A 50,838-nucleotide genomic window follows, 5' to 3' on the forward strand; every position below is an offset into this window, starting at 1 on the left:
AGCTGCAGCACCTGCCGCAGGCGCGGCAGCAGCGGCCGGAGCGGCACCCGCCGCCGGAGCAGCAGTGCCTGCAGCCGCGGCAGCCGCTGCAGCCTTCTGTTCTTCGGCGTAGCCGGACGGCGGCACGATGGTGACGAGCGTCGCATCCTCACGCGACAGCGCCTTCACGCCGGCCGGCAGCTTGATGTCGGAGAGATGCAGCGAGTAGCTGATTTCCAGCGCGCCAACGTCGGCTTCGAGGTACTGCGGGATGTTATCGACCGAGCACTCGAGATCGACGGTATGGGTGACGATGTTGACCGTGCCGCCGCGCTTGACGCCGGGCGAGGTTTCGCCGTTGACGACGTGCAAGGGAACGCTGACGCGGATGGTGGCGCCTTCGCCCAGCCGCAGGAAGTCGACATGGAGCGGGAAGTCCTTCACCGGATCGAGGTGGAAGTCGCGCGGAATCACGCGGTGCTTCTTGCCCTCGAGATCGATGTCGAACAGCGTGGTCAGGAACCGGCCCGCCAGGATGCGCTGGCGCAGTTCCTTGTCGTCGACCGAAATGGTCACGGGGGGCTGGTTGTTGCCGTAGATCACTCCGGGCACTCTCCCGGCGCGACGCTCTGCCCGGGCGGCCCCCTTGCCGCTCTGCGGACGCGCGGTCGCCTTCAATTCCTTGACGGTCGCCATCGTGCTAAGTCCTTGTTTTCTAAAAAGTTAAAGGCCGCATCGCGGCCCGTTGGCGTCCTACAGCAAGCCTCCAGGGGTGCGGGGGCTGCGGACGTGGCGGGCTTTTAGCCCCAAAGGGGCGAAATGACAAGGAAATGAAGGGATTTTTCTGCAGCTTTAGGGGCCGATGAAGGCCCCAAAAGCCGTCATGCCCGGCGTTGGACCGGGCATCCACGTTCTTGCCGCCGCGACGAAGAGCGTGGATGGCCGGGAATGTAGCCGGCCATGACGATGGGTGATGAAATCCCCTACCCGTCCGCCTTCGTGGTGCCGGCATCCGGGGCGGCCGGCGAAATGCCGAGCTTGGCTTCCAGCGCCGCGATCCGGCTCTTGAGCGCCTCGTTTTCCTCGCGCGCCAAGCGGGCCATGTCCTTGACCGCGTCGAACTCCTCGCGCTTGACGAGATCGAGGTCGCGCAGGATGCGTTCGGCCTGGTTGCGCATGACCGTATCGACCTCGCGCTTGACGCCCTGCGCGGCGCCGGCGGCGTCGTTCATCAAACGGCCGATCTCGTCGAAAAACCGATTGCTGGTCTGGGTCATCTCAAAACGCTCCGGTCGCTGCAAATTGATCGTCACAAGACAATGGCAATCCCGGGAGAAACGTTCAAGAGCGCGGTTCAGGGCCCGACGTGACCGCTGCTCGCCTTGTCATGCTGCGGTTTCCTTGCAATCGTATCGAACACTTAAGCCAGCCCCCAGAATCACAAGCAAAAAGAAACGCCCATGATCGACCACCAAATCGATATTGCGACCAAGGACGGCAAGACCACGACCTTCATCACCCATCCCGAGCGCGGCGGGCCCTTCCCGGTCATCATCTTCTACATGGATGCGCCGGCGATCCGCGAGGAATTGCGCGACATGGCGCGTCGCCTCGGCACGTCGGGCTATTACGTGATGCTGCCAAACCTGTATTACCGTTCGGGCGTCATGGAGCTGGGGCCGATCCCGCCGGATCCGGAGGCGCCCGAGCGCAAGCGGATGTTCGGCTTCATGAACTCCATCAACATTCCCATGGTGATGGACGACACCAAGGCCCTGCTCGCTTATGCAGAGACTCAGCCTGCGGCAAACACGAAGATCGTCGGCACCGTCGGCTACTGCATGAGCGGCCGCTATGCCGTCAACGCGGCGACGCAGTTTCCGGATCGCGTGAAGGCGGCGGCTTCCATCTACGGCACGCATCTGGCGACCGACCAGGCCGACAGCCCGCATCTGGCTGCATCGAAGACCAAGGCTGAGTTGTATTTCGCCTGTGCCGAGACCGATATCTATGCGCCGCAGGAAATCATCGACAAGCTGAAGCAGGCGATGCAGGGAACCAAGAACGAGGTCGAGATCTTTCCCGATACCCATCACGGCTTCGCTTTCCCGAAGCGGCCGGTCTATCACCGCGACGCCGCCGAGCGGCACTGGGAGCGGCTGTTGGCGCTCTATCACCGCAACCTCGCGCAGTAGACCACCGCCCGATGTCCTTCCTCACCATCGCCTTTCCGGAAATCGATCCGGTCGCCATTTCGATCGGACCGTTCGCGATCCGATGGTATGCGCTGGCCTATATCTGCGGCATCGTGCTCGGATGGATCTATGCGCGCGTGCTGATCAGAAGCGAGAAATTGTGGGGCGGGCCGGCGCCGATCGCGCCGGTGCAACTCGACGACTTCATTCTCTGGGTCACGCTCGGCATCATCATCGGCGGCCGCACCGGCTATGTGCTGTTCTATAACCCGGCCTTCTTCATCCAGAATCCTGCCGCCATTCTCAAACTATGGGAAGGCGGCATGTCCTTCCATGGCGGGTTTCTCGGCTGCGTCGCGGCGGTGATGCTGTTTGCGATCAAGAACAACATCTCCATCCTGTCGCTTGGCGACATCACGACCGCCGTCGCTCCGATCGGAATATTCCTCGGGCGGCTCGCCAACTTCATCAAGGGCGAGTTGTGGGGACGGCCGGCGGATGCCAGCGTGCCCTGGGCCATGGTGTTTCCCGATGGCGGGCCGCTGCCGCGTCACCCGAGCCAGCTCTACGAGGCCGGGCTCGAGGGCATCCTGCTGTTTGCGGTTCTGGCTGTCATGGTCCGGATGGGCGCGCTGAAGCGGCCCGGCCTGATCCTCGGCAGCTTCATTGCAATCTACGCGCTTGCGCGCATTGCGAGCGAGTTTTTCCGCGAACCCGATCCCCAGCTCGGATTTTTGTGGGGCGAGCTGACCATGGGTATGCTGTTATCGGTGCCGATGGTCATTGCCGGGGGCATCCTGATCATGGTGGCATGGCGCCGCGGAACGCCGCAGCATATAGAGAAGTCGATTTAAGGCAGGCCGTGACCGAATTTTCACCGTTGCAGGCGGAGATCCACAAGCTGATCCGATCGTCAGGACCGATGCCGGTCTGGCGGTACATGGAGCTGTGCCTGATGCATCCCGAGCACGGCTATTACGTGTCGCGCGATCCGTTGGGCCGCGAGGGCGATTTCACCACCGCGCCCGAAGTCAGCCAGATGTTCGGCGAACTGCTCGGCCTGTGGGCGGCCTCGGTCTGGAAGGCGATCGGCTCGCCGCCTGCGCTGCGGCTGGTCGAGCTTGGTCCCGGCCGCGGCACCATGATGGCGGACGTGCTGCGCGCGGTCCGGGTGCTGCCGCCGCTCTATCAATCGCTCCACGTCGACCTCGTCGAGGTCAATCCCGTGCTGCGCGAGAAGCAGCGGGCGACGCTATCCGGCGTGCGCAACATCACCTGGCATGACAACATCGACGACGTGCCCGAGGGTCCCGCGGTCATCCTCGCCAACGAATATTTCGACGTGTTGCCGATCCATCAGGTGGTGAAGCGCGAGACCGGCTGGCACGAGCGCGTCGTCGAGCTCGACGCCGATGGCAAGCTGATATTCGCAGCCGCGGACGATCCGATACCACGCTTTGAGGTGCTGCTGCCGCCGCTGGTGCGCGTGGCTCCGATCGGCGCCGTGTTCGAATGGCGGCCGGACCACGAGATGATGAAGATCGCGACACGGGTGCGCGACCAGGACGGCGCGGCGCTGATCATCGATTACGGCCATGTGCGCAGCGACGCCGGGGATACTTTCCAGGCGATCGCCCGCCACAGCTTTGCCGATCCCCTGAAAAATCCGGGACAGGCCGACGTCACCGCCCATGTCGATTTCCAGGCGCTGGCGCGCGCGGCGGAAGACGTCGGTGCGCGCGTTCACGGCCCGGCGACGCAGGGTGACTTCCTCAAGCGGCTCGGCATCGAAACCCGGGCGGTCACACTGATGGGAAAAACCACCGCGGAAGTTTCCGCCGATATTTCCGCCGCGCTGAAGCGCCTGACCGACAGCGGCCGCGGCGGCATGGGATCGATGTTCAAGGTGCTTGCGGTCACCGAGCCCAATCTCACCTCGGTCGCAGGTCTCAGCGACGAACCGCCGGCGCCCGGAGAAGAAACGGAATGACGTTCGGATCATCGCTGCTCTCTGCCATTCCCGGGCTGCGCCACGCCTTCTTCACCCGCGAGGGCGGGGTATCGAGCGGAATTTATGAGGGCCTCAATGGCGGCCTCGGCTCGAACGACGATCCGGCTCATGTCGCGGAAAATCGCCGTCGGATGGCCGAGCAGATGGGCGTTGCGCCCGAGCGCCTCCTCAGCGTGCACCAGATCCACTCGCCCGATGTCGTGGTGGCGACCGGACCATGGCAAGGCGACAAGCCGCGCGCCGACGCGCTCGTCACCCGCACCGAAGGCATCGCGATCGGCGTTACCGCTGCGGATTGCGGGCCGATCCTGTTTGCCGACGCCAGCGCTCGCGTGATCGGCGCGGCCCATGCCGGCTGGAAGGGCGCGCTGACCGGCGTGCTGGAATCCACCATCGAGGCGATGGAAAAGCTCGGCGCCGACCGCTCCGGCATCGTCGCTGCCATCGGTCCGCTGATCCGCCAGCAGTCCTATGAAGTCGGCAGCGAATTCGTCGAGCGCTTCATGGATGCCGACGCGGAGAACGGCGTGTTCTTCATTCCCTCGGCTCGATCGGGCCACGCCATGTTCGACCTCGCCGGATTCATCCGCATGCGGCTGGAGAATGCCGGCATCCTGATGATCGACGATATCGGCGTCGACACCTATTCTGACGAGCGCTTCTACAGCTACCGCCGCTCGGTGCACCGGAAAGAGCCGGACTACGGCCGCCACGTCCACGCGATCGCGCTGGAAAGCTGATTTCGTATTTCGGTCGCTTGCAGCCTTGACTCTCCACCCGGTGGAGGCTGCACAACGCCCGCATGACACACCGAACCTACAGCATCGGCGAAGCGTCGCGCCTCAGCGGAGTTTCCGTGCGGCGATTGCGCTTCTACTCCGACCAGGGACTGCTGCCGCCGGCAGGACGGACGGAGAGCGGCTATCGCGTATTCACCGATAGCGAACTCGTCCGCCTCGATCTTATCAGCTGCCTGCGTGACGCCGGTCTCGGCCTCGATGCCATTCGGGAGGTGTTGTCGAAGGAACTTTCACTGACCGAGGCACTGACGCTTCGCCTTCGGGCGATCGAGGCCGAGATCGCAGCCCAACGCCGGATCGCGGCGGCGCTGCGTACAGCGCTTCGTTCGCCCGAACTCACCGAAGCCGACTTGAGGAGAATCTGGACCATGACCAAATTGTCACGCGATGAACGACGCAGCGTCGTCGAGGCGTTTTACGAACGGGTCTCTGACGGCGTGAACATCGATCCCAAATGGATGCGCCAGATGATCGAAGACAGCGTGCCCGAACTGCCCGAAGATCCGACGCCCGCGCAATGCGACGCCTGGATCGAACTCTCCGGCATGCTCAACGATCCCGGCTTTGCTGCCAACATGCGAAACAACGCCAAGGACATCTGGGACGACGCCACCTTCGACCCCAAGGCCTGGCAGACCGAAGGCGACGCCATGCTGGTAAAGGCCAGGGACGCCATCGCGCGCGGTCTGGAGCCTGCTTCGGAAACCGGCAACGCGCTGGCAAGTGAGTGGCTGGAAACCTCGGCCCGGCTCACCGGACGGAGGCCTGACGCGGATTTCCGCATCTGGCTGCGCGCCAAATATGAGCAGCATGACGCCCGCGCGGCCCGCTATTGGGAGCTGGTCGCGATCCTGCGCGGCCAATCGCCCAGCAGCAGCCCGAATCGGGAATGGTTGTGGATTGCCGCGGCCATGACGCACCATCTCGCCGAATAGAACGCCGGCGGGCGAGTCATTCGTCTACCGCACCTTCAACACCACCTTGCCTCGCGCGCGCCCTGCTTCGAGATAGGTCAGCGCCGCCGGCAACTGCTCGAAGTCAAATTTGCGATCGACCACCGGCCTGATCGCGCCGCCGTCTACCAGGGCAGCGATGTCGCGCAACTGGTCGCCGTTGGATTCCGTGAAGGACCATTCGTATCGCGCCCCGGCGGCCGCGCTGGCGGCGTAAACCTTCCGGCCCATCAGCCAGACGACGATACCCACGAGCAGCCCGGCGCCTTCGCGCCGGGCGAAATCCCGGTCCGGTGGCCCGCTGAGCGAGATCACCACGCCGCCGCGCTTCACCACCTTGAAGGCATCGACGGTGAATGCGCCACCGAGCGTGTCGTAGACGATATCGTAATTGCCATCCTGCTGAAGATAGTTCTCGCGGTCGTAGGCGATGACGCGGTCAGCTCCGAGTGAAGCGACGAAATCCGCGTTTTTCGAACTTGTCGTCGACGTCACGTGAAGGCCGAGATGCTTCGCGTATTGAACTGCGAAGGTGCCGACGCCGCCGGAGCCGGCGTGGATCAGGATCCGCTGCCCGGACTTCGCACCGGCACGCCCGAACATCTGCACCGTGGTCAGCCCGACGAGCGGCAGCGAAGCCGCTTCTGGGTGTGAAATTGTGGCCGGCTTCAGCGCGACGAGATTCTCGCCAAGGGCGATTTGCTCAGCAAATGTGCCAATCGTGTCGCGCGACGCGCGCACATAGACCGCATCGCCCGGTTTGAATTTCGACGCCCTGCTCCCCACCGAGGTCACGACACCGCTGGCATCGAAGCCGAACGGGCGCGGCAGTTGATATTTCGAGACCCGCTTCAGATCGCCATGCACCATCTTGAAGTCGATCGGATTGAGGCTGGCGGCATGAATTTCGATCAGAACGTCGCCAGGGCCCGGGACTGGATCGGCGAGTTCGGCAAGGCGGACGTGATCGGCGACCGCACCATAGCCGTCGAGAACAAAGGCTCGCATGGATCGATCCTGTGGGTCGAAGAATTCTGGCAACAACAAGGTGAAGCGAGTCGAGCGCGAATTAATCTTTTTGGTGAGCCGGTGTGTCCGCTGCCCTAGACCTTAACACATTTTAACGATATCGCAGGGAACCATGAGGAACTCCCTGACCGCTTCGTGCCTGCAAGCCCCGCGCGCCATGATCGCGGCAGTGCTGCTTATTGTCGCCTCCACGCTCGGCGGCTGTGCCGGCGGCGGCGCGGCCAGCGGGTCCTACGCGATGGCAACGAGCGCGGGTGGCGGGCCCACCGTGGCGTTCGAATCGATCGACGGTCCGCCTCCGCAGGTGTTCGACCGGATGGTCAGCGTGCTCGACAGCGAATCGAAGCTGCGCAACCTGTCGATCGTCTCCCGCGAGGGCGGCGCATCCTACCGCGTGCGCAGCTATCTCTCGGCGCAGGTGGTTCGCGGCAAGACCGTGATCGCCTGGGTCTGGGACGTCTACGACAACAACCAGCAGCGTGCGCTGCGGCTTTCCGGCGAAGAAGCCACCGGCAAGGCCAACCGCGACGCCTGGGCGGCGGCCGACGACCTGGTCTTGCGCAAGATTGCACAGGCTGGCTTCAGCGGTCTCGCCGGCATGGTTAACGGAACCCCCGATACGGCGCCTGCGCCTGCCCCAGAGCGCCGCGGTCCCGCGGTAGCGAGTGTGGAAGAGACCGTACCCGCCCAGGGTGCCGTGGGCGCCATGGCGCTGGGATACAGCGCCCAATAATTGGCCCCGGAATAGTCCGGTAACGGCCTATTTTTCGCCGGGAAAACCGGGGCGACGGGTTGCCAGCCGAGCCACCTGCCTGATATCTCCTCGCTCACCAAAACGCGCCGGTTCCCGAGGATTTCTATGCTGAACGTCGTATCCAGCAAGGCGCGAGGAGAAGTGTCAATGGCGGCCAAGAACGGCTCGATCAAGCTGGTCGCCGGCAATTCCAACCCCGCGCTGGCCCAGGAAATCGCCAACTGGCTGCATTTGCCGCTGACCAAAGCCAGCGTCCGCCGGTTTGCCGACAACGAGATTTTCGTTGAGGTTTTGGAGAACGTGCGCGGCTCGGATGTCTACATCATCCAGTCGACGTCGTTTCCAGCCAACGACCACCTGATGGAATTGCTGATCATCACCGATGCGCTGCGCCGCTCGTCCGCGCGCCGCATCACCGCGGTGATTCCCTATTTCGGCTACGCCCGGCAAGACCGCAAGGTCGGCTCGCGCGCGCCCATATCAGCCAAGCTGGTTGCCAACCTGATCACCCATGCCGGCGTCGACCGCGTCATGACGCTCGACCTGCATGCCGGTCAGATCCAGGGCTTCTTCGACATTCCGACCGACAATCTCTATGCCTCGCCGGTGATGGTGCGCGACATCAAGGAGCGCTTCGACCTCGCCAACGTCATGGTGGTTTCGCCCGACGTCGGCGGCGTGGTGCGCGCGCGCGGGCTGGCGAAGCGCATCAACACTTCGCTCGCCATCATCGACAAGCGCCGCGAGCGCGCCGGCGAATCCGAGGTCATGAACGTGATCGGCGATGTCGCCGGATTCACCTGCATCCTGATCGACGACATCGTCGATTCCGGCGGCACGCTGGTGAACGCCGCCGACGCGCTGCTCGCCAACGGCGCCAAGGACGTCTACGCCTATATCTCGCACGGCGTGCTGTCCGGCGGCGCCGCGGCGCGCATCGCCGGCTCGAAGCTGAAAGAACTCGTCATCACCGATTCGATCCTGCCGACCGAGGCCGTCACCAAGGCGCCCAACATCCGCACGCTCCCGATCGCGCCGCTGATCGCGGAAGCGATCAGCCGCACCGCGGCCGAAGAATCGGTGTCCAGCCTGTTCGATTAGGGCAAGGCCCGTAGGGTGGGCAAAGGCGCGATAGCGCCGTGCCCACCATCTCTCCACGAGCAAGGTCTTGAATGGTGGGCACGCTGCGCTTTGCCCACCCTACAGCATCTCATTCAAACCCTGGTCGCGGTACCAGGTTCATCAGCATATTGGCGTAGCCGCCATCGACCATGATCTCCTCGCCGTTGATGTAGGACGCCCGGTCGCTGGCGAGGAACAGAATGGCATCGGCCATGTCCTGCGGCATCCCGACCCGGCGCAACGGCACTACGGCCGAGCGCCGCTCGGTCACCCCTGGCGTATCGTAGAATGCCTGGCTCATCGGCGTGATCACCATGCCGGGACTTACGACGTTGCTGCGGATGCCGTGCGGCCCCCACTCATTGGCGAGCTGGCGCGACAGCATGATCACGCCGGCCTTGCTGACGCTGTAGGCTCCGCTCTGCCCCTGCGCATTGCTACCGGCGATCGAGGCCACGTGCACCAGGCTGCCGCGGCCATGCGCGCGCATCTGCCGGCCGAACACCTGCGCGCAGAGAAAGTAGCCGGTCAGGTTGACGGAGAGAACAGCGTTCCATTCGGCAAGCGTCAGGGCGTCGAGTGCGCCGGGCCGCAGCACGGCGGCAGTGTTGACCAGCACACCGCACGGCCCCAGCGATTTTTCGATCGTAGCGGACGCGGCGGTCACGCTCGCGACATCAGACGTATCGCAGCGGGCGATGGCATGATCAGCACCAAGCTTGCCGAGTTCGGCGCGCGTCACCTCGAGACCGCGTTCATCGAGATCGATGGCGGCAACGCGGGCGCCGGCCTGGGCAAGACTTAGCGCGACGGCGCGGCCGATGCCGCCGCCCCCGCCCGTCACCACGCAGACGCGGCCTGACAGGCCGAGCCAATCGGAAGATTTTTGTTCGGCCATGACGTCCGCACGCTCCCATCCAGTGACACGACTGGCGGCAGCATAGCTGAAAGCGGGTCCGTATCGAGAGATGATTCCGGCGCTAGACGCCGGCCGCGACGTTCTTTCCGACCACCTCGCCGAACGATTTGAAAAATTCCGCCGCAAGCTTTCTTGCGGTGGAATCGATCAGGCGCGCGCCGAGCTGGGCGAGCTTGCCGCCGATCTGCGCGTCGACCTCGTAGTGCAGCACCGTGATGTCAGGCGCCCCGGATTCGAGGCGCACGAGCGCGCCGCCCTTGGCGAATCCGGCCACTCCACCGGAGCCCTCGCCCGAAATGCGGTAGCTGTTGGGCGGATCGAGATCGGACAAAGTCACCTTGCCGCCAAAGGTCGCCTTCACGGGTCCGACCTTGAAGACGACGGTCGCGGTCATCTCGGTAGGCGAGGACATGTCGAGGGACTGACAGCCCGGGATGCATTGCTTCAGAATCTCGGGATCGTTGAGCGCCGCCCAGACCTCTTCCTTCGAGGCCGGGATGCGCTGGCTGTCGTTCATCTGCATGGTCAGTCCTTAGCTCCTCGAGGGATTGGCCGTGCGCTGGCCGCGCCGGCGTTCGACGGTGATTTCAGCGAGGATCGACATCGCGATCTCCTCCGGCGTGATCGCGCCGAGATCGAGCCCGGCCGGCGCCTTGACGCAGTCGACCGCGGCCGCCTCCGATCCGCCGGCCACGAGCTTTTTGCGCAGCGCCGCCATCTTGCGGCGGCTGCCGACGAAGGCGTGATACTCGGCCTTGATGGCGAGCGCGGCGCGCAAGGCGACCTCGTCGCCCTTGCCCTGGGTCGAAACCACGACGAAACGCCTGGTGTCATTGAGGTAGCTGGGCGTGAACCCGTCGATGATGACATCGGCATCGGGCTCGGCGGCGATATCCGCCGCCGGCGCGGCCAGCGTAACGTGATAGCCGAGCTGGCGCGCCTGGGCAGCCAGCGACATCGCGACCGGGCTTGCGCCGAGGATCACCAGCGAGGGATGCGGCAATACCGGCTCGACGAAGATATCCATCGTCCCCCTGCTCGGACACAGGTTGCTGGCAAAGCGGATGCCCTCGCGATCGTCGCCCGGCTTGACGCCGAGTTCGGCGAGGAGATTTTCGGGCTGTACCGATACCATGCGCGGTTTCCCGTCCAGCAGCGCTTCGCGTGCGGCCTTCAGCACCGCGCCGCGCGCGCAGCCGCCGCCGATCCAGCCTGCGACGATGGTGCCATCAGGGCGAATGATCGCCTTCGCGCCGGCTTTCGCAGCTGTGACCGATACCGTACGCACCACCGTCGCCAGCACGAACGGCTGCTCGGCGGATTTCATCTGCGCGACCAGATCCATCACTTCGACATGCGCGCTCATCGGTTATCTCATCTACAGTTTAGCCAAATAAGGTTCGAGCGCGGCCAGGCTGTTGAGCGTATTGGCCGGCGCGTAGAGATCGACATGTGGCAGCGCCGCCTTGATGCCTGCCGCCTCGGGTGCGTAGCCCTCCCACGCCATCATCGGATTGAGCCAGACGATGCGGCGGCAGCGGCGGCCGAGCGCCGCCATCTCGCGGCCCAATAGCGCGGCGTCCCCGGTCTCGTAGCCGTCGGACACGATCATCACGACGGTGCGCGAGTGGATCACGCGCGCCGCATGCCAGCGATTGAACGTCTGCAGGCTCTCGCCGATTTTGGTGCCGCCGCCGGCGCCCTGCGCCAGGATCGAGAGCCGATCGAGTGCGCGTGCGGCGTCCTTTTCCTTCATCGCGTCGGAGACGTGCGCCAGCCGCGTGTGGAACAGGAACGCTTCGGCTTCGCGAAACTGGTCAAGCACGCCGTGGATGAAGCGCAGGAAGACGCCGGTGTACATGCTCATCGAACCCGAGGCATCGAGCAGCATGACGAGCCGCAGCGGCTTGGTCTTGCGCTGGCGCCTGACGAGGTCGATCGGCACGCCGCCATGGCTGATATTGCCGTGAATGGTGCGTCGCAGATCGAGCCGGTAGCCGCGCCTCCGAGCGAGGTCGCGACGGCTCAACCGGGTGCGCATGGCGCGCGCGAGCCGCGCGGCCGCTTCATGCGCCTGCCCGATTTGCGCGGGATCGGCCAGTTTACGAAAATCCACCTCGGCCAGATTGTCAGCGCGCGAGGCCCCTTCCATGCGGCCCTCGCCGACGCGATCGGCGCCGGCATCGTCAGTGGATGGAACCTGATCCATCGCGGTCTCGCTCCCGGAGCGCTGGCCGTCAGCCAATGTCTTCAGCGACGGATTGTTCGCAGCCTTCGACGAGCCTGTCGTCATCGACCGCGACCGCACGCGCCTGCCGAGCCAGAACGCGTCAAAGATGCCGTCGAATTTTTCCCAGTCGGATTTCCGCGCCGAGAACAGGTGCTTGAACGCCGAACGCAGCAGGCCCGGTTTGGCCGCGTAGCCAGCCGTCATCAGTTCCGCCGCATCCTGGCCCTCGGCAAGGCCAACAGCGAATCCGCTGTCGCGCAGGGTTTTCAGAAACGCAGCGAGCCTTGACGAGACAAGGCGCGAGACCTCGTCGAGCTCTTCGTAACCGGGATTGGTGCCGCAGCAGCTCATGCGACTTTCCCCAGCAGGCGTTCGCTGACTTCGCGCGTGACACGCGACTTGTCCTCATGGGTCTTGAGCAGGCACATCAGGGTCTCGTGGACCGTCTCGGGCGCGTCATGGAGATCGCGGACGCCGAGCCCGACCAGTGCCGCCGCCCAATCCAGCGTCTCCGCGACGCCCGGCACCTTGCGCAACTCTTCCTTGCGAACGCCCTCCACCATGCGCGCAATCTGCAGCGCGAGCGATGCGCCGGCGCCATCGATCCGCGCCATGATGATGCGTGCTTCGCGATCGACATCGGGATAATCGACGTAGTGATAGAGGCAGCGGCGACGCAGCGCGTCAGAGAGTTCGCGCGTCCCGTTCGAGGTCAGCACCACATGCGGGATCGCGGTTGCCTTGATCGTACCGAGTTCGGGGATCGAGACCTGAAAGTCCGACAACAGTTCAAGCAGGAACGCCTCGAACTCGTCGTCGGCGCGATCGATCTCGTCGATCAGCAGCACCGGCGGCCTGTCGCGCCTGATGGCGGCCAGCAGCGGCCGCTCCAGCAGATATTTTTGCGAGAAGATCTGATCTTCGACCGCATCGGGGTCATCGCCGCGGTGCGCCTGGATCGACAGCAACTGCCGCTGGTAGTTCCACTCATAGAGCGCGGCCGATTGATCCAGCCCCTCGTAGCACTGCAGGCGGATCAGCTCGGTCGTGTGCACCGATGCCAGCGCCTTCGCCACCTCGGTCTTGCCGACGCCCGCCTCGCCTTCCAGCAACAGCGGGCGCTTCAGCATAAGCATCAGCGAGATCGCGGTCGCGAGTTCCGCATCAGCGATGTAGCCCGAGGCGGCCAGTCGTTCCGCGATCTCTTTGCGATCCTTCATTTCAGCGTCTCTAGGCAACAGCCCCCAGATCCTTCGCCGCCTTCCAGTTACGCCAGTAATCGTGCGGCATCTGGATATGGGTGGAGCCAAGGAACGAGAAGGCGTCGTTGACGGCGTTGGAGAATGCAGGCACGCCGCCGACATTCGGACTCTCGCCAACGCCCTTGGCGCCGATCGGGTGATGCGGCGACGGCGTGACGGTGAAGTCGGTTTCCCAATGCGGGGTCTCGACCGCGGTCGGCATGAAGAAATCCATGAACGAGCCGGTGACCACGTTGCCGTCGGCATCGTACCGGATTTCCTGACCCATCGCGATTGCGAACGCCTCGGTGAGGCCGCCATGGACCTGGCCCTCGATGATCATCGGATTGATGCGGGTGCCGCAGTCGTCCAGCGCGTAGAAGCGCCTGACCTTGTAGACCCCGGTATCGACGTCGATGTTCATCACGCAGATGTAGGCGCCGAACGGATAGGTCATGTTGGGCGGATCGTAGTAGCTTACCGCCTCAAGGCCCGGCTCCATGCCGGGAGGAACCGAATTGTAGGCCGCCCAGCAGATGTCCTTCATCGACATCGTCTTCTCCGGCAGACCCTTGACGCGGAAGCCGTCGATATCCCATTCGAGGTCGTCTTCGTGCACCTCGAGCTTGTAGGCCGCGATCATTTGCGCCTTGGCCTTGATCTTGCGCGCCGCCATCGCAATCGCGGCGCCCGCGACCGGCGTCGAGCGCGAGCCGTAGGTGCCGAGCCCGTAAGGCGCGGTGTCGGTGTTACCTTCCTCCACCATGATGTTGTCGGCGGGAATGCCGATCTCGGTCGCGATGATCTGCGCCCAAGTGGTCTCGTGGCCCTGGCCCTGGCTCTTGGTGCCCATCCGCGCGATGCCTGCTCCCGTGGGATGCAGGCGGATTTCGCAGGAGTCGAACATCGCGATGCCGAGAATGTCGCAGTTCTTCGAGGGACCGGCGCCGACGATCTCGGTGAAGAACGACACGCCGACACCCATGATCTCGCGCGTCTCGCCGCGCTTGAACGCTTCACGTAGCGCAGCCTGCTCTTTGCGAAGTTCGGCGTACTTCACCGTCTCCATCGCCTTTCGCATGGCGGTGGCGTAGTCGCCGGAATCATATTCCCAGCCCAGCGCGGAGTGATACGGGAATTGCTCCGGCTTGATGAAGTTCTTCAGCCGCAGCTCTGCCGGATCCATTCCGAGCTTTTGCGCCAGAATGTCCATCGCACGCTCGATGCAATAGGCTGCCTCGGTGACGCGGAACGAACAGCGGTAGGCGACGCCACCCGGCGCCTTGTTGGTGTAGATGCCGTCGACCGACAAATGCGCGGTCGGGAAATCGTACGACCCGGTGACGATGTTGAAGAACCCGGCCGGCCACTTCGACGGGTCGGCGCAGGCGTCGAATGCGCCGTGATCGGCCAGCACATGGACGCGGAGGCCGGTGACCTTGCCCTCCTTCGTGGAGGCGATCTCGGTCGTCATGTGGTAGTCGCGCGCAAACGACGTGGCCGTCAGATTCTCGATGCGGTCCTCGACCCATTTCACCGGCTTGCCGGTGACGATCGAAGCGACCGCGGCACAGATATAGCCGGGATAGGCGCCGACCTTGTTGCCGAAGCCGCCGCCGATGTCCGGCGAGATCACATGGATCTTCTGTTCCGGCAGTTTTGCGATCAGCGACACCACGGTGCGGATGACGTGCGGGGCCTGGAAGGTGCCCCAGATCGTCAACTCGCCCTTGATCTTGTCGAAGGAGCAGACGCACTGGCAAGTCTCCAGCGGCGACGGATGGGTGCGATGGTAGGAGATCATCTCCTTGATCGTCACCTCGGCCTTGCGGAAGGCGGCGTCGGTCAGGTCCTTGTCGCCGACAGTCCACTCGAAGATGTGGTTGTGATGCTTGCGCGGACCATGCGCGCCCGTGGTCTTGCCGGCGAGATCCTCGCGCAGCACCGGCGCATCCGGCGCCATCGCCTTGAACGGATCGATCAGCGGCGGCAATGGTTCATATTCGACCACGACCTTGTTGATGCCGTCGTCGGCCGCGTAGCGGTCGGTAGCGACGACGAAGGCGACCTCCTGATTCTGGAACAGGACCTTGCCGTCGGCCAGCACCATCTGCACGTCGCCGGCCAGCGTCGGCATCCAGGCGAGGTTCACCGTCTTCAGCGTCTCGGCGGTGATGACTGCCAGTACACCCGGCACCTTCAGCGCCTCGGTGTCGTCGATCTTCTTGACGCGCGCATGCGCATGCGGCGATCTGACAAAATCGCCGTGCAGCATGCCCGGCAGTTTGACGTCGTCGACATAGTTGCCCTTGCCCTGGGTGAAGCGGATGTCCTCGACCCGCTTGCGCTTGCAGCCCATGCCTTCGAGTTTGGCTTCGCGTTGTTCCCGCGTGGGAGTCATGTCGTTCATTCCGCGGCCTCCCTGAATTCCACGCCATTGATCTTGGCGGCGGCGTACTGGATCGCCTTGACGATGTTCTGGTAGCCGGTGCAGCGACAGATGTTGCCGGAGATACCCATGCGGATTTCCGTTTCCGTCGGTGACGGATTCTCCTTGAGCAGGCGGTGCGCGCGCATGATCATGCCGGGCGTGCAGAAGCCGCATTGCAGCCCGTGCATCATGCGAAAACCTTCCTGCAGCGCCGACAGCGAGCCGTCGGCATTGGCCATGCCTTCGATGGTGGTGATGTCGGAACCCTGGGCCTGCACCGCGAACATGGTGCAGGACTTCACCGACATGCCATCGATATCGACGGTGCAGGCGCCGCAATGGGTGGTTTCGCAGCCGATATGGGTGCCGGTCATCTGCAGGTTTTCGCGGATGAAGTGCACCAGCAGCGTGCGCGGCTCGGCGAGGCCTTCGACCTCGGCGCCATTCACCTTCATGGTGATGTGGGTTTTTGCCATTTTGTGATCCCCTCTCAACTTGCGCGGCCGGCGGCGCGCTGCAGCGCGCGCATCACCATGATGCCGCCGACATGCTTGCGGTATTCGACCGGCCCGCGGGCGTCCGCGGCCGGCGACATGATGGCTTCCGCGGCGGCGGCAGCCTTCTTCAGCGTGGCCGGATCGAGGCTGGTGCCGATCACCGCCTTGGCGGCGTCCTCGGCAAGTAGCGGCGTTTCCGAAAGGTTCGTTAGCCCAATCTTGCAAGTGGCCACCTTGCCGCCCGCCATCGTCAGCACGACCGCGGCAGCGGCAGTGGCGTAATCGCCCACCTTGCGCTTGAGCTTTTCATAAGCGTAGCCGTGACCGGCGGCGGGTACCGGAATGGCGACCGAGGTCAGGAGTTCACCGGGTTCGAGCGCGGTGAAATAGGCCCCTTGGTAGAACTCGCTGGCGGCGACCTCGCGTGCGCCGGACGTCCCTTCGAGGCGATAGCTTGCGCCCAAGGTCATCATCAGCGCCGGCATGTCGTTGCCGGGATCGCCATTGGCGAGGTTGCCGCCGATGGTGCCGCGATAGCGCACCTGCGGATCGGCGATCAGGAGCGCGGTTTCGTCCAGAATGGGCAAGGACCTGCCGATCTCGTCGGACGCCAGCAATTCGTGCTGGGTGGCCATCGCGCCGATCACGATTGTGTTGCCGTCGCGCCGGATGCCCTTGAGGCCTGCGATGCCATGCAGATCGACCAGGTGCTCCGGCGTGGCGAGCCTGAGCTTCATCATTGGAACCAGGCTGTGGCCGCCAGCCAGCGGACGGGCTTCGTCCCCCAGATTCGAGAGCAATTTCACCGCATCGGCCACGGTCGCCGGCCGATGGTAGCTGAATGGGCCAGGGATCATCGTCTCCTCCAACTCGTCCTTCGCGCAGAAGGCGCTGACGTTGGAAGCGAAGGTGTGTCCTCGTATTTTTCGAAGCAATCACGGCGGCACAGGCCGAGAAGATTCGCACGAAGTGCGGAAAGCCGCGCACGAAATGCGTCAGGTTCTACGACCTAACGGACGATGAGCAGCTAGGCGTGACGCCGTGTCAGCCCGAGCCGGGCTTTCACCTCGGCGATCTTGGCCCGGCTCACCGGCACCCGATGCGGTGATGGGCCGTCGAGTTCGATGATGGCGCCATCGCCTTCCTTGCGGACGAAGGTGACGTGCGCCATCGCCACGATGTGGCTGCGGTGCACACGGACGAACAGTCCGGGGTCAAGCTGGGCTTCGGCCTCCGAGATCGACCACGGGCACATCCGCTCCCGGGTGCCGTCATGCACCTTGGTATAGTGAGCGTCGGCCCGGACGCTCCTGACGTCGGCGGTATCGATGAAATGGGTGCCGTCGGCACCTTCGACCGGCAACCGCGGTGCGGGTGCGGCGCGAGGCGGCTGCCCGATGCCGCCGAGGGGCGTCGGCCGCAGCCGCGGACTGGACGAGGCGGCGCTGGAGTCCGTCGGCGGAATGGTTGCAACAAGGGCCGCGGCCTCGGGGGCGGCCGCCGCGGGGATGGCGGCAACCGCATCTGTCGTTGCCGCGACCTTCTTGCGCGGGTCCGGCACCAGCGACAGCAGGAAGCCCGCAGCAATTACGAAGCAGAGCAGCGCCACGACCAGCGACAGCATTTGCGACGATGCGGCAAGGCCGTCGACGTGGTGAGGCGCTCCTTGCGATGGTGGAACCAGATGCATGCCGGCCATCGCCGTGTAGTGCATGCCCGCCACCGCGAAGCCGTAGGCGACTGCGCTCAGTGCGAGTTGCACGCCCCCCTGCCGCGCCAGAAATGCACGGAGGCCGCCATAAGCGGTGGCGATCGCAATCAGGACCGACAGCGCGACCATCGCAACGTCATGCGTCATGACGAAATTGCCGGACAATCCATGCATGCCGACATAGTGCATGCTGGCGATGCCGACCCCGAGCAGCACCGCCGAGGACACCACCCGAAAAACCGGCGGCTCGCCGACGCTGACAAGAAACACGGAAATGCCGACGACCAGCGCGCAGATCAGGAACGAGACGATGGTCGGCAACACCAGATAGACCGTGCCCGCCGGCAGCGGGGCCGCCAGCATGCCGACGAAATGCATGGTCCAGATGCCGATGGCGAGGAAGAATGCCGCGCCCGCGAGCAGCACGCGATGACTGGCATCCGGCGTCCCGCGGATGCGCGCAGTAAGGCCGAAGCCGGTATATCCTCCCAGAATCGCGATCACCACCGAGAGCGCGACGAGATAGGGATCGTGTCCTTCGAACATGATCGTCTCGGCCGCCCGTCTCCACGGACGTGCCTCCTCCCGCCGCCGAGTTTACAGGTCTGGCATCGGAAATGACAATCGGTCGATTGCCGGGTCTTGTCACCAGATGTGTTTTCCCGGCGACGGGCCCACCCCGCAACAACAAATGCGGGGCGAGCTTTCGTTTGCAATGCCTTGAGTTTTACACAATCCCCGCGGCCACTTGTCCGCGCAGCCGCTCCAGGCTGTGCAGCGTGTTGGCGCAGGCTTCCGCGACCTCGATGCCCTTGATGACAAAGTGCTTGCGGAAGAAATCGTGATGCACGGCGCTGTCGTGAAATTGCTGCGGCGTCAACACCGCGGAGAACACCGGCACCTCGGTCCGCAATTGCACGTCCATCAGCGCCTTGATCACGGTATCGGCGACGAATTCGTGGCGGTAGATGCCACCATCGACCACGAGACCTGCGGCCACGATGGCGGTGTAGCGCCGCGTCTTGGCGAGCAGTTGCGCATGCAAGGGGATCTCGAACGAGCCCGGCACCTCGAACAGATCGACCTGCGCGCGCGTGATGTGGCGCGCCTCGATCTCTTCGAGGAAGGCGATGCGGCATTCCTCGACGACGTCGCGGTGCCAGGACGACTGCACGAAGGCAATGCGTTGCGGCTTGACGAAGCGCGGATGTACCGGCGCCGGCGGCCGCTCGGGCACGTCAGGGACGTGACTGGCTTCGGCTGTCTGGGGTGGGGATTGGACTTCAGGTTCTAGCAACGTCTGATTCATGGCTTTCCTCTTTCAGGACCAGAATCAGGGCATACGGAACGACGTCGGCCCACGCGCAAACGTGCGAGGCCGCCGCAAACCGTTCTCTTTCATCCGGACTGTAACCGTCGGCTTCGGATTCACACCGAATCTGCTGACCCTTCTTCCCGGGAGGGAAGAAGGCGCTCGCGGGCTTGGGCTACGTCACCCTTACCGCCGGTGGGGATTTTCACCCCGCCCTGAGAACATCGGCCGCCCGGAATGGACGACCTACCTTGAGAATATGACCAAGGCCGGGGCGACAGCAAGCGCCTTTGACATTGGGAATCGGCATGTCCCCATGCCGCCGGGACAGGGCGCGTAGCAAAAGGCTGACGCCCTTTACTCAGCCCGCCGCAGTTGGGATAGGGTTGTACTCAAAAAGGGGGGACACTCGACATGAAACTTCTACGCCGGAATTTCCTCAAACTTGCCGGCGCGCTGATCGCCGCGCCCGCCTTGCCGCACCTCGCATCGGCGCTGGATTATCCGACACGGCCGACGAAAATCGTGGCGGGCTTCGCCGCCGGCGGCGGCGTCGACATCACCGCGCGCCTGATCGGCCAGTGGCTGGCCGACCATCTCGGGCAGCCCTTCGTGGTCGAGAACCGGACCGGCGCCGGCGGCAATATCGGCACCGAGGCGGTCGTGAACGCGGCGCCCGACGGCTACACGCTGCTGCTGGCGACGGTGCCGAATGCGGTGAACGCCTCGCTCTACGAAAAGCTCAGCTTCAATTTCGTTCGCGATATCGCGCCGGTTGCCGGCGTCATCCGCGTGCCAATGGTGGTGCTGGTTCACCCCTCGGTGCCGGCGCAGACGCTGGCCGAATTCATCGCATACGCCAAAGCCAATCCCGGAAAGGTCAACATGGCCTCGGCCGGCAGCGGCAGCGCGCCGCACATGGCGGGCGAATTGTTCAAGATGATGACCGGCGTCGACATGGTCCACGTCCCCTATCGCGGCCAGGGCCCGGCGATGACGGATCTGCTCGGCGGCCAGGTGCAGATCCTGTTCGCGGCCGCGCCCGGCACCGCCGATCACATCAGGACCGGCAAGCTGCGGGCGCTAGCGGTCACGACGGCTGCGCGCATGACCGAACTGCCGGAGGTGCCGACGGTGGGCGATGTCGTGGCGGGCTATGAAGCCAGCCAATGGTACGGCTTCGCCGCGCCGAAAAACACGCCGGCCGAGATCGTCGACAAGCTCAACAAGGAGATCAACACGGCCATCGCCGACCCCGGCATGAAGACCCGGCTTGCCGCGATCGGCGGCGCACCGATGCCGGGCTCGGCAGCCGATTTCGGCAAGTTGATCGCCGACGAAACCGAGAAATGGGGCAAGGTGGTCCGCGCTGGCGGGCTGAAGCCGGAGTAAGCGGGCTCCGGCTAGATCTTGCGCGCGAAGGCCACGTATTGCGCACCGAGCGGAAGCCAGCCGAGCCTCGACTCAAGCGGCCGCAATCGCGCCAGCGCTCGCGGGAAGAACAAATTGTATTGAATGCGCGGCAACGTCCATCCCGCATCCCGCAATCGCTTCGAGAGACTGCCCGCGAAAATCAGCCTGGCGTTCTCGTCGAACGGGCAGGTATTCACCGCATGAACGGTGAGCGGGTTCAGCGGATTGTGCTCGAAGATGGCGATCAGTCCGCCCGGCCGCGTAATCCGGTGCAATTCCTTCAGCCACATCACGTGCTCGCCATGCGGGATGTGGTGGAACACGCAGGCCGAGAACGCGACATCAAACGAACCGGTGTCGCAGGGGATGCGACCCTCCTCGATCAAAACGCAATTGCCGTTTCCAGGGTAGCGCTGCTTGCCCAGCGTGAGGCTGCGCTCCGAGACATCTGACGATGTCAGGGCAGCGTCCGGGAAATAGGTTCGAAAAAATGGAATCGAGTTGCCGATCCCCGAGCCGAAATCGCAGATCCGCGACACGCTGATCTGCTCGCGCTCAACGATCTGCCGGAGCTGCCTGATCTTGTATTCGGCGAAGTATTCCGGGCCCTCGCCGGTGACGGCGACATTCTCGCGATGCTGCTCGTAGTAGGCGTCGGCGAAGCGATCGAATTCGGCCTTGTCCATGCAGGCGATCCAGGTTCTTGAAAAGGCGCCGGCCGGGTGGATGTGCACGGGCCGACGGTCGTCGTGACGCAACGTTTAGACAGCGCCTAAACATTTGATTAATTGCGCCAAGCTTGGCTTGGACGAATCGTAACCCCGCGGCTCTAAAAATTGATGAACAATTAACCGGGCTTCATCGATTATCTCAGGCAGCACTTCGCATCGATTCATTGCCCGACAGGCTGCCAAACCCATGGAAATTCAGGACGGGATACCGCGTCCCGGCAAGATGTTTCTGTCCATCGTTGTACCCTGCTACAACGAAGAGGAGGGCCTGCGCGAATTCCATTACCAGATGACTTCAGCCGCGCGTGCGCTGTGCGGCCAGCGGTTCGAGCTGATCCTGGTCGATGACGGATCGACCGACGACACCTGGAAGCTGATCAACCAGCTCTCTGGCGAAGACCGCAATGTCGTCGCCGTACGCTTGTCGCGTAACCACGGACACCAACTGGCGCTGACGGCGGGACTGTCCACCGTGCGCGGCGACCTCGTGCTGGTCATCGATGCCGACTTGCAGGATCCGCCGGAACTGTTGACGCCGATGTACGAGATGATGGCGCGCGAAAATGCCGACGTCGTCTACGGCCTGCGGCGCAGCCGCGGCGGCGAAACCCGCTTCAAGAAGAAGTCTGCCGAAGCCTTCTATCGCCTGCTCGCCCGCATCACGCGCGTCCAGATTCCGGTCGATACCGGCGATTTCCGGCTGATGAGCCGCCGCATCTCCGACCAGCTCGTGCAGATGCCGGAGCATGATCGTTTCATCCGCGGCATGGTGGCCTGGCTCGGCTACAAGCAGGTCGCCTACGAATACGACCGCAATCCGCGCCATGCCGGCACGACCAAATATCCGTTGGCGAAGATGATCGGCTTTGCCGCCGACGCGCTGATCAGCTTTTCCATGGTGCCGTTGCGGATCGCGACCTATGTCGGCGCGCTCCTGACCACCGTCCTCACCTTTGTCGGCATCGGCGCCGTCATCAGCTGGATTCTCTCGGGCACCGTGCCCGGCTGGACCAGTCTGACGCTGCTGGTGGTGATGATTTCGTCGGTCCAGCTCCTCGTGCTCGGGCTGATCGGGGAATATATCGGCCGCCTCTATATCCAGTCCAAGAACCGCCCGCTGTTCGTGATCTCGCATATCCACCGGCGCGGACGGCTGCCGCACCATACGACTGACGGCGAGGATCGCGTCGAGCAAGCGTCGTTCAAGACCCTGCTGGCCCAATCGGGGCCGAACGCGCGCAGCCATGTCTATGACGAGGCCTCCTCATGAAGGCGATCCTGAACCATCCCGCGCTGTACCAGGCCTACCAGAACGCCGGCGGATTCTTCGGCGCCCGGATAAAGGCGATCGCCGATTATCTGACGCTGCGGCCGGGAATGCGGGTGATCGACGTCGGATGCGGGCCCGGTCATATCCTCCGCCATCTGCCCGAGGACATCGACTATACCGGCTTCGATATCGACGAGGCCTATATCGCCTATGCGCGGCGGTCATTCGGCCATCTCGGCACGTTTCATTGCCGCCATTTCGACGCCGCGGCCGCCCGTGAGTTCGCCGGCGCCGACGTCGTCATGATGAACGGCGTTCTGCATCACATCGGCGACGACGGCCTGCAGACCACGCTTGCCGACATCCGCGACGTCCTCAAGGAAAACGGCGTCCTGTTCACGCTCGACGGCTGCTATCGCGAGGGACAGTCACGTGTCGCCAAATGGCTGCTCGACAACGACCGCGGTGAATTCGTCCGCGACCGCGACGGCTACGACAAGGTGCTTCGCCGCGCCTTTGGAAAAGTGAACCTCGCGATTCGCGACGACTATTCGCGCGTGCCCTACACGTTCATCATCGGCGTCTCGCAGAAATAGCCGCTGATACCGTCAATCGTTCCGGCGCAGCACGTCGATCCCTGCGACCGAGCCGACGAGCGTGTAAGCCCTGAGCAACTGCGTCACCTCGGCGTCGGCGCGAGCCCAGGCGCCCCAGTCATCGCGCAGATTGTCGATCAGGACGATATCTGGCGGCAGCTTCCTGAAATCCTCGATCAGCCATTTGCGTTCGAGCGCCAGATACTCATTCAGCTTCGCATCGGTCGCGGCATCCACGAGAGTCTTTTCGCGCGTCAGCCGCACGAATTCGCGGATCCAGAGGTTTTCCTGGCGAGAAACCCAGACGCCGTTGACGTCGCGCACCAGCGGATGCCCGATCGCCGCCTCGCCGCTCAGCACCAGTATTCTTGGATTGGGTTTGAGGCCGGCGACCGCGTCCTTGACCGGGCCAACATAGACATTGCCGTTGAACCACAGCATGCCGAAGCCGAAGGCCATAACCAGCGCGACCGCTGAGGCGACCTCAAGGCGGCGCGAGCGCCAGTCGACCACACCCGTCAGCGCATAGCCCATCGCGAGCAACGCCACCGCCACCATCGGATAGGAATGATAGGCCCAGCCGCGCCGCTGCAGGAAGAACGATACGGCAAATCCGGCGGCGGCGAGCATCGTCGCCATCAGCAGCGAGTCGACCTCGCCCTTCTGCCGCACCAGCAGCACCGAGACGATCGCAATCGCGAACACCAGCGTTGCATCGTTCAGGAAGATCACCGAAGCCGGCATCGACCACGACAGATAGGTGTCGCGCACCAAGGGATAGGTGACCGTGAAATATTCAGGGTAGAAGGCGTAGGTACCGACGCTGACTGCGATCACCAGCACCGCCGCGATGATGTTTTCGGGCGCAAACAGCGCGAGCCATGAGCGCGAGCGATACGCACTGAACAGGATGCACAACGCCGCCGGCACCGTGAAGAACGGCTTGAATGCCAGCGTGATGCCGGCGCCGACGCCGGCAACCAGGATCGCCCAGAACGGCAAGGGCTCGCGATTGCTGCGCAGCGCATAGACCGCAAGCGCCGGAAGGAAGGTAAGCGTTGCGACATGTTCGCGCTGGGCGAAGACATGCATCGGCAGGATCGTCACCACGGCCGCGGCCCATATGACGAATGGGCGCCACTTCAACTGAGCCAGCGCCGGCGACAGACGCAGGATGCGCGATACCGCGAACAGGGAGGCCGCCGCCAGCAGCAGAAGCTGGGCATCGATCACGTGCCGCGGATCGACACCGAGCACACGCGCCAGCGCGACACCCGGCAGATAGGCAAAGGCCGCCATCGGCGGGTTGATCTCGATGATGTCGCGATAGAGATGCTGTCCGTCCAGCATGCGTTCGCAGACGACGAGCAGCCAACTCACATCCGTATTGAGGGGAACGACCTGCCGCAGCAGGATGGCGACGACGAAGACGATGCCGGTCAGCAGCAGCGTCGGCATGAGCCCTTCCCGTTCCGCCGTATCAAACGGCGAACGGCCGGAAGCCGCGGATAATTCCGAGATCATGAGCCAATCCTGCCAACAAGTGTCTGACGCTAATCGAAGGAGCGTTAACGCGCGATTTGCAAACGGCCACTGACACATCGAGGCCGAGCGAAACATTCACGAATCCTTAAAGCCGGCGGCCTAGATGTGTCTGTCGTGCCCAACTCCAGATCGCCCGGGCGACGCACATGGAGCTAGCGTGACACACGCCGCTGACGTTGCCGACACGCAGGCAGCAAGGCCCGCGGATCGGGCCTGGCAGACGCCAATCCTTCAGACCAATACCCTGGTGCCGATGGCGATTGCGCTCGGCTCGTTGCTGGCCGGCGCGATCTACACCTGGTTTGCCGGCGAGGACGTCAACTGGGACTGGCTGAACTACCACGAGTACAATGTCTGGGCCGTCATCACCGGCCGCTATGGCATCGATGCCCTGCCGGCCGGCTTTCAGACCTATTTCAATCCGACCGTCTATTTCCCGGTCTACTATCTGCGCCACCTGCTGCCGACCCCCTACGGCCTGATGATCATCGGCGCGGTGCACGGGCTCAATCTGCTGCTGATCTATTTTCTGGTGCGCGTCCTGTTGCGGGAAGCGGCGACGGCATGTGCGATCGCAGCCGCGATCCTGATTGCCGCGCTCGGACCGATGACGCTTTCGGAAGTCGGCACGAGCTTCTCCGACATTCTCACCGCGCTTCCGGTTGTTGGCGGCTGCATCCTGATCCTGTCGGCGGATGGATCGCGCCCCGGGCGTTACGTGCTCGCGGGGCTCCTGATCGGCGCGGCCGTCGGGCTGAAGTTGACCAACGTCACCTTTGCGCTCGGCGCGGCCGCCGCCGTACTCGTTGCGACCCGGCCGCTGCTGGCGACGCTCTGCCTCGGCGTTGGCGGCGCGATCGGCGCGCTGGCGACGGGCGGCGCGTGGGGGATGATGCTCTGGCGCGAGATGGGCAATCCGATCTTCCCGCTCTTCAACGCCGTGTTCCAGTCCCCCGAACTGGTCCCGATGAACATCATGGACTGGCAGTTCATGCCGCGAGGCCTGCTCGATGCCCTGGCATATCCGTTCTACTGGCTGGTCGGCGACAATAGGAGCTCTGAATATCCGTTCCGCGATGCGCGATTTGCGGTCGCGACCGTGCTGATCGTGCTCGGCATCGGCCGGAGCCTTATCACCAACATTTCGATCTTCACGCGCCGTGACGTTCAGTTCCTGGTGTTTTGCATCGTCTCCTATGCGACATGGCTCGGCCTGTTTGCGATTCACCGCTATGCGATCGTGCTGGAGCTGTTGTGCGCGCCCTTGATAGTCCTGCTGATCCACCGCAGCATCGCAGCCATGTCCGGACCGGCCTCGCCGGGCGCATCGTCGATGCCGGCAAATTCGATGATGCTCGTCGTCGCTGTTGCAATTGCACTGTGGACGCAGCCGGCGGACTGGTTCCGCCGTCCCTGGTCCAATCCGTACAATCCGAGCATCTCAAAATCCCTCGAGCAGCCCGCTTTCTACTTTCTGGTCGACAAGCCGCTGGCCTATGTCGCTCCGCTGCTGCCACCGCAGTCGCGGTTCTTTCAGATCGCCGACATTGCGCTGCCCATCATGCCTGACGGCCAGTTCGACCGCCGCATCCGCACCGCGTTGAACGATCCGTTGCCGGGCGGCGCATGGGCCTTGCATACGCGTGGCAAGCCGATCCGCGAGCCGCTGCTGGAACGCTATGGTCTGCGCGTCGATGCCTCCCGGCCGTGCGTCGAAATCGAAGGCGCGTGGCTCGGGACTGCGATCGATGCCTGTCCGCTAGCTGCGCGCGAGAAGTAGGGCCACGGCGTTCCCGCCGTCCCTTCAGGCCGCCTGTTGGTCGGTCTTCAGCAGTTCGAGAATCTTCTCGAGCCGGGTAACCACATCGCAGGTTTCGAGCAGTTGCTGCCGCTGGTCGATTCCGGCCGACAGCAACGGGGCAACTGAATCGGCCACCATCCCCGGGTCGTCGATGCCAGGCAGGCGCAGCCGCGCCTGAAGCGGCTTTGGCAGCGCGGCGTAATCGAGGTTGGCATAGACCCGATAGGCATCGACAACCGCGCCGGACAGGGCAACCGCCTCCGCCGTCCGGCCACGACTCTCCTCGCATGGCGCAATCTCCGCTGCCAGGAATTCTTCCCCCGCTCCTCTGACAACCGAGACGCGTTCGAGACCGGACACCATGAGCTTGAGGGTTTCATCCGCCAACGTTACGCAAATGATCACATCTGCAGATACGCCCACCGAATAAAGCGCATCCAGCGCCGGATCATCATCGCCTGAGCGCCGCTGCGTAAGCACGAGGATCCGGCGATCAGTCGCCAAAGCGCGCTCGATCGCGCGTTTGGTCTTGTCGCGCCCAACGAAGATCGGCACGATCATTTGCGGAAACAGAACGAGGTCTCGCATCGGTACGATCGGAACGACAGTTCCAGCCGGCATGGACGCTGAACCGGGCGCCGGCGTCACCGACAGCGCGGGTGTCCGCTGGCTATGCTGAATCTTCGCAGCCAGAAAATTCCAGTCGGGAAAGCCCAGCGTCTTCGCGACCAGTTCCAGGCTTTCACTGTGAGTCAGGGAAACAGACTTGGCCTTCAGAGCCTCGCGCAAGGTTTGCGCCATGGCCTTTGCATCGCGGAAATCGCGCATGGGAAGATCCTCTGCATTGGCGAACGAGAAATGTCAGGCGCTTGCATTACTGACTCGTTCGCTTGGGCAAAGGGTGCCTGAAGCGGCTCGATACGTTCACCGTACCCTGAACGGGCGCAAGCGGCAGGTCGTATCCACCCGATGAAAAATATGCGCCCCGGTCAGCGCGGCTGTCAATTGCAAAGAGGAACCGCTTTATCCGGGCGATTGCCTGCATAGCGGCGCTATAGAGGTACGGCCCCAACCCATCACACCGCGCCCGGACGCAGCTGGAGAATACTGCGGACAGACCCGCCACCGCTTTCATCAGGGGCGGCGAATGCCCCCAGGCGACGCGACGTCTGGCTGCCTTGAGAAAATTAACCACATGTTAACCAATGTGGCAGGCCCGCCGCATTTTCCGGCGCGACAGACTCCGCGACGCTCGAATCCGATTCCGGTTTGTTCTCAAATTAATAACCGTGGCCTCGAACACCCTGTGGACGACGCCGCTTTGGCCTGTGGATGGACTCAGGGGTCAGTTGCGCAGATTCCGCAAATCACATCACTTGAGCTTCGGCAGGCCCCAAGACGATCGGCAATCTGGGGATTGCAGCCGGCAGCACCGCATCAGTTCAGTGCGTGCTCCGCGTGCGTATCAGAAGAATTCAAGAAACAGGGTCGAGACGGCATGTCCCTCCTCGAGAGCAATATTGATTCCCGGAACAACCCGCTCGCGGCAGTCGAGGACATTGCCGCCGAGAACAACTGGGCGTTCGAGCGTTCCGGCGAAGACGAAGTCACGATCGTCTCCAAGGGCAACTGGACCGACTACCATCTCTCGTTCACCTGGATGGGCGAGATCGAGGCACTGCACCTGGCCTGTTCCTTCGACATGAAGATTCCGCCGGCGCGCCGCGCCGAGGTGCAGCGGCTGATCGCCGCCGTCAACGAGCAGCTGTGGGTCGGCCATTTCGACATCTGGACCCATACCGGCATGATCATGTACCGGCAGGCGCTGGTCTTGCCGGGCGGGCTGACCGCTTCGACCGCGCAATGCGAGGTCATGCTGGCCGGCGCCATCCACGCCTGCGAACGTTACTATCCCGCGTTCCAGTTTGTAGTCTGGGCCGGAAAGAGCGCGGCCGAGGCCATGAGCGCGGCGATGTTCGATACCGAGGGCGAGGCGTAAGGCCACCGCCGTCTCCCAAGCGCGGCGTCGTTCCTGCGAACGCAGGAACCCATAGCCCGCGGCCCCTCGGCTCAAGCAAATTGCTTGTGGCCTCTTCTGAGCTTCACTAAAACCGCCGGTGTTCCCTGTGTTCGCAGGGACGACAAATACACTTGTGGTGACACCGATGGCTCCCACCAACGCACTTCAAAATCTCCACGGCACCATCGCGCTGGCCGGCGCCGGCAAGATGGGCGGCGCGATGCTGACGGGATGGCTGGCCGGCGGCCTCGACGCCAACCGCGTGCTGGTCGTGGAGCCCCACCCGTCCGACGAGATCAAGGCGCTCGCCGCAAAGGGTGTCCGTCTCAGTCCAAAGGACGCCGGCACCGTCGATACGCTGGTGGTAGCGGTGAAGCCGCAGACGTTTCCCGAGGCGGGACCAGCATTGAAGCCCCTCGTCGGCTCGAACACGCTCGTCGTCTCGATCATGGCCGGCACGCCGATCGCGGCGCTTGAAAAAATCTGTGGCGGCATGGTGGTTCGCGCGATGCCGAACACGCCGGCTGCGATCGGCCGCGGCATCACGGTTGCGGTGCCCGCGAAGAATGTCAGCGCGGCGCAGCGCGACACGGCCGATGCGCTATTGCGCACCACCGGCTCGGTCGAATGGGTCGACGATGAAGGCCTGATGGATGCGGTGACCGCCGTCTCCGGCTCCGGCCCGGCTTACGTGTTCCTGCTCGCCGAAGAACTCGCGCGCGCCGGGGTCGAGGCCGGCCTGCCGGCGGAGCTTGCGACCAGGCTCGCGCGCGAAACCGTCGCGGGCTCCGGCGAATTGCTGCATCGCTCGGAACTTGCTTCCGCCACGCTGCGCCAGAACGTCACCTCGCCCGGCGGCACCACCGCCGCCGCGCTGGAAGTGCTGATGGCCAAGGACGGAATGCAGCCGCTGATGATCCGCGCGATCGCCGCGGCGACGAAGCGTTCAAAGGAATTGGCGAAGTAAGTGAAAGCGTAGGGTGGGCAAAGCGCAAGCGTGCCCACCATCGCGAGCTCGGTGCGGAATGGTGGGCACGGCGCGAATGCGCCTTTGCCCACCCTACACACCGAGTCCTCGCTACTTCCCCGCAAACCGCTTCGTAAACATCTCTGTATTAACGAGCCCGCGGGCATGGCGGCCGTCACCGATCTTGCGTTCGCCCTCGAAGGCTTCGACCTCGAAGCGGATCACGCGGCGCTCGACGGCTACGACCTTTCCCGTGACACGCACCGTGGCGCCGACCAGAGAGGCGCCGAGATGGCGGATGTCGACTTCGGTGCCGACCGTGATCCATCCCGGCTGGAGATGGCGCTTGATGGCGTCGCTGGACGCCATCTCCATTTCCAGGATCATCATCGGCGTCGCATAGACCATCGGCATATCAGGCACGAAATGCCCGACGGTGCGCTCGGGTGGAACGACAAGCGTCCGTTCCGCGCTCATGCCGACCTTGATGAAATCACGTGCGTCCATGGATTGCTCCCTTCCCTCTCCCCTTGTGGGAGAGGGTGGATCAATCGCGCGGAACGCGCGATTGAGACGGGTGAGGGGTCTCTCTCCGCGAGTAAATCTTTCGCGTCGGTAATCGCGGATAGAACCCCTCATCCGGCGCGGATTTCATCCGCGCCACCTTCTCCCACAAGGNGAGAAGGAAAAGGCAGAGTTACTTCTTCGCCGCCGCAGCGGCCGCCGCGCGCTCCACGAAGGTCTTGCCGCCCTTCATCTTGTGGGCCAGCGGCGCTTCGTTGATCTGGATCACCACCGCATCGGCATCGACGCCGAGGTTCTTCACCAGCGCCTGGGTGATGTCGCGCATCATGCCGGCCTTCTGCTCATCGGTGCGGCCGGCGGCCATGCTCACGGTAATCTCAGGCATCGATAACTCCCTTTTGCTCTTGCGTATTCGGTAAGCTGTCATTGCCGGGCTTGACCGGCAATCCATCATTTTGAAGATGGATACGCGGGTCAAGCCCGCGTATGACAAAATCAGCTATCCCCACTTCACGTCATGGCGCGCCAGCACTTCGCGCACCTTGGCGACGATCTCGCTCTCGCCGCAGGAAAACTGCGCCGGACGGGTTTCGCGCCATTCCTGATTGGAAGCGATCGCGGCGGCCGCCTTCGCGCCCTCGATCAGGTCCTTGATCTGGATTTCGCCGCGCGCCTTCTCATCCGAGCCCTGGATGATCACGCAAGGCGAATTGCGGCGGTCGGCATATTTGAGCTGGTTGCCCATGTTCTTCGGGTTGCCGAGATAGAGCTCGGCGCGGATGTTCGCGTTGCGCAGTTCTGCAACCATCTTCTGGTAGTCGGCGACGCGGTCGCGGTCGAACACGGTGACGACCACGGGACCGAAGTCCGGCCGCGTGTCGAGTTTGCCGATCATCGTCAGCGCCGCCTGCAGCCGCGATACGCCGATCGAGAAACCGGTCGCCGGCACCGGCTCGCCGCGGAAGCGCGAGACGAGGCCGTCATAGCGCCCACCGCCGCCGACCGAGCCGAAGCGCACGGGGCGGCCCTTTTCGTCCTTGGTCTCCAGCGTGAGTTCGACCTCGTAGACGGGGCCGGTGTAATATTCGAGGCCGCGCACGACGGAAGGATCGATGACAATTCGATCCGGCCCATAGCCCGATCCCGTCACCAGCTTGCTGATCGCGTCGAGTTCGTCGCGGCCTTCCTGCCCGATCTTGCTGTCGCCCAGCCGCGCATCGATCTCCGCGCCCTGCTCGATCGCACCAACGACCAACGCGATGTCGTCCGCCTTGAGATCGGCCCCCTTGGTGAAATCGCCCGACTCGTCTTTGCGGCCCTCGCCAAGCAATTGCTGCACGCCTGAAATGCCGAGCCGATCAAGCTTGTCGATCGCGCGCATCACGGTCAGCCATTGTCCGTCATCGGCAATACCGAGCGCATCGCGCACGCCGTCGAGCACCTTGCGGTTATTCACCTTCACCACATAGGAGCCACGCGGAATGCCGAGCGCTTCCATCGTGTCCGCCGCCATCATGCACATCTCGGCGTCGGCCGCCGGTGAAGCGGAGCCCACCGTATCGGCGTCAAACTGCATGAACTGGCGGAAGCGACCGGGGCCCGGCTTTTCGTTGCGATAGACGTAACCGGCGCGGTAGCTGCGATACGGCTTTGGCAGCGCGTCGAAATTTTCCGCGACATAGCGCGCCAGCGGCGCGGTCAAATCGTAGCGCAATGAAATCCACTGCTCGTCGTCGTCCTGGAACGAGAACACGCCCTCGTTCGGCCGGTCCTGGTCGGGCAGGAATTTGCCGAGCGCGTCGGTGAACTCCATCGCCGGCGTCTCCACCGGCTCAAAGCCGTAGCGCTCGTAGACCTCGCGGATTTTCTCGACCATCTGGCGCGTGGCCGCGATTGCGGCCGGGCCACGATCTTCCAACCCGCGCGGCAGGCGCGCCTTCAATTTCTGCGGTTTTTTCGGTTTCTCGGCCATGGCGGCTAGGTACCAGCCGAGGCGCGGCAGGGCAACCCGGGCCGATGCATCGGGAAGCGCCGCCGCCTTTTCTCCGGACCGAATTTAGGGGGATTCCATCCTGGCCCGAAGCGCATCGGCGTCAGCCTTCGGCATTGATTTCAGGAGCGGTTTGATGGTCTCACCGCCGACGATCTTGTCGTTGCGCATGAACATCCAGTCCGAGATGTCGGCTTCCTTGAACTCAGCCGCGTCGCCGGCCTTCTTGCCGGGCAGATCACGCGGTACATTGGCGAACTTTCCCGAATAGCGACCGTCGCCGATCTTCTTCACATCGGCCATCCAAATGTGCTCGTGACCGCTTCCCGGTTTGGGAAAGCGCGCCTTGAGGGAATGACCGGTCTCCGACGGTTTTGGGGCATCGTAGGAGGCCCAGAACGCCGGCAGCGTCCCCCTCGCCTTTGCGATGGCAGCATTCATTTCCGGATTGCCGGAGCTGACGTCGATCACTGGGGAGCGGTCCTGGGCCCAGACGTTCCCCGTGGGGGAGCCGAGAACCGCGAGGGCCGCTGCGAAGGCGGCCGCCACGGCGCATTTGGAGCATGTCGAGAGGGCTGAGGTCATTGTCACCATTTCACGAACCGATTTCTATCCACAATCCGGCAAGTTGGTCGCACAAAGGCGCTGAAGAGTTCACGGCCCCCCGCACAGGAAGAGGGCAAAGAGGAGTGCTACTCCGTGCCTTTTGATGCAAAGCGGCGGGACGCAGCCGCCAATCCAGGAACCACACTTTGCGCGCCGAATTACTCTTAGGTCCTCCAAAGGAGAGATCTATGAAGAAGCTTATCACCGTCGCCGTTCTTGCCCTCCTGTGCGGCTCGGTCTTTGCGCAGAACACCGGCCCCGCTCCGCAGACCGGCATGGAAAAGCCCGGAACGACGAGTGGCGCCAAGCCAGATGGTTCGATGGACACCACCGGCATGAGCGCCACCAAGGGCAATATCAAAAGGGACAAGGACGGTGCACCGGCCCCGAAGGGCGAGAAGAAGTAGGCCGTTCGCTTACGCGGCGAGCGCATCAGGCCAAATGTCCCTCTCCAGCAAGTGAAGACGAGAAGAGAGATCGGCCAAGCGAAAAAGCCGCGCCTTAGGCAGCCGCGGCCTTTCCCTTGGGCTGCACTTCGGCTGCGTAGTCCGCCATCAACTGCTCAGAGATCTTGCCGGGCGTGAACTTCCAGTTCGCGATCTCGCAGACCGGCGTCACTTCGGCGGCGGTGCCGGTGATGAAGCACTCGGTGAAGCCGTCGAGTTCTTCCGGCATGATGCGGCGCTCGATCACCTCGATGCCACGGCGCCTGGCGAGGTCGATCGCCGTGGCGCGGGTGATGCCGGCGAGGAAGCAGTCGGCGATCGGCGTATGGATCCTGCCATCCTTGATGAAGAAGATGTTGGCGCCGGTGCACTCGGCGACGCGGCCCTGCCAGTCCAGCATCATGGCATCGGCATAGCCGGCGCGCTCCGCCTTGTGCTTACTGATGGTGCAGATCATGTAGAGGCCCGACGCCTTGGCCATCGCCGGGGTAGTCGCCGGATCCGGCCGCCGGTATTCGGCCATGCACATGCGAACGCCCTTCAGCTTCTCGGCTGGCTCGAAATAGCTCGGCCAGTTCCAGGCAGCGATGGCGAGATGGATGGTGTTTGATGGCGCCGACACGCCCATCATCTCCGAACCGCGCCAGGCGATCGGCCGCAGATAGGCGTCCGGCAGATTGTTCTTGTCGATCACGAGCTGCTTGGCGACGTCGATCTCGGCGACTGAATAAGGAATCTCGAAATCGAGGATGTTGGCCGAGGCCTTCAACCGCTCGGAATGCGCGGTGCTCTTGAAGACCCTGCCGCCATAGGCGCGCTCGCCCTCGAACACGCAGCTCGCATAATGCAGGCCATGGGTCAGGATGTGGACGTTGGCGTCGGCCCACGGCACCAATTTGCCATCGTACCAGATGACGCCGTCGATCTTGTCGAACGAAACTCCCATGGTTTCCTCCTGGATTGGCATTGTTTCGATTGGCCGCACGCCAGCCTCGCGCGACTCGACGAGACGCGCGCTACCGAACGCTTAAAGTGATCTATCGCTTGAGCGGCGGAAGAATTCCGCCGCCGGTCACAGGACCTTTCTGACCCAGTCGTGCGGGTCCGCCGCACGGCCGTACTGGATATCGACGAGCTTCTTGCGCAGCCCCATGGCGACAGGGCCGGCGACGCCCCCGCTGATCTGGAAATCGCCGCTCGCCGAACAGACCTTGCCGATCGGCGAGATGACGGCCGCGGTGCCGCAGGCGAACGCCTCCTTCAGCTTGCCGCTGGCGGCATCCGCGCGCCACTGATCGATCGTGTAGAGCTCCTCGCGCACGACCGTGCCGGAATCCTTTGCCAGCGCGATGATCGAGTCGCGGGTGATGCCGGGCAGGATGGTGCCGAGCGGCGGCGTCGAGAGCGAGCCGTCGTCGAACACGAAGAAGACGTTCATGCCGCCGAGTTCCTCGATATAGCGGCGCTCGACCGCATCGAGGAAGACCACCTGATCGCAGCCGTGCTCGATGGCCTCGGCCTGCGCGCGCAGGCTCGCGGCGTAATTGCCGCCGCACTTGACGGCCCCGGTGCCGCCGATCGCGGCGCGCGTGTAGTTCTCCGACACCCAGATCGTCACCGGCGCCGGTCCGCCCTTGAAGTAGGAGCCGACTGGCGAAGCGATGACGGCGAAGATGTATTCGGCTGACGGCTTGACGCCGAGAAACACCTCACTCCCGATCATGAAGGGCCGCATGTAAAGGCTGCCCTCGCCTCCCGGTATCCAGGCGCTATCGATGCGCACGACTTGCTCGACCGCTTCGATGAACAGGGACTCGGGCACTGGCGCCATGGCCATGCGCTCGGCCGAATCGCGGAAACGGCGGGCATTGGCGTCGGGGCGGAACAGGTTCACGCCGTTGTCGCGCTTATAGGCCTTCAGGCCCTCGAAAATTTCCTGCGCGTAGTGCAGTGCGGCGGTGGCCGGATCGAGCGTGAAATTCGCGCGGGCCTCGACGCGCGCATCATGCCAGCCCTTGGCCTGATTGTAGCGGACGATCGCCATGTGATCGGTGAAAACCCGGCCGAAGCCGGGGTCGACGAGCCGTGCCGTGCGTTCCTTTTCGGAGGNTCGGGTTCGCCGCCGGCTGGATTTCGAATTTTAAGCTCATTTCCCTTGCTTCNCCGCTGTCGAAATCGGCGCGATTTGGCGCCGGCCTGCCTCTGTGGGCCTGCTGGCCTGATAAGGTCTGGACCTTCACCACCACGCGGCCGGTTCCTGCGCCGTCATGTCCGTGAGGACATGCTTTTGCGGGATGCCGAAGTCCAGTATGTTTGCCGAAATGCCGCTCGACAATCGCACGGTAGTTCAATTTGCGGCCGTTGCCGCCATCGTTGGCTTTTTCCGGCTGCCTGACACGTCACCAAGTTCGAAACGACTTAAAGTTTCGTCGTGGCTGGTAGTTTTGTAACATTGAACCCAAGATATGTCAACATGACTGACATAAATTTCTCAAGGGGCCCAACCAGCCCCGATTCGCAGGGGGCCACCAGCCCTGCCCCACGGCTTGGGGAATTGCGCTGGGACATTATCGAGCTGTTGTTCTTCGCCTACCGCGACTTCGTGGGCGACGCCGACCATGAGCTTGAGGCTTTCGGCTTCGGCCGCGCCCATCACCGGGTGATGCATTTCGTCTACCGCTATCCCGGCCTGAAGGTCGCCGACCTCCTGGACGTGCTGCGAATCACCAAGCAGTCGCTTGGCCGGGTGCTCAAGCAATTGCTCGACGAGGGCTACATCATCCAGAAGACCGGCAATAACGACCGCCGGCAGCGCCTTCTTTACGCCACCCCGAAGGGCGAAGCGTTGGTGGCAAAGCTCGCAGGGTTGCAGACCGACCGCATCACCCGCGCGCTCCGGGACATCAACCCCGAAGGCGTTGCGGCGATCGGCCAGTTCCTGCGCGCGATGATCGATCGCGACGACCCCGACAAGGTGTTGGAGGCGATCTTCGGGACTGGCAGCAAAAAGCCAAGGGAGTGATCGTGGCGCAAGCAGCAACCATGGCTACAGCCGCCGCGCGCGCGCCGCGGCAACTCGCCGACGACGCCCCGCATTTGCTCCTGGTCGACGACGACCGCCGTATCCGCGATCTGCTGTCGCGGTTTCTGTCCGGCGAGGGCTATCGCGTCACGACCGCGTCGAGCGCGACCGATGCGCGCTCCAAACTGCTCGGCCTGCATTTCGATCTCCTGATCCTCGACGTCATGATGCCCGGCGAAACCGGATTCGACCTGGCGCGGTTCATTCGCACCTCGTCCTCGGTGCCGATCATCATGCTGACGGCGCGCCACGAGGCGGAGGCGCGGATCGAGGGCCTGCAGATCGGCGCCGACGATTACGTCGCCAAGCCGTTCGAGCCGCGCGAGCTGATCCTGCGGATCGGCAATATCCTGAAGCGCTCCGCGCCGCCGCCGGTGGAAGCGCTGGAGCAGATCGCGTTCGGCCCTTACGTTTTCCATCTCGATCGCGGCGAGCTGCGCGAGGGCGAGGAGATCATTCACCTCACCGATCGCGAGCGCGAAATGCTGCGCATTCTGGCCAATAGCCCCGGAGAGACGGTGCCGCGCGCGGCGCTGACCGGCGGCGGCACGGTGAATGAACGCGCGGTCGACGTGCAGATCAACCGCCTGCGCCGCAAGATCGAGCGCGATCCCGCCAATCCGCTGTTCCTGCAGGCGGTGCGTGGCATCGGCTATCGCCTGGTTGCGTCGCCCTGAGCCAGCTATGAGTACGCTCGACACCGGCCTTACGTTCATCCGCAATGCGTCGCAACGCGTCTCCCGGGCCAATGGCTGGATGGGCAACGCGTTCAAGAGCTGGATGCCGACCGGCCTTTACGCCCGCGCGTTGCTGATCATGATCGTGCCGATGGTGATCCTGCAAACGGTCGTGGCGTTCGTGTTCATGGAGCGGCACTGGAACACGGTGACGCGACGCCTGTCGGCGGCGGTGGTGCAGGACATCGCCAGCCTGATCGACGTCTACAAGGCATTTCCGCAGGACAAGGACCGCGCGCAGTTGCGCCGCATCGGCCAGCGGCTGCAACTGGTCGTCGATTTCCTCCCCGTCGGCGACATGCCGCAACCCGGACCGAAGCCGTTCTTCTCGCTGCTCGACCAGACGCTCTCGGTGCAGCTCGGCCGCCAGATCGGCCGTCCGTTCTGGATCGACACCGTCGGCAAATCCAACCTCGTCGAAATCCGCATCCAGCTCGACGACGCCGTGATGCGGGTGTTCGCGCAGCGCAGCGCGGCCTATGCGTCCAATTCGGAGATCTTCATCTTCTGGATGCTCGGCACCTCGTCGATCCTGCTGATCGTCGCGGTGCTGTTCCTGCGCAACCAGATCAGGCCGATCCTGCGGCTGGCGGAGGCCGCCGAAAGTTTCGGCAAGGGACGCGAGGTGCCGAACTTCCGCGCCCGCGGCGCACGCGAGGTGCGGCAGGCGGCGCAGGCGTTTATACAGATGAAGGCGCGCGTCGAGCGCTCGATTGAGCAGCGCACCGCGATGCTGGCCGGCGTCAGCCACGATCTGCGCACCATCCTGACCCGCTTCAAGCTCGAGCTCGCGCTGATCGGCGACAGTCCCGAAGTCGACGGCATGCGCAAGGATGTCGACGAAATGGCCGGCATGCTGGAGGCCTATCTCGCCTTCGCGCGCGGCGACAGCGGCGAGATCGCGCAGCCGACCGATATGACGATGGCGCTGGAAGAACTGCGCAGCGATGCCGAACGCCACGGCCACACCGCGACGGTGTCATTCCACGGCCTGCCTGTGGTGACGGTGAAGCCGGCCTCGTTCAAGCGCTGCATCGCCAACCTCGTCTCCAACGCGGCGCGCCATGCCAACACGGTCGCCATTACCGGCCACCGCGATCATCGCTATCTGACTGTGACGGTCGACGACGACGGGCCGGGCATTCCCGCCAACATGCGCGAGGAAGTGTTCAAGCCGTTCCTGCGGCTCGACGATGCCCGCAACCAGGACGAAGGCGGCACCGGCCTCGGGCTCGCCATCGCCCGCGACATCGCCCGCTCGCATGGCGGCGACATCACGCTCAGCGACAGCCCGATGGGCGGCCTGCGCGCGGCAGTCAGGGTGCCGGTATAAGAAATGGAGGCCCCGTAGCCCGGATGGAGCGAAACGCAATCCGGGACAGGTCGATCGATTGAATCAGAAATCCCGGATTGCGTTGCACTCCATCCGGGCTACGACGCCTCACTTCTTCGGGATCAGCGCCTTCATCTTTTCCATGTCCTTGACGTTCATCTTCATGCCGCCGGGCATGATGATGTCGCCGGGCTTCTGATCGGCCTTGCAGGCGCCAACCCATTTGGCCTCGATCGTGCTGTTGCTGTCGCGCGCGGCGCCGGCCAGGCCACCTTCGCTCTTCGAACTCGTTTTCACGGTGTAGGCGGAATTGAAGTCGCCGATGATTTCGGCGCGTGACTTGACCGTGATGCCGCCAATGCCGCAGACGGAATCGGTGACATAGCCGCTCGCCGTCTTCTGGATGTCCTGCTTGGAGCAGATCTCCTTGGCCATCGGCGCCATGGCAGTGCTCATATCCTTGTCGGTGGTCTCGTCGGTGCACTGCTGCATCGTCATCTCGGGCACCGTGCCGCCGCTCAGCACCTTCATCTCCCACAGTCCGGCCTTGCGCATCGGCAATTCCACGGCAATGGCACCGCTAGCCGGCAACACGGCCAGCAAACCTATTGCCGAACAGGACACAAGAAGCAGTCGTCTCATCCGTGCGCTCCCCTGAGTTATTCAACGCTATCGTGCGCGCGCGAAGTGACACACGCTTTGCGTGGCGAAAACATGTCCAGCCGGGGAAAGCTTTGGAGGTCGTGCTCAGTAAAGCGTGCGCAGTGGCCGTTCAGCAGCACCATAGGGCACCCAGCGGCAGGCAAACGAAACATAGCCGCCGTAATTGGGCTGCACGCCGAGGAATTTCACCACCTTGCCGTAGCGGGCGCAGTGGTCGACTGCGAGCTGACGGGCATCGGCCTGCTGCGCGAGCGGGTAGGCGATGATGCCACCGGTGTCATTGCCCTTGAACGGCGGCACCGTGTCGATGTCGAACCACTGCGCCTGCGCCGGCGCCCCCGCCAGCATCCCGCCCATAACTACCAGGCCCATGGCAATCAGGCTCGCGGCCAGAATTCTTCGCATCGCAGACTCCATTTCGCTCGACGTCCACCATAGTGTGCGCCGATGGCCGTGAAAAGAATCGTTGCAGCACGGGGCGGACTTGGTCGTCAGGTGTTGCCGCGCTGCACTTGACCTTGTCGGGGCTTCGCGGCACCGTCCCCTGCGTTGGTTTACCGGCGGATTCCCCATGCGCAACCTGTTCAAATCCTTGAGAGCTCTCGGCCCGATGACGGCGGCGCTCGCCCTGCTGGCCTCCAGCCACGCCGCCCAGGCCGCCAACCCGTTGGAGCTGAATTTCGGCCTGTTCGGACCGAAATATGACGGCCGCGTCGCCGAATGCGAGCGGGCGCTGCCGACCATCGCGACGCAATTCCAGGAGAAGGAAGGCAAGTTCTGGAATTCGGCGCTGGTGATCACCGGCTTCGGCCGGATCCACGAAACCGCGTTTCGGCCCTGGCAGTCCGACAACATTCCGCGCCGCTACTGCAGCGGCGATGTGATGCTGAGCGACGGCAAGATGCGCAGCGTGCACTACTCGATCATCGAGGATGGCGGCTTTGCCGGCTTCGGCCAGGGCGTCGAATGGTGCGTGACCGGGCTTGACCGCAATTGGGCCTACAGCCCGGCCTGCAGGGCCGCCCGCCCCTGATCCCGGCGTTCGTTGGGCCAAGCCGGCCTGCCTGGATTCGGGATTCTCTAATTTTGTTCTTGAAATGTTCCGGCTCCCTGCTAGGCTCGCGGTAGTCCAGTAGAGGGGCGTTGGATGCACCGATTTGTTATTTCGCGACTTCTGATTTCGTTGGCGCTTGTTGCCGTCTCCGCCGGATTGGCGTCCGCCCAGGACCGCCGGCAGAACGCCCCGGGCGAGTTCGATTTTTACGTCCTGGCCCTGTCATGGTCGCCGTCCTTCTGCGAGGCGGCGGCCGAGCGCGGCAATAGCGGGCGTTCGCAGGTCCAGTGCAGCCGCCCCTATTCCTTCGTGGTTCATGGCCTGTGGCCGCAATATGAGCGCGGCTTTCCCGAATATTGCCAGCGGCCCTCCCCGCGACTCGATCGCAACATCATGACCTCGATGCTGGACCTGATGCCGGCGCCCGGCCTGATCTTCAACGAGTGGGACAAGCATGGCACCTGCTCCGGCCTCGGCGCCCGCGCCTATTTCGAAAGCGTCCGCAAGGCGCGCGCAGCGGTGAAAATCCCCGAGGAATTCCTCGAATTATCCGAGCAGAAAACCATCGCCCCCGGCGATCTCGAAGCCGCCTTCATCAAGGTCAACCCGGGCCTGAGCAGCTCGGCGATTTCGGTGGTCTGCTCGAGCCGCCGCCTGAGCGAGGTGCGGATCTGCCTGAGCAAGGACATGCAATTCCGCGCTTGCGACGAAATCGACCGTCGCGCCTGCCGCCGCGACGAGGTGGTGATGCCGCCGGTGCGGGGCGGCTGAATCCCCGCTTCCGTCATACTTGCCCAAGCATAGCAATCCGCCCTGCGCAGACTGGCTACACCTGTCTGCGTCCCGGCCATCCACGGCTTTTATTGTCGTCTGCAAGGCACGTGGATGGCCGGGCCCTTCTCCGCAAAGCTTGCGTCAGGCACGAATATCCGGGCTGCGAAGATCGCCGAAGCTCAGCCGGGCCGATCCATTGCTGCCGAGATTGAAAACAAGGGAATCGTCCGAGCCTTTGAAGTTTACAGTGGTCCGAGGTGACGATGACATCATTCGGCGAATAACCACTGATCGCGAAATCAACGCCGGCGCCGGCATGAAATGACCGATTGCAAATTTACCTCCGGTGACTCCGGCATCTCACCAATTCAATTGGAGACGTCATCCCGCCGCTCGCCGCCTTGACAACATGGGTTACTTTCCTCGTCCCAATGTCGTAACTCCTCCCACCATGAACTACCGACACGCCTTTCACGCCGGCGGCTTTGCCGATGTCATCAAGCACATCGTGCTGGTGCGGATGCTGACTTACCTGCAGGAAAAGCAGGCGCCGTTTCGCGTCATCGACACCCATGCCGGCGCCGGGCGCTACGATCTCACCGGTGAGGAGGCGCGCCGCGGCGGCGAATGGCTGACCGGCATTGCACGGGTGATGCAGGCGCGGTTTTCGGAAAGCGCGCTGCCGCTGGTCACCCCCTACCTCGATATCGTCAGGGCATTCAACCCGCCGGGCAAGCTCGAAGCCTATCCCGGATCGCCCTTGATCGCCCGCGCGCTGCTGCGGCCGCAGGACCGTCTGACAGCCTGTGAAATCGAGCCTGGAGCCCGCCGGCAACTGGTCGATGCGCTGCGCCGCGACAGCCAGGCGCGGGTGGTCGATCTCGACGGCTGGACCGCATTGCCGGCCTTCGTACCCCCCAACGAGCGGCGCGGTCTGGTGCTGATCGATCCCGCGTTCGAGCAGAAGGACGAGTTCGAAAGGCTGGGCGGCGCATTCGCGGAGGCCTACGCGAAATGGCCGACCGGCAGCTATCTGATCTGGTATCCGGTGAAGAGCCGTCGCGCCACCGATACGCTGGCGCGGCTGGTCGCAGGCGCTGCCGCAGCCAGTAAGCCGGCCGGGAAATGTCTGCGGCTCGAATTCAGTGTCGCTCCACAGGAGGCTGGCGGCCCGCTTGCCTCCACCGGACTTTTGATCGTCAATCCGCCATGGACGCTTGCGGGTGAATTGAAGACAATTCTACCCGAACTCGAAAAACCGCTCGGCCAGGGCGGGGCCGGCCGGTTCAGGGTGGAGACACCCAAGCCTTAAGAGTTACGCCTAAAGCGCCCAGCCATGAGCGAAAAGTGCGAATGGACCGTAGGCAATTTACGCGAAACAGTATTATGCTCAAGCCGTTGGGACTGGCTTTACGTTCCGCTTCCGCGAATGGTTGCGGCGGAGTGATCAAGGCCGAATAAAAATCCAGGCCGATCGGCGGCATTGATCCCGATCAACCTAGGTGGCCAAGCTTCCGGCAGTGAATGTCCGGTCGGCCGATACGCGAGGTACGCGTAGGGGCAGAGCAATACGGGGGAGGAGTTTCCCGATGGCCATGACTGGAACAGTCAAGTTCTTCAACGGAGAACGCGGCTACGGCTTCATCAAGCCCGATGATGGCGGCCGCGATGTGTTCGTTCACATCACTGCCGTCGAACGGGCCGGATTGAAGGATTTGACTGAAGGGCAGCGCATTACGTTCGAGGTCGAACCGGACAAGAAGGGCAAAGGCCCCAAGGCGGTCAACCTGGTGATTTCATCGTGAGCTGACGCTCACGCGGAACGCGGACTGAATTCTTGCTGCGAAGACGACGCTGGGCATGACCCCGCCGCCCAGAGCGTTGGGATTCGCGATGCGACGCGCACCCCAGCTTGAAAGCAAAAAAATCCCGGCGACTTGCTGCCGCCGGGAGATGGTAACTGTCAGTTTCTTGTTCTCAGAAGCGATAGTTCACGCCGGCCCGTATCAAGCCGAACCGGTAGCCGTTTGACGCACCTGTAATGACGAAATTGCTGTTGGCCAGATCGACATAGAGATATTCGATCTTGGCGCTCCAGTTCCTGTCCAGGCCCACCTCGGCGCCGGCGCCAAGCGTCCAGCCGGCATTGGTATGGGATTCCGTCAGACCGAACGTGGAGGCGCGCAGTTCACCGAAGGCGAGACCGCCGGTGCCGAAGAACAGGACGTTGTTGAACGCATACCCGGCGCGGCCGCGAACCGTACCGAACCAGGGATTGGAAAACTTCCACGGCGCGAAGGTTTCTTCGGCGCCGGTCGCCTGAATGTCGCCTTCGAGGCCGAACACCCACGGTCCGTTCTGCCAATTATAGCCGGCCTGGACGCCGCCCACGAAGCCGGACGGCTTGCTCGGATTGTTCGCGACCGAACCCCAGGCATAGCCGAGGTTGCCGCCGAGATAGGGGCCGGCCCAACTATAGGCGTCGTACCGCTGGTTGCCGGTATACATGCGTCCGTAATTGAGGTCGGCCGCCTGCGACGACATCGTCCAGCCTGCAGCGATCAGCGCCAGCGCGCCCGACACCACCTTGCTCATCACGCAACTCCACGCAACACCGCGACCCTGCCGGTCGACGAGACCGGCCTGGTTACGGAACTCCACTTTTTTCGCTAAGATTTATCGAGAGTTTTAAGTTAAAGGGTTGTTAAGTCGAGTTACTTGCCCGCTCATCATTCTTAAGAATGCGTTACCGGCGCCCCTCCCCGCGAGCAGCACCACAAGCGCTGGCGATGCTGCCCTGCAGCGCATAATTTAGGCCCCATGGATCACGATTCTACCGACCAGCCGAAGCCTCCGCGCAGGGCGCGGCGGGGTTCCCAGCCGGATTTGCCGCCACAGGACCTGACCGCCGCCGACGTCGATCCCGCGACATCAGCCGCCGAGGAGGACGACGAGGCGCGCCTGCCGGAAGCGCCCGAAGAGCCTGCCGGGGCGATCGCCGAAGGCCCGCTGGCGATCGGCCACACGGCCATCGAGAACGCGGTGCGGCTGGCGCCGACCTCGCCTGGCGTCTACCGCATGCTCAATGCTGCCAGCGACGTGCTTTACGTCGGCAAGGCCAAGAACGTCCGCAAGCGGCTGTCGTCCTATGCCCGCGTCAACGCGCCCTTGCCGGCGCGCATCCTGCGCATGATCGCGGCGACCGTGACGGTCGAGATCGTCTCCACCACCACCGAGACCGAAGCGCTGCTGCTGGAAGCCAACCTGATCAAGCAGCTGCGGCCGCGCTTCAACGTGCAACTTCGCGACGACAAGTCGTTTCCCTATATCCTGATCACCGGCGACCATTGGGCGCCGCAGATCCTCAAGCATCGCGGCGCGCAAACCAGGCCCGGACGATATTTCGGGCCGTTCGCCTCCGCCGGCGCCGTCAACCGCACCATCACGGCGCTGCAGCGCGCGTTCCTGATCCGCTCCTGCACCGACGGTTTTTTTGAAAGCCGCACGCGGCCCTGCCTGCTCTACCAGATCCGTCGCTGCTCGGGTCCCTGTACCCGCGAGATCGACTTTCCCGGCTATAGCGAGCTAGTGCGCGAGGCGAACGACTTTCTCTCCGGCCGCAGCCACGCCGTGAAGCAGCTGCTCGCCGCCGAGATGGAGAAGGCATCCACCGAACTCGAATTCGAGACCGCCGCGCTGTATCGCGACCGTCTCGCCGCGCTGTCGGCGATCCAGTCGCAGCAAGGCATCAATCCGCGCACCGTGGAAGAAGCCGATGTGTTCGCCATCCATCAGGAGGGCGGCTATTCCTGCGTCGAAGTATTCTTCTTCCGCACCGGACAGAACTGGGGCAATCGCGCCTATTTCCCGCGCGCGGAGAAATCGTTCACGCCGGAGGAAGTGCTGGCCTCGTTCCTCGCGCAATTCTACGACGACAAGCCGCCGCCGAAACTCATCCTGCTCTCGCATGAGATCGACGAATGCCAGTTGCTGGCCGACGCGCTTTGCGTGAAGGCCGGCTACAAGGTCGAAGTCTCGGTGCCGAAGCGCGGCGAGAAAAAGGAATTGGTCACGCATGCGCTGACCAATGCGCGCGAGGCGCTTGGCCGCAAGCTCGCCGATACGGCGACGCAGAGCCGGCTGCTGGAATCGATAGCCGCCACGCTCGGACTGCCGCAGGTGCCCAAACGCATCGAGGTCTACGACAACAGCCACATCCAGGGCACCAACGCCGTCGGCGCGATGATCGTGGCGGGGCCGGATGGCTTCATCAAAAACCAGTATCGCAAGTTCAACATCAAGTCCGAGGGACTGACGCCCGGCGACGACTACGCAATGATGCGCGAGGTGCTGGAGCGGCGCTTCAAGCGGCTGTTGAAGCCGCCGGAGGGCGACGCGGCCCAAGGAAAAACTGGAGCGAAAGCCGACGACGATTCGTTCCCGCAATGGCCCGACCTCGTCATCATCGACGGTGGCCGCGGCCAGCTCAACGCCGTCAGGGAGATTTTTGGGGGCCTGGGACTGACCCAGGTCTCGCTGATGGCGGTGGCAAAAGGCCCGGACCGCGATGCCGGACGGGAGACCCTGTTCATGCCCGACCGCGAGGCCATCAAGCTCGAACCGCGCGATCCCGTGCTGTATTTCATCCAGCGGCTGCGCGACGAGGCGCATCGCTTCGTGATCGGCTCGCACCGTAAACTGCGGAAAAAGGACATCAGGGAAGCCGGTTTGCAGGAAATCCCGGGCATCGGCCCGTCACGCAAACGTGCCTTGCTGCACCACTTCGGAACGCTGAAGGAGATCGAGCGCGCCTCGATCGCGGACCTCGGCAAGGTTCCAGGCGTTAGCGCCGAAAGCGCCCGCAAGATCTTCGAGTTTTTCCATGCTCAGGCGGGTTAAGGGGACTTCCAGTCGAAGGGCATGTCATTTGGGCGTCGCCTGCGACAGATGATCTAGGCCCGCACGGTTGACCTTCACGTTCCAGCGGTATTGGTAAGACGGATGAACATCGCAACAGCCAAAGGGCAGACCAAGACCCTGTCCCTGCCGAATATCCTGACCTACGCCCGCATTGCCGCCATTCCGGTGGTGGTCGGCTGCGTTTTCGCCCAGTCCATCCTGGACGGCCCGCTGTGGCTGCGCTGGGTGGCCTTGGCCGTCTTCATTGCCGCTGCGGTGACGGACTACCTCGACGGCTACTATGCGCGAATCTGGGACCAGCAATCCGCTTTCGGCCGGATGCTCGATCCGATCGCGGACAAGCTCCTGGTGGCGTCCTGCCTCCTGATGCTGGCAGCCGACAGCAGCATCCATGGCTGGACGCTTTGGGCCGCCATCGTGATCCTGTGCCGCGAGATCCTGGTCTCTGGCTTGCGGGAATATCTCGCGGCGTTGCGGGTCAGCGTCCCCGTGACCAAGCTGGCGAAATGGAAGACCACCATCCAGCTCGTCGCGATCGGCTTCCTGATTGCCGGCGAGGCCGGCGAGCAGATTCTGCCCGCGACCACCCTGATCGGCATCGTCCTGTTGTGGATGTCCGCGATCTTCACGATTTACACCGGCTGGGACTATTTCCGCGCCGGCATCCATCACCTCATCAAGGAGGATGAGGGATGAGGGTCAAATATTTCGCGTGGGTGCGCGAGCGGGTCGGCCTCGCCGAGGAAACCGTCGAGCCGCCGGCCGACGTGCGCACGGTGAGCGATTTGATCGGCTGGCTCTCCAGCCGCGGCGAGACCTACGCCCACGCCTTCGAAAAGCCGAAGGTGATTCGCGCCGCGATCGACCACGCCCATGTCAGGCCGGACGCCGCGATCTCGGGCGCGCGCGAGATTGCATTCTTCCCGCCGATGACCGGCGGTTGATCTTTACCCATGTCCGTCACCGCGACCATTCGCATCCAGGAAGCCGATTTCGACGCGGCGCAGGAGATCGCGGCGCTCACCAAAGGTCGCACCGATATCGGCGCTGTCGTCACCTTCAGCGGCATTTGCCGCGGCAGCGAAAACGGCGAACCGATCGCGGCGCTGACGCTTGAGCATTATCCCGGCATGGCGGAAGCCGAGATCGGGCGCCACGCCGATGAAGCGCTGTCGCGCTGGCCGTTGCAGGGCCTCACCATCATTCACCGGTTCGGCCGCATCGCGCCGGGCGAAAACATCGTGCTGGTGGTGACGGCGTCACCGCATCGCCAGGCAGCCTTCGAAGCAGCGGAATTCCTGATGGACTACCTCAAGACCAACGCGCCGTTCTGGAAGCGCGAGGAAAGCAAAAAAGGCACCAGCTGGATCGAAGCGCGCGACCATGACGACGCGGCCGCGGCGCGCTGGACCAAATCCTGATGGCCAGACGTGCGAAACCGGCGGCGAAGCGCAGCGCCAGCCAGATGAAACTGCCCAAGGTCGGCGTGGGCGAATTGCTGACGCTGCTCGATTTCGTCCGCTATGCCGTCAGCCGCTTCGTCGAAGCCAGACTGGTATTTGCACACGGCACCACCGATCCGGTGGCGGAAGCGGCCTTCATCGTCTGCGAGGCGCTGCACCTGCACCCCGACCAGTTCGAGAGTTTCGCGACCGCGCGGGTCTCGGCGGCTGAAGGCAAAAAGATCCTCGATCTGATCGCGCGCCGCGTCACGACGCGAAAGCCCGCCGCCTATCTCGTCAACAAGATCTACATGCGCGGCCTGCCCTTCTATGTCGACGAGCGCACCATCGTGCCGCGCTCCTTCATCGGCGAATTGCTGGACCAGCATTTCGGCGGCGACGGCGACGACGAGGCCGGTTCGCTGCTCGCGGACGCCGGCGCGGTGGAAAGCGTGCTCGACCTCTGCACCGGCTCGGGCTGCCTTGCCATTCTGGCCAGCCGGAATTTTCCGAATGCCGCGGTCGACGCGGTGGATATCTCAAAGGACGCGCTCGAAGTCGCCGCGCGCAATGTCGGGGATTACGGGCTTGAGGATCGCCTCACGCTGTACCGCGGCGACCTGTTCAGGCCGCTCAACGGCAAGCGCTACGACCTCATCATTTCCAATCCGCCCTATGTCGATGCGCAAGGCATGGCCGACCTGCCGCGCGAATGCCGCGCGGAACCGAAACTCGCCTTCGACGGCGGCGCCGACGGTCTCGATATCGTCCGTCGCATCCTCGACGAGGCGTCCGCGCACCTGACACCGCAGGGCGGGCTGTTGTGCGAGATTGGCCGCTGCCGTCCGCAGCTCGAAGCCGCCTATCCGCACCTGCCGCTGCTCTGGCTCGATACCGAGGATTCCGAGGGCGAAGTGTTCTGGATCGCCGCAGCGGACCTCTGAATTTGCTGCAGTTGCGCGCAAATATCACGGCGCGCCGACGTTCCCGTATCGCGGCGAAAATGATAGTTTGGCGCTAGCCCAACGCCCCAGACATCAAGAGGCCGCCCATGCTGGACAAGAGCCCCCGCCCCACCGGCGTCAACGTTCCGAACGATCTCGCCGCGCACTGGATGCCGTTCACCGCGAACCGGGCGTTCAAGAAGAACCCGCGGCTGCTCGCCGGTGCCAAGGACATGCACTATTTCACCGCCGACGGCCGCAAGCTGATTGATGCTGCCGCGGGCATGTGGTGCACCAATGCCGGTCACGGCCGCGCGCAAATTTCGGACGCCATCGCCAAGATGGCCGCGACGCTGGACTATGCGCCGCCATTCCAGTTTGGCATTCCGCAGGCGTTCGAGCTTGCAAGCCGCATCGCCGAGCTGGCGCCGAAAGGCCTCGACCACGTCTTCTTCTGCAATTCCGGCTCGGAGGCGGCGGATACCGCACTGAAGATCGCGCTCGCCTATCACCAGATCAACGGCCAGGGCGGCCGTTCACGCCTGATCGGCCGCGTGCGCGGCTATCACGGCGTCGGCTTCGGCGGCACGGCCGTCGGCGGCATCGTCGGCAACCGCAAGATCTTCGGCTCGCTCCTGGCGGGCGTCGACCATCTGCCGGCGACCTATGACCGCGAGAAGCAGGCGTTCACCAAGGGAGAGCCGGAATACGGCGCGCATTTCGCCGATGCGCTGGAGGACCTCGTCAACCTGCATGGCGCCAACACCATCGCCGCCGTGATCGTCGAACCGATGGCAGGGTCGACCGGCGTGCTGGCGGCGCCGAAGGGTTACCTCAAGCGGCTGCGCGAGATCACCCAGAAGCACGGCATCCTCCTGATCTTCGACGAGGTGATCACCGGCTTCGGCCGGCTCGGCTTTGCCTTTGCCGCCGAGCGCTACGGCGTGCTGCCGGATATGATCACCTTCGCCAAGGGCGTCACCAATGGTGCAGCCCCGATGGGCGGCGTGCTGGTGCGCGACACCATCCATGACGCCTTCATGACCGGACCCGAGCACATGGTCGAGCTGACCCATGGCTACACCTATTCGGCACATCCGCTCGCCTGCGCCGCGGCCCTTGCCACACTCGACATCTACCGCGACGAGAAGCTGTTCGAGCGGGCCAACGCGCTCGAATCCAAGTTCGCCGACGCTGTGATGTCGCTGAAGGGCCAGCCCAACGTGGTCGATATCCGCACCATCGGTTTGACTGCCGGCATCGACCTTGCGCCGTCGGCGGACGGGGTGGGCAAGCGCGGCTTTGCCGGGCTCAACAGCGCCTTCCACGACAATGACATCATGCTCCGCGCCGTCGGCGACACGCTGGCGCTGACCCCACCCTTGATCGTCACCGAGGACCAGATCGGCGAAATCGTGGACAAGGTCGGCAAGGTCATCCGCGCGGTCGGGTAGCGGCTGCATCGGGCCTGACCCGGTAGGAACATTCGAAACCAGCCCGCGTTCACTCCAGCGGCGGGAAGCGATCATGCTTCCGCCGGTTGAGGGATGCGGACATGCTCGCGCCTTCGAGCAGCTTGCTGCGCGCCGGGATGGAACTGAAGCTGAACCAGGTCAAACTGGCGACGCGATCCTATCTCCGCGACCGCACCGATCAGGCGACCTCGACGATCACTTCCTATGCCATCGCCGCCGGCCTGTTCGCCGCAGCCGGCATTTTCATGATCGCTGCCTGCCTTGTCGGCATCACCGCGCTGTTTCGCTGGATCGAGATCCATTACGGGCAGTTCTGGGCTTTCGGCGCGGTCGGCGCCTTGCTGGCGATGATCGCCGCAATTTGCGCGGGGCTTGCTGCCGTTAAACTCAGGCAAAAGACGCCGCACTTCCCCTCGCTCGCCAGCCGCCTGCGCGTGGCGGTCAAGGCCAGTCCGCTCAAACCCGACCAGATCGGAGCCGCGAGGGACTCCGCCAGGTCGATCCTGCAGGCGCCTCCGGCACCGCCAGCGAGCAGGCGCGACAGGCGCCGGTCGCCCGCAAGGGACAACAGGCATTTGCAGGCCGGCCTTATCCTGATGGCGACCTTGCTGGGCTTGGCGGCAACGCGACGGCGATGGCAGGCGCGCCAGATGGACATCTGACGGTTGAACGCTGCCTTACGGCGCCGCTCTCGGTTTTCAGTTCCGGCCGTGTCCAAAGAACACTAGCTCTGCGAATCAACATTGGTGCTAAGGTTGCAGCGCTTGGGACAGCGCAAGTTCGACGATGCCTGAAACTTCCGTGTTTTCCCGGATAAGACCAGTTCGGACCTGAGGGCGTAGCGCGCGACATGATTCGCATTTCGACGATTTTCATCGCCATCTGCATGGTGCTGGTTGCAGCCTCCCTCGGCCTCGTCCTGCATGCGGTGGCGGGTTTCAGCGGCACCGAATCCGCGATCGTAGCGCTGACCGCGTTGACCTTTCTGATCCTCTACAACGCGGTGTCGATGCGGCTGCGCGATCGCTCCGACGTCGGCGGCCAGATCGCAGATCTTTCCCGCGGCACCGCCGACCTTGCGCGTCAGGTCGCCGAGTTCGGCCGCCGGCTCGCCGCCGTCGAGGGCCGCCTGGTGTCGGCGAACTCCGCAAGCTCCGACCGCATCCAGGCCGTGGTCGGCGAGATCAGCGAACTCGGCATCCTGGTCAAGCAACTGGCCGTCTCGGTGGCGAGCCATGAGGATCTGTTGGCTGCAGGTGCAGCGGCCGCAGCCCACGCCCCGCCGGCCCGGCCGGATCCCGAACCGGCGGTTGCCGCCGA

Annotated in this window: 53 protein-coding genes, 1 pseudogene and 1 riboswitch; of the genes and pseudogenes, 29 read left to right on the forward strand and 25 right to left on the reverse strand. The window is 63.7% G+C overall.

The genetic code is table 11. The annotated features are described in order from the left end of the window. Both CQ14_RS03405 and CQ14_RS03410 read right to left on the reverse strand, forming a co-directional pair. A partial coding sequence (locus tag CQ14_RS03405) for a 50S ribosomal protein L25/general stress protein Ctc (RefSeq protein WP_057856536.1) occupies positions 1-675 on the reverse strand: 675 nt, incomplete at its 3' end. 287 nt (positions 676-962) lie between these two features. After that, on the reverse strand, positions 963-1,256 hold the full coding sequence (locus CQ14_RS03410; protein ID WP_057856581.1) for an accessory factor UbiK family protein: 294 nt from the start codon (positions 1,254-1,256) through the stop codon (positions 963-965). Positions 1,257-1,439: 183 nt separating this feature from the next. On the opposite strand from CQ14_RS03410, the gene CQ14_RS03415 reads away from it, so the two are divergent. The 5 genes from CQ14_RS03415 to CQ14_RS03435 all read left to right on the forward strand — a co-directional run bounded on the left by CQ14_RS03415 (position 1,440) and on the right by CQ14_RS03435 (position 5,920). Continuing rightward, on the forward strand, positions 1,440-2,174 hold the full coding sequence (locus CQ14_RS03415; protein ID WP_057856537.1) for a dienelactone hydrolase family protein: 735 nt from the start codon (positions 1,440-1,442) through the stop codon (positions 2,172-2,174). Positions 2,175-2,185: 11 nt separating this feature from the next. Next, entirely contained in the window at positions 2,186-3,028 is an 843-nt protein-coding gene (gene lgt / locus CQ14_RS03420) for a prolipoprotein diacylglyceryl transferase (protein ID WP_057856538.1), read from the forward strand. An 8-nt stretch (positions 3,029-3,036) separates the two neighbouring features. Next, on the forward strand, positions 3,037-4,164 hold the full coding sequence (locus CQ14_RS03425; RefSeq protein WP_057856539.1) for a class I SAM-dependent methyltransferase: 1,128 nt from the start codon (positions 3,037-3,039) through the stop codon (positions 4,162-4,164). After that, positions 4,161-4,925, forward strand: a complete 765-nt coding sequence (gene pgeF / locus CQ14_RS03430; RefSeq protein ID WP_057856540.1) for a peptidoglycan editing factor PgeF — start codon at positions 4,161-4,163, stop codon at positions 4,923-4,925. Before CQ14_RS03425 ends, pgeF begins: the two co-directional genes overlap by 4 nt. A gap of 62 nt (positions 4,926-4,987) precedes the next feature. Next, positions 4,988-5,920, forward strand: a complete 933-nt coding sequence (locus tag CQ14_RS03435) for a MerR family transcriptional regulator (protein ID WP_057856541.1) — start codon at positions 4,988-4,990, stop codon at positions 5,918-5,920. Between the two features lie 24 nt (positions 5,921-5,944). Here the strand turns inward: CQ14_RS03435 and CQ14_RS03440 are convergent, their stop codons facing one another. Further along, positions 5,945-6,946: an NADP-dependent oxidoreductase gene (locus CQ14_RS03440; protein WP_057856542.1), complete on the reverse strand. Its 1,002-nt coding sequence runs from the start codon at positions 6,944-6,946 to the stop codon at positions 5,945-5,947. A 133-nt stretch (positions 6,947-7,079) separates the two neighbouring features. Here CQ14_RS03440 and CQ14_RS03445 point away from each other — a divergent pair, with 133 nt between their 5' ends. After that, positions 7,080-7,700: a hypothetical protein gene (locus CQ14_RS03445; protein ID WP_057856543.1), complete on the forward strand. Its 621-nt coding sequence runs from the start codon at positions 7,080-7,082 to the stop codon at positions 7,698-7,700. A gap of 168 nt (positions 7,701-7,868) precedes the next feature. After that, entirely contained in the window at positions 7,869-8,822 is a 954-nt protein-coding gene (locus CQ14_RS03450) for a ribose-phosphate pyrophosphokinase (protein WP_057856544.1), read from the forward strand. 109 nt (positions 8,823-8,931) lie between these two features. Here CQ14_RS03450 and CQ14_RS03455 read toward each other — a convergent pair whose 3' ends face one another. The 10 genes from CQ14_RS03455 to CQ14_RS03500 all read right to left on the reverse strand — a co-directional run bounded on the left by CQ14_RS03455 (position 8,932) and on the right by CQ14_RS03500 (position 19,181). Then, positions 8,932-9,741 (reverse strand): SDR family NAD(P)-dependent oxidoreductase, encoded by an 810-nt coding sequence (locus CQ14_RS03455; RefSeq protein WP_057856545.1) that lies wholly within the window; start codon positions 9,739-9,741, stop codon positions 8,932-8,934. Between the two features lie 82 nt (positions 9,742-9,823). Then, positions 9,824-10,285 carry an SRPBCC family protein gene (locus CQ14_RS03460; protein WP_057856546.1) on the reverse strand — a complete coding sequence of 154 codons (462 nt, stop codon included), beginning with the start codon at positions 10,283-10,285 and terminating at the stop codon, positions 9,824-9,826. 9 nt (positions 10,286-10,294) lie between these two features. Continuing rightward, a complete protein-coding gene (locus CQ14_RS03465) occupies positions 10,295-11,128 on the reverse strand; it encodes an XdhC family protein (RefSeq protein ID WP_057856547.1) in 834 nt (277 codons plus the stop codon). 12 nt (positions 11,129-11,140) lie between these two features. Continuing rightward, positions 11,141-12,343, reverse strand: a complete 1,203-nt coding sequence (locus tag CQ14_RS03470) for a vWA domain-containing protein (protein WP_057856548.1) — start codon at positions 12,341-12,343, stop codon at positions 11,141-11,143. Beyond that, entirely contained in the window at positions 12,340-13,212 is an 873-nt protein-coding gene (locus CQ14_RS03475; protein ID WP_057856549.1) for an AAA family ATPase, read from the reverse strand. The genes CQ14_RS03470 and CQ14_RS03475 overlap by 4 nt, the downstream gene beginning before the upstream one ends. 10 nt (positions 13,213-13,222) lie before the next feature. Continuing rightward, positions 13,223-15,643, reverse strand: coding sequence for an aerobic carbon-monoxide dehydrogenase large subunit (locus CQ14_RS03480; protein ID WP_057856550.1), 2,421 nt, complete (start codon positions 15,641-15,643; stop codon positions 13,223-13,225). Then, positions 15,640-16,140: a (2Fe-2S)-binding protein gene (locus CQ14_RS03485; RefSeq protein ID WP_057856551.1), complete on the reverse strand. Its 501-nt coding sequence runs from the start codon at positions 16,138-16,140 to the stop codon at positions 15,640-15,642. Before CQ14_RS03485 ends, CQ14_RS03480 begins: the two co-directional genes overlap by 4 nt. Positions 16,141-16,154: 14 nt before the next feature. Next, positions 16,155-17,018, reverse strand: coding sequence for an FAD binding domain-containing protein (locus CQ14_RS03490; RefSeq protein ID WP_057856582.1), 864 nt, complete (start codon positions 17,016-17,018; stop codon positions 16,155-16,157). Positions 17,019-17,188: 170 nt separating this feature from the next. Beyond that, the gene (locus tag CQ14_RS03495) at positions 17,189-18,418 is read right to left on the reverse strand and encodes an MHYT domain-containing protein (protein WP_057856552.1); all 1,230 of its coding nucleotides are present in this window, start codon (positions 18,416-18,418) and stop codon (positions 17,189-17,191) included. 181 nt (positions 18,419-18,599) lie between these two features. Next, on the reverse strand, positions 18,600-19,181 hold the full coding sequence (locus tag CQ14_RS03500; protein WP_057856553.1) for a 6,7-dimethyl-8-ribityllumazine synthase: 582 nt from the start codon (positions 19,179-19,181) through the stop codon (positions 18,600-18,602). A 77-nt stretch (positions 19,182-19,258) separates the two neighbouring features. Continuing rightward, positions 19,259-19,411, reverse strand: a riboswitch (FMN riboswitch). Between the two features lie 187 nt (positions 19,412-19,598). Here CQ14_RS03500 and CQ14_RS03510 point away from each other — a divergent pair. Beyond that, positions 19,599-20,576, forward strand: coding sequence for a Bug family tripartite tricarboxylate transporter substrate binding protein (locus CQ14_RS03510; RefSeq protein WP_057856555.1), 978 nt, complete (start codon positions 19,599-19,601; stop codon positions 20,574-20,576). An 11-nt stretch (positions 20,577-20,587) separates the two neighbouring features. Here CQ14_RS03510 and CQ14_RS03515 read toward each other — a convergent pair whose 3' ends face one another. Continuing rightward, positions 20,588-21,283 (reverse strand): class I SAM-dependent methyltransferase, encoded by a 696-nt coding sequence (locus CQ14_RS03515; protein WP_057856556.1) that lies wholly within the window; start codon positions 21,281-21,283, stop codon positions 20,588-20,590. Between the two features lie 268 nt (positions 21,284-21,551). Here CQ14_RS03515 and CQ14_RS03520 point away from each other — a divergent pair, with 268 nt between their 5' ends. Further along, complete coding sequence (locus tag CQ14_RS03520; protein WP_057856583.1) at positions 21,552-22,598, forward strand: glycosyltransferase family 2 protein; 1,047 nt, start codon at positions 21,552-21,554, stop codon at positions 22,596-22,598. Beyond that, complete coding sequence (locus tag CQ14_RS03525; protein ID WP_057856557.1) at positions 22,595-23,194, forward strand: class I SAM-dependent methyltransferase; 600 nt, start codon at positions 22,595-22,597, stop codon at positions 23,192-23,194. Before CQ14_RS03520 ends, CQ14_RS03525 begins: the two co-directional genes overlap by 4 nt. A gap of 12 nt (positions 23,195-23,206) precedes the next feature. On the opposite strand, the gene CQ14_RS03530 is transcribed toward CQ14_RS03525, so the two are convergent. After that, positions 23,207-24,652, reverse strand: coding sequence for a hypothetical protein (locus CQ14_RS03530; RefSeq protein WP_245320174.1), 1,446 nt, complete (start codon positions 24,650-24,652; stop codon positions 23,207-23,209). A 244-nt stretch (positions 24,653-24,896) separates the two neighbouring features. Between CQ14_RS03530 and CQ14_RS03535 the strand changes: the two genes are divergently transcribed. Further along, positions 24,897-26,519 carry a glycosyltransferase 87 family protein gene (locus tag CQ14_RS03535; RefSeq protein ID WP_199805433.1) on the forward strand — a complete coding sequence of 541 codons (1,623 nt, stop codon included), beginning with the start codon at positions 24,897-24,899 and terminating at the stop codon, positions 26,517-26,519. Positions 26,520-26,543: 24 nt separating this feature from the next. On the opposite strand, the gene CQ14_RS03540 is transcribed toward CQ14_RS03535, so the two are convergent. Then, a complete protein-coding gene (locus CQ14_RS03540) occupies positions 26,544-27,368 on the reverse strand; it encodes an LON peptidase substrate-binding domain-containing protein (protein WP_057856560.1) in 825 nt (274 codons plus the stop codon). A gap of 670 nt (positions 27,369-28,038) precedes the next feature. Here CQ14_RS03540 and CQ14_RS03545 point away from each other — a divergent pair. Together CQ14_RS03545 and proC are read left to right on the forward strand one after the other, a co-directional pair. Beyond that, on the forward strand, positions 28,039-28,539 hold the full coding sequence (locus CQ14_RS03545; protein ID WP_057856561.1) for a type III secretion system chaperone family protein: 501 nt from the start codon (positions 28,039-28,041) through the stop codon (positions 28,537-28,539). A 166-nt stretch (positions 28,540-28,705) separates the two neighbouring features. Then, positions 28,706-29,527 (forward strand): pyrroline-5-carboxylate reductase, encoded by an 822-nt coding sequence (gene proC / locus CQ14_RS03550; protein WP_057856562.1) that lies wholly within the window; start codon positions 28,706-28,708, stop codon positions 29,525-29,527. Positions 29,528-29,638: 111 nt separating this feature from the next. Here proC and CQ14_RS03555 read toward each other — a convergent pair whose 3' ends face one another. The 4 genes from CQ14_RS03555 to CQ14_RS03570 all read right to left on the reverse strand — a co-directional run bounded on the left by CQ14_RS03555 (position 29,639) and on the right by CQ14_RS03570 (position 32,627). After that, positions 29,639-30,034 carry a thioesterase family protein gene (locus CQ14_RS03555; RefSeq protein WP_057856563.1) on the reverse strand — a complete coding sequence of 132 codons (396 nt, stop codon included), beginning with the start codon at positions 30,032-30,034 and terminating at the stop codon, positions 29,639-29,641. Between the two features lie 190 nt (positions 30,035-30,224). Next, positions 30,225-30,479, reverse strand: coding sequence for a tautomerase family protein (locus CQ14_RS03560; RefSeq protein WP_156434660.1), 255 nt, complete (start codon positions 30,477-30,479; stop codon positions 30,225-30,227). Positions 30,480-30,551: 72 nt separating this feature from the next. Next, positions 30,552-32,024 (reverse strand): histidine--tRNA ligase, encoded by a 1,473-nt coding sequence (gene hisS, locus CQ14_RS03565; protein WP_057856564.1) that lies wholly within the window; start codon positions 32,022-32,024, stop codon positions 30,552-30,554. A gap of 84 nt (positions 32,025-32,108) precedes the next feature. Further along, the gene (locus tag CQ14_RS03570) at positions 32,109-32,627 is read right to left on the reverse strand and encodes a YegJ family protein (protein ID WP_082649690.1); all 519 of its coding nucleotides are present in this window, start codon (positions 32,625-32,627) and stop codon (positions 32,109-32,111) included. Between the two features lie 209 nt (positions 32,628-32,836). Here CQ14_RS03570 and CQ14_RS03575 point away from each other — a divergent pair, with 209 nt between their 5' ends. Further along, positions 32,837-33,055, forward strand: coding sequence for a hypothetical protein (locus CQ14_RS03575; RefSeq protein ID WP_057856566.1), 219 nt, complete (start codon positions 32,837-32,839; stop codon positions 33,053-33,055). Positions 33,056-33,149: 94 nt separating this feature from the next. Here CQ14_RS03575 and CQ14_RS03580 read toward each other — a convergent pair whose 3' ends face one another. Both CQ14_RS03580 and CQ14_RS03585 read right to left on the reverse strand, forming a co-directional pair. Then, positions 33,150-34,040: a branched-chain amino acid aminotransferase gene (locus tag CQ14_RS03580; protein ID WP_057856584.1), complete on the reverse strand. Its 891-nt coding sequence runs from the start codon at positions 34,038-34,040 to the stop codon at positions 33,150-33,152. 126 nt (positions 34,041-34,166) lie between these two features. Next, positions 34,167-35,203: branched-chain amino acid aminotransferase (locus tag CQ14_RS03585; RefSeq protein WP_245320175.1), on the reverse strand; the 1,037-nt coding region annotated here is incomplete at its 5' end. A 364-nt stretch (positions 35,204-35,567) separates the two neighbouring features. On the opposite strand from CQ14_RS03585, the gene CQ14_RS03590 reads away from it, so the two are divergent. The 3 genes from CQ14_RS03590 to CQ14_RS03600 are packed head-to-tail and all read left to right on the forward strand — an operon-like array spanning position 35,568 to position 38,246. Further along, positions 35,568-36,116, forward strand: coding sequence for a MarR family winged helix-turn-helix transcriptional regulator (locus tag CQ14_RS03590; protein WP_082649689.1), 549 nt, complete (start codon positions 35,568-35,570; stop codon positions 36,114-36,116). A 20-nt stretch (positions 36,117-36,136) separates the two neighbouring features. Next, positions 36,137-36,853 carry a response regulator gene (locus tag CQ14_RS03595; RefSeq protein WP_057856585.1) on the forward strand — a complete coding sequence of 239 codons (717 nt, stop codon included), beginning with the start codon at positions 36,137-36,139 and terminating at the stop codon, positions 36,851-36,853. 7 nt (positions 36,854-36,860) lie between these two features. Next, positions 36,861-38,246 (forward strand): ATP-binding protein, encoded by a 1,386-nt coding sequence (locus CQ14_RS03600; RefSeq protein ID WP_057856568.1) that lies wholly within the window; start codon positions 36,861-36,863, stop codon positions 38,244-38,246. A 108-nt stretch (positions 38,247-38,354) separates the two neighbouring features. On the opposite strand, the gene CQ14_RS03605 is transcribed toward CQ14_RS03600, so the two are convergent. Both CQ14_RS03605 and CQ14_RS03610 read right to left on the reverse strand, forming a co-directional pair. Continuing rightward, entirely contained in the window at positions 38,355-38,888 is a 534-nt protein-coding gene (locus CQ14_RS03605) for a DUF3617 domain-containing protein (RefSeq protein ID WP_057856569.1), read from the reverse strand. 105 nt (positions 38,889-38,993) lie between these two features. Beyond that, complete coding sequence (locus CQ14_RS03610; RefSeq protein ID WP_057856570.1) at positions 38,994-39,314, reverse strand: hypothetical protein; 321 nt, start codon at positions 39,312-39,314, stop codon at positions 38,994-38,996. Positions 39,315-39,480: 166 nt separating this feature from the next. Here CQ14_RS03610 and CQ14_RS03615 point away from each other — a divergent pair, with 166 nt between their 5' ends. The 4 genes from CQ14_RS03615 to CQ14_RS03630 all read left to right on the forward strand — a co-directional run bounded on the left by CQ14_RS03615 (position 39,481) and on the right by CQ14_RS03630 (position 42,542). After that, a complete protein-coding gene (locus tag CQ14_RS03615; protein WP_057856571.1) occupies positions 39,481-39,942 on the forward strand; it encodes a hypothetical protein in 462 nt (153 codons plus the stop codon). Between the two features lie 114 nt (positions 39,943-40,056). Further along, a complete protein-coding gene (locus tag CQ14_RS03620) occupies positions 40,057-40,734 on the forward strand; it encodes a ribonuclease T2 family protein (protein WP_057856572.1) in 678 nt (225 codons plus the stop codon). 454 nt (positions 40,735-41,188) lie between these two features. Beyond that, positions 41,189-42,049: a 23S rRNA (adenine(2030)-N(6))-methyltransferase RlmJ gene (locus CQ14_RS03625; protein WP_057856573.1), complete on the forward strand. Its 861-nt coding sequence runs from the start codon at positions 41,189-41,191 to the stop codon at positions 42,047-42,049. 277 nt (positions 42,050-42,326) lie between these two features. Continuing rightward, positions 42,327-42,542, forward strand: coding sequence for a cold-shock protein (locus tag CQ14_RS03630; protein WP_028350729.1), 216 nt, complete (start codon positions 42,327-42,329; stop codon positions 42,540-42,542). A 172-nt stretch (positions 42,543-42,714) separates the two neighbouring features. On the opposite strand, the gene CQ14_RS03635 is transcribed toward CQ14_RS03630, so the two are convergent. After that, positions 42,715-43,332 carry an outer membrane protein gene (locus tag CQ14_RS03635; RefSeq protein WP_057856574.1) on the reverse strand — a complete coding sequence of 206 codons (618 nt, stop codon included), beginning with the start codon at positions 43,330-43,332 and terminating at the stop codon, positions 42,715-42,717. 225 nt (positions 43,333-43,557) lie between these two features. On the opposite strand from CQ14_RS03635, the gene uvrC reads away from it, so the two are divergent. The 8 genes and pseudogenes from uvrC to CQ14_RS03675 all read left to right on the forward strand — a co-directional run. Next, positions 43,558-45,636, forward strand: coding sequence for an excinuclease ABC subunit UvrC (gene uvrC / locus CQ14_RS03640; RefSeq protein ID WP_057856575.1), 2,079 nt, complete (start codon positions 43,558-43,560; stop codon positions 45,634-45,636). A 102-nt stretch (positions 45,637-45,738) separates the two neighbouring features. Then, a complete protein-coding gene (gene pgsA, locus CQ14_RS03645) occupies positions 45,739-46,353 on the forward strand; it encodes a CDP-diacylglycerol--glycerol-3-phosphate 3-phosphatidyltransferase (RefSeq protein ID WP_057856576.1) in 615 nt (204 codons plus the stop codon). After that, positions 46,350-46,601: a molybdopterin converting factor subunit 1 gene (gene moaD / locus CQ14_RS03650; protein ID WP_057856577.1), complete on the forward strand. Its 252-nt coding sequence runs from the start codon at positions 46,350-46,352 to the stop codon at positions 46,599-46,601. The genes pgsA and moaD overlap by 4 nt, the downstream gene beginning before the upstream one ends. A 9-nt stretch (positions 46,602-46,610) precedes the next feature. Continuing rightward, positions 46,611-47,078: a molybdenum cofactor biosynthesis protein MoaE gene (locus CQ14_RS03655; RefSeq protein WP_057835868.1), complete on the forward strand. Its 468-nt coding sequence runs from the start codon at positions 46,611-46,613 to the stop codon at positions 47,076-47,078. Further along, positions 47,078-48,043, forward strand: coding sequence for a 50S ribosomal protein L3 N(5)-glutamine methyltransferase (gene prmB, locus CQ14_RS03660; RefSeq protein ID WP_057856578.1), 966 nt, complete (start codon positions 47,078-47,080; stop codon positions 48,041-48,043). The genes CQ14_RS03655 and prmB overlap by 1 nt, the downstream gene beginning before the upstream one ends. Before the next feature lie 107 nt (positions 48,044-48,150). After that, a complete protein-coding gene (gene aptA, locus CQ14_RS03665; RefSeq protein ID WP_057856579.1) occupies positions 48,151-49,497 on the forward strand; it encodes an omega-aminotransferase AptA in 1,347 nt (448 codons plus the stop codon). 101 nt (positions 49,498-49,598) lie between these two features. Continuing rightward, on the forward strand, positions 49,599-50,180 hold the full coding sequence (locus CQ14_RS03670; RefSeq protein WP_057856580.1) for a phage holin family protein: 582 nt from the start codon (positions 49,599-49,601) through the stop codon (positions 50,178-50,180). 188 nt (positions 50,181-50,368) lie between these two features. Next, positions 50,369-50,838, forward strand: a pseudogene (locus tag CQ14_RS03675) (EAL domain-containing protein); the annotation flags it as partial.

Source organism: Bradyrhizobium lablabi (assembly GCF_001440475.1).
GTDB classification, from domain to species: domain Bacteria; phylum Pseudomonadota; class Alphaproteobacteria; order Rhizobiales; family Xanthobacteraceae; genus Bradyrhizobium; species Bradyrhizobium lablabi.

Bases quoted from the DNA above. Each gene is read 5' to 3' on its own strand.
- proC (WP_057856562.1), top strand. From the start codon at position 28,706: ATGGCTCCCACCAACGCACTTCAAAATCTCCACGGCACCATCGCGCTG.
- CQ14_RS03580 (WP_057856584.1), bottom strand. From the start codon at position 34,040: ATGGGAGTTTCGTTCGACAAGATCGACGGCGTCATCTGGTACGATGGC.
- pgsA (WP_057856576.1), top strand. From the start codon at position 45,739: ATGAACATCGCAACAGCCAAAGGGCAGACCAAGACCCTGTCCCTGCCG.
- CQ14_RS03620 (WP_057856572.1), top strand. From the start codon at position 40,057: ATGCACCGATTTGTTATTTCGCGACTTCTGATTTCGTTGGCGCTTGTT.
- CQ14_RS03445 (WP_057856543.1), top strand. From the start codon at position 7,080: ATGAGGAACTCCCTGACCGCTTCGTGCCTGCAAGCCCCGCGCGCCATG.
- CQ14_RS03525 (WP_057856557.1), top strand. From the start codon at position 22,595: ATGAAGGCGATCCTGAACCATCCCGCGCTGTACCAGGCCTACCAGAAC.
- CQ14_RS03410 (WP_057856581.1), bottom strand. From the start codon at position 1,256: ATGACCCAGACCAGCAATCGGTTTTTCGACGAGATCGGCCGTTTGATG.
- pgeF (WP_057856540.1), top strand. From the start codon at position 4,161: ATGACGTTCGGATCATCGCTGCTCTCTGCCATTCCCGGGCTGCGCCAC.
- CQ14_RS03555 (WP_057856563.1), bottom strand. From the start codon at position 30,034: ATGGACGCACGTGATTTCATCAAGGTCGGCATGAGCGCGGAACGGACG.
- CQ14_RS03515 (WP_057856556.1), bottom strand. From the start codon at position 21,283: ATGGACAAGGCCGAATTCGATCGCTTCGCCGACGCCTACTACGAGCAG.
- CQ14_RS03510 (WP_057856555.1), top strand. From the start codon at position 19,599: ATGAAACTTCTACGCCGGAATTTCCTCAAACTTGCCGGCGCGCTGATC.
- CQ14_RS03615 (WP_057856571.1), top strand. From the start codon at position 39,481: ATGCGCAACCTGTTCAAATCCTTGAGAGCTCTCGGCCCGATGACGGCG.
- CQ14_RS03600 (WP_057856568.1), top strand. From the start codon at position 36,861: ATGAGTACGCTCGACACCGGCCTTACGTTCATCCGCAATGCGTCGCAA.
- CQ14_RS03495 (WP_057856552.1), bottom strand. From the start codon at position 18,418: ATGTTCGAAGGACACGATCCCTATCTCGTCGCGCTCTCGGTGGTGATC.
- CQ14_RS03595 (WP_057856585.1), top strand. From the start codon at position 36,137: ATGGCTACAGCCGCCGCGCGCGCGCCGCGGCAACTCGCCGACGACGCC.
- CQ14_RS03475 (WP_057856549.1), bottom strand. From the start codon at position 13,212: ATGAAGGATCGCAAAGAGATCGCGGAACGACTGGCCGCCTCGGGCTAC.
- CQ14_RS03625 (WP_057856573.1), top strand. From the start codon at position 41,189: ATGAACTACCGACACGCCTTTCACGCCGGCGGCTTTGCCGATGTCATC.
- hisS (WP_057856564.1), bottom strand. From the start codon at position 32,024: ATGGCCGAGAAACCGAAAAAACCGCAGAAATTGAAGGCGCGCCTGCCG.
- CQ14_RS03590 (WP_082649689.1), top strand. From the start codon at position 35,568: ATGACTGACATAAATTTCTCAAGGGGCCCAACCAGCCCCGATTCGCAG.
- moaD (WP_057856577.1), top strand. From the start codon at position 46,350: ATGAGGGTCAAATATTTCGCGTGGGTGCGCGAGCGGGTCGGCCTCGCC.
- CQ14_RS03455 (WP_057856545.1), bottom strand. From the start codon at position 9,741: ATGGCCGAACAAAAATCTTCCGATTGGCTCGGCCTGTCAGGCCGCGTC.
- CQ14_RS03530 (WP_245320174.1), bottom strand. From the start codon at position 24,652: ATGCCGACGCTGCTGCTGACCGGCATCGTCTTCGTCGTCGCCATCCTG.
- CQ14_RS03605 (WP_057856569.1), bottom strand. From the start codon at position 38,888: ATGAGACGACTGCTTCTTGTGTCCTGTTCGGCAATAGGTTTGCTGGCC.
- CQ14_RS03415 (WP_057856537.1), top strand. From the start codon at position 1,440: ATGATCGACCACCAAATCGATATTGCGACCAAGGACGGCAAGACCACG.
- CQ14_RS03635 (WP_057856574.1), bottom strand. From the start codon at position 43,332: ATGAGCAAGGTGGTGTCGGGCGCGCTGGCGCTGATCGCTGCAGGCTGG.
- CQ14_RS03480 (WP_057856550.1), bottom strand. From the start codon at position 15,643: ATGAACGACATGACTCCCACGCGGGAACAACGCGAAGCCAAACTCGAA.
- lgt (WP_057856538.1), top strand. From the start codon at position 2,186: ATGTCCTTCCTCACCATCGCCTTTCCGGAAATCGATCCGGTCGCCATT.
- CQ14_RS03655 (WP_057835868.1), top strand. From the start codon at position 46,611: ATGTCCGTCACCGCGACCATTCGCATCCAGGAAGCCGATTTCGACGCG.
- CQ14_RS03540 (WP_057856560.1), bottom strand. From the start codon at position 27,368: ATGCGCGATTTCCGCGATGCAAAGGCCATGGCGCAAACCTTGCGCGAG.
- CQ14_RS03440 (WP_057856542.1), bottom strand. From the start codon at position 6,946: ATGCGAGCCTTTGTTCTCGACGGCTATGGTGCGGTCGCCGATCACGTC.
- CQ14_RS03500 (WP_057856553.1), bottom strand. From the start codon at position 19,181: ATGAATCAGACGTTGCTAGAACCTGAAGTCCAATCCCCACCCCAGACA.
- CQ14_RS03610 (WP_057856570.1), bottom strand. From the start codon at position 39,314: ATGCGAAGAATTCTGGCCGCGAGCCTGATTGCCATGGGCCTGGTAGTT.
- CQ14_RS03670 (WP_057856580.1), top strand. From the start codon at position 49,599: ATGCTCGCGCCTTCGAGCAGCTTGCTGCGCGCCGGGATGGAACTGAAG.
- uvrC (WP_057856575.1), top strand. From the start codon at position 43,558: ATGGATCACGATTCTACCGACCAGCCGAAGCCTCCGCGCAGGGCGCGG.
- CQ14_RS03485 (WP_057856551.1), bottom strand. From the start codon at position 16,140: ATGGCAAAAACCCACATCACCATGAAGGTGAATGGCGCCGAGGTCGAA.
- CQ14_RS03520 (WP_057856583.1), top strand. From the start codon at position 21,552: ATGTTTCTGTCCATCGTTGTACCCTGCTACAACGAAGAGGAGGGCCTG.
- CQ14_RS03465 (WP_057856547.1), bottom strand. From the start codon at position 11,128: ATGAGCGCGCATGTCGAAGTGATGGATCTGGTCGCGCAGATGAAATCC.
- CQ14_RS03490 (WP_057856582.1), bottom strand. From the start codon at position 17,018: ATGATCCCTGGCCCATTCAGCTACCATCGGCCGGCGACCGTGGCCGAT.
- CQ14_RS03460 (WP_057856546.1), bottom strand. From the start codon at position 10,285: ATGCAGATGAACGACAGCCAGCGCATCCCGGCCTCGAAGGAAGAGGTC.
- CQ14_RS03545 (WP_057856561.1), top strand. From the start codon at position 28,039: ATGTCCCTCCTCGAGAGCAATATTGATTCCCGGAACAACCCGCTCGCG.
- CQ14_RS03575 (WP_057856566.1), top strand. From the start codon at position 32,837: ATGAAGAAGCTTATCACCGTCGCCGTTCTTGCCCTCCTGTGCGGCTCG.
- CQ14_RS03470 (WP_057856548.1), bottom strand. From the start codon at position 12,343: ATGAGCTGCTGCGGCACCAATCCCGGTTACGAAGAGCTCGACGAGGTC.
- CQ14_RS03570 (WP_082649690.1), bottom strand. From the start codon at position 32,627: ATGACCTCAGCCCTCTCGACATGCTCCAAATGCGCCGTGGCGGCCGCC.
- CQ14_RS03435 (WP_057856541.1), top strand. From the start codon at position 4,988: ATGACACACCGAACCTACAGCATCGGCGAAGCGTCGCGCCTCAGCGGA.
- CQ14_RS03450 (WP_057856544.1), top strand. From the start codon at position 7,869: ATGGCGGCCAAGAACGGCTCGATCAAGCTGGTCGCCGGCAATTCCAAC.
- CQ14_RS03560 (WP_156434660.1), bottom strand. From the start codon at position 30,479: ATGACAGCTTACCGAATACGCAAGAGCAAAAGGGAGTTATCGATGCCT.
- CQ14_RS03630 (WP_028350729.1), top strand. From the start codon at position 42,327: ATGGCCATGACTGGAACAGTCAAGTTCTTCAACGGAGAACGCGGCTAC.
- aptA (WP_057856579.1), top strand. From the start codon at position 48,151: ATGCTGGACAAGAGCCCCCGCCCCACCGGCGTCAACGTTCCGAACGAT.
- prmB (WP_057856578.1), top strand. From the start codon at position 47,078: ATGGCCAGACGTGCGAAACCGGCGGCGAAGCGCAGCGCCAGCCAGATG.